The 57,671-nt window shown below is 52.2% G+C and carries 53 protein-coding genes and 2 pseudogenes (1 of these 55 running past the window's edge); 33 read left to right on the top strand and 22 right to left on the bottom strand.

All coding sequences use genetic code 11. The features are described 5' to 3' along the window. On the bottom strand, nucleotides 1–575 hold the start of the coding sequence (locus V2P20_RS11700; RefSeq protein ID WP_331818496.1) for a sodium-dependent transporter. It extends 787 nt beyond the left edge of the window; only the first 575 of its 1,362 coding nucleotides appear in the window; its start codon is at nucleotides 573–575; its stop codon lies beyond the left edge, outside the window. A gap of 103 nt (nucleotides 576–678) precedes the next feature. Here V2P20_RS11700 and smpB point away from each other — a divergent pair, with 103 nt between their 5' ends. From smpB to V2P20_RS11675, 5 genes are read left to right on the top strand one after another with little or no spacing between them, the layout of a single operon-like run. After that, on the top strand, nucleotides 679–1,164 hold the full coding sequence (gene smpB / locus V2P20_RS11695) for an SsrA-binding protein SmpB (protein WP_331818495.1): 486 nt from the start codon (nucleotides 679–681) through the stop codon (nucleotides 1,162–1,164). Nucleotides 1,165–1,172: 8 nt separating this feature from the next. Then, nucleotides 1,173–1,739, top strand: coding sequence for a hydrolase (locus tag V2P20_RS11690; RefSeq protein ID WP_331818493.1), 567 nt, complete (start codon nucleotides 1,173–1,175; stop codon nucleotides 1,737–1,739). Nucleotides 1,740–1,756: 17 nt separating this feature from the next. After that, nucleotides 1,757–2,110 (top strand): HopJ type III effector protein, encoded by a 354-nt coding sequence (locus V2P20_RS11685; protein ID WP_331818491.1) that lies wholly within the window; start codon nucleotides 1,757–1,759, stop codon nucleotides 2,108–2,110. Nucleotides 2,111–2,148: 38 nt separating this feature from the next. Then, nucleotides 2,149–3,210, top strand: coding sequence for an FAD-binding oxidoreductase (locus V2P20_RS11680; protein ID WP_331818489.1), 1,062 nt, complete (start codon nucleotides 2,149–2,151; stop codon nucleotides 3,208–3,210). Then, entirely contained in the window at nucleotides 3,188–3,763 is a 576-nt protein-coding gene (locus V2P20_RS11675) for a class I SAM-dependent methyltransferase (protein WP_331818487.1), read from the top strand. The genes V2P20_RS11680 and V2P20_RS11675 overlap by 23 nt, the downstream gene beginning before the upstream one ends. Before the next feature lie 10 nt (nucleotides 3,764–3,773). Here the strand turns inward: V2P20_RS11675 and V2P20_RS11670 are convergent, their stop codons facing one another. Then, nucleotides 3,774–4,145, bottom strand: a complete 372-nt coding sequence (locus V2P20_RS11670) for a hypothetical protein (RefSeq protein ID WP_331818485.1) — start codon at nucleotides 4,143–4,145, stop codon at nucleotides 3,774–3,776. A 220-nt stretch (nucleotides 4,146–4,365) separates the two neighbouring features. Here V2P20_RS11670 and V2P20_RS11665 point away from each other — a divergent pair, with 220 nt between their 5' ends. The 11 genes from V2P20_RS11665 (at nucleotide 4,366) to V2P20_RS11615 (ending at nucleotide 14,303) form a co-directional block, all read left to right on the top strand. Next, on the top strand, nucleotides 4,366–4,680 hold the full coding sequence (locus V2P20_RS11665; RefSeq protein WP_194969858.1) for a pyrimidine/purine nucleoside phosphorylase: 315 nt from the start codon (nucleotides 4,366–4,368) through the stop codon (nucleotides 4,678–4,680). Nucleotides 4,681–4,684: 4 nt separating this feature from the next. Beyond that, complete coding sequence (locus V2P20_RS11660) at nucleotides 4,685–5,158, top strand: NYN domain-containing protein (protein ID WP_331818482.1); 474 nt, start codon at nucleotides 4,685–4,687, stop codon at nucleotides 5,156–5,158. Nucleotides 5,159–5,231: 73 nt separating this feature from the next. Beyond that, nucleotides 5,232–6,821 (top strand): ABC-F family ATPase, encoded by a 1,590-nt coding sequence (locus V2P20_RS11655; protein ID WP_331818480.1) that lies wholly within the window; start codon nucleotides 5,232–5,234, stop codon nucleotides 6,819–6,821. A 377-nt stretch (nucleotides 6,822–7,198) separates the two neighbouring features. After that, entirely contained in the window at nucleotides 7,199–9,304 is a 2,106-nt protein-coding gene (fusA, locus tag V2P20_RS11650) for an elongation factor G (protein WP_331818478.1), read from the top strand. 240 nt (nucleotides 9,305–9,544) lie between these two features. Continuing rightward, complete coding sequence (locus tag V2P20_RS11645) at nucleotides 9,545–9,820, top strand: hypothetical protein (RefSeq protein ID WP_331818476.1); 276 nt, start codon at nucleotides 9,545–9,547, stop codon at nucleotides 9,818–9,820. Further along, complete coding sequence (locus tag V2P20_RS11640; RefSeq protein WP_331818474.1) at nucleotides 9,820–11,016, top strand: EAL domain-containing protein; 1,197 nt, start codon at nucleotides 9,820–9,822, stop codon at nucleotides 11,014–11,016. The genes V2P20_RS11645 and V2P20_RS11640 overlap by 1 nt, the downstream gene beginning before the upstream one ends. 94 nt (nucleotides 11,017–11,110) lie before the next feature. Beyond that, the gene (locus tag V2P20_RS11635; protein WP_331818472.1) at nucleotides 11,111–11,503 is read left to right on the top strand and encodes a DUF2721 domain-containing protein; all 393 of its coding nucleotides are present in this window, start codon (nucleotides 11,111–11,113) and stop codon (nucleotides 11,501–11,503) included. A 559-nt stretch (nucleotides 11,504–12,062) separates the two neighbouring features. Next, nucleotides 12,063–13,178, top strand: a complete 1,116-nt coding sequence (locus V2P20_RS11630) for a diguanylate cyclase (RefSeq protein WP_194969865.1) — start codon at nucleotides 12,063–12,065, stop codon at nucleotides 13,176–13,178. 240 nt (nucleotides 13,179–13,418) lie between these two features. Beyond that, entirely contained in the window at nucleotides 13,419–13,970 is a 552-nt protein-coding gene (locus V2P20_RS11625; protein ID WP_331818470.1) for a hypothetical protein, read from the top strand. Beyond that, entirely contained in the window at nucleotides 13,967–14,161 is a 195-nt protein-coding gene (locus tag V2P20_RS11620) for a hypothetical protein (RefSeq protein WP_331818468.1), read from the top strand. Before V2P20_RS11625 ends, V2P20_RS11620 begins: the two co-directional genes overlap by 4 nt. Continuing rightward, nucleotides 14,151–14,303 carry a hypothetical protein gene (locus V2P20_RS11615; protein WP_331818466.1) on the top strand — a complete coding sequence of 51 codons (153 nt, stop codon included), beginning with the start codon at nucleotides 14,151–14,153 and terminating at the stop codon, nucleotides 14,301–14,303. The genes V2P20_RS11620 and V2P20_RS11615 overlap by 11 nt, the downstream gene beginning before the upstream one ends. A 301-nt stretch (nucleotides 14,304–14,604) precedes the next feature. On the opposite strand, the gene V2P20_RS11610 is transcribed toward V2P20_RS11615, so the two are convergent. From V2P20_RS11610 to V2P20_RS11550, 13 genes are all read right to left on the bottom strand, one after another. Further along, nucleotides 14,605–16,350, bottom strand: a complete 1,746-nt coding sequence (locus V2P20_RS11610; RefSeq protein ID WP_331818465.1) for a pilus assembly protein TadG-related protein — start codon at nucleotides 16,348–16,350, stop codon at nucleotides 14,605–14,607. A gap of 34 nt (nucleotides 16,351–16,384) precedes the next feature. Then, nucleotides 16,385–16,696, bottom strand: coding sequence for a DUF3613 domain-containing protein (locus tag V2P20_RS11605; RefSeq protein WP_331818463.1), 312 nt, complete (start codon nucleotides 16,694–16,696; stop codon nucleotides 16,385–16,387). A 47-nt stretch (nucleotides 16,697–16,743) separates the two neighbouring features. Beyond that, on the bottom strand, nucleotides 16,744–17,484 hold the full coding sequence (locus V2P20_RS11600; RefSeq protein ID WP_331818461.1) for a hypothetical protein: 741 nt from the start codon (nucleotides 17,482–17,484) through the stop codon (nucleotides 16,744–16,746). Beyond that, entirely contained in the window at nucleotides 17,477–18,409 is a 933-nt protein-coding gene (locus V2P20_RS11595) for a type II secretion system F family protein (protein WP_331818459.1), read from the bottom strand. The genes V2P20_RS11600 and V2P20_RS11595 overlap by 8 nt, the downstream gene beginning before the upstream one ends. Nucleotides 18,410–18,420: 11 nt before the next feature. Beyond that, a complete protein-coding gene (locus tag V2P20_RS11590) occupies nucleotides 18,421–19,323 on the bottom strand; it encodes a type II secretion system F family protein (protein ID WP_331818458.1) in 903 nt (300 codons plus the stop codon). Next, the gene (locus V2P20_RS11585; RefSeq protein WP_331818457.1) at nucleotides 19,316–20,599 is read right to left on the bottom strand and encodes a CpaF family protein; all 1,284 of its coding nucleotides are present in this window, start codon (nucleotides 20,597–20,599) and stop codon (nucleotides 19,316–19,318) included. Before V2P20_RS11585 ends, V2P20_RS11590 begins: the two co-directional genes overlap by 8 nt. A 4-nt stretch (nucleotides 20,600–20,603) precedes the next feature. Beyond that, nucleotides 20,604–21,827: a hypothetical protein gene (locus V2P20_RS11580; RefSeq protein WP_331818456.1), complete on the bottom strand. Its 1,224-nt coding sequence runs from the start codon at nucleotides 21,825–21,827 to the stop codon at nucleotides 20,604–20,606. Nucleotides 21,828–21,831: 4 nt separating this feature from the next. Then, complete coding sequence (locus V2P20_RS11575) at nucleotides 21,832–23,187, bottom strand: type II and III secretion system protein family protein (protein ID WP_331818455.1); 1,356 nt, start codon at nucleotides 23,185–23,187, stop codon at nucleotides 21,832–21,834. Nucleotides 23,188–23,236: 49 nt separating this feature from the next. Next, nucleotides 23,237–24,220, bottom strand: coding sequence for a Flp pilus assembly protein CpaB (cpaB, locus tag V2P20_RS11570; RefSeq protein ID WP_331818454.1), 984 nt, complete (start codon nucleotides 24,218–24,220; stop codon nucleotides 23,237–23,239). 358 nt (nucleotides 24,221–24,578) lie between these two features. Continuing rightward, on the bottom strand, nucleotides 24,579–25,025 hold the full coding sequence (locus tag V2P20_RS11565; protein ID WP_331818452.1) for a TadE family protein: 447 nt from the start codon (nucleotides 25,023–25,025) through the stop codon (nucleotides 24,579–24,581). Nucleotides 25,026–25,120: 95 nt separating this feature from the next. After that, on the bottom strand, nucleotides 25,121–25,627 hold the full coding sequence (locus V2P20_RS11560; protein WP_331818450.1) for a prepilin peptidase: 507 nt from the start codon (nucleotides 25,625–25,627) through the stop codon (nucleotides 25,121–25,123). A gap of 56 nt (nucleotides 25,628–25,683) precedes the next feature. Beyond that, entirely contained in the window at nucleotides 25,684–25,905 is a 222-nt protein-coding gene (locus V2P20_RS11555; RefSeq protein WP_331818448.1) for a Flp family type IVb pilin, read from the bottom strand. A gap of 391 nt (nucleotides 25,906–26,296) precedes the next feature. Then, complete coding sequence (locus V2P20_RS11550) at nucleotides 26,297–27,190, bottom strand: hypothetical protein (protein ID WP_331818446.1); 894 nt, start codon at nucleotides 27,188–27,190, stop codon at nucleotides 26,297–26,299. A 630-nt stretch (nucleotides 27,191–27,820) separates the two neighbouring features. On the opposite strand from V2P20_RS11550, the gene V2P20_RS11545 reads away from it, so the two are divergent. Both V2P20_RS11545 and V2P20_RS11540 read left to right on the top strand, forming a co-directional pair. Then, nucleotides 27,821–28,612 carry a hypothetical protein gene (locus V2P20_RS11545; protein WP_331818444.1) on the top strand — a complete coding sequence of 264 codons (792 nt, stop codon included), beginning with the start codon at nucleotides 27,821–27,823 and terminating at the stop codon, nucleotides 28,610–28,612. Nucleotides 28,613–29,147: 535 nt separating this feature from the next. Continuing rightward, a complete protein-coding gene (locus V2P20_RS11540; protein ID WP_331818442.1) occupies nucleotides 29,148–29,498 on the top strand; it encodes a hypothetical protein in 351 nt (116 codons plus the stop codon). A 293-nt stretch (nucleotides 29,499–29,791) separates the two neighbouring features. Here V2P20_RS11540 and V2P20_RS11535 read toward each other — a convergent pair whose 3' ends face one another. Then, on the bottom strand, nucleotides 29,792–32,872 hold the full coding sequence (locus V2P20_RS11535; RefSeq protein ID WP_331818440.1) for a transglycosylase domain-containing protein: 3,081 nt from the start codon (nucleotides 32,870–32,872) through the stop codon (nucleotides 29,792–29,794). A 945-nt stretch (nucleotides 32,873–33,817) separates the two neighbouring features. Between V2P20_RS11535 and V2P20_RS11530 the strand changes: the two genes are divergently transcribed. After that, entirely contained in the window at nucleotides 33,818–35,965 is a 2,148-nt protein-coding gene (locus V2P20_RS11530) for an FAD-dependent oxidoreductase (RefSeq protein ID WP_331818438.1), read from the top strand. Nucleotides 35,966–35,996: 31 nt separating this feature from the next. On the opposite strand, the gene cas9 is transcribed toward V2P20_RS11530, so the two are convergent. Further along, on the bottom strand, nucleotides 35,997–39,038 hold the full coding sequence (gene cas9 / locus V2P20_RS11525; protein WP_331818436.1) for a type II CRISPR RNA-guided endonuclease Cas9: 3,042 nt from the start codon (nucleotides 39,036–39,038) through the stop codon (nucleotides 35,997–35,999). Nucleotides 39,039–39,504: 466 nt separating this feature from the next. Here cas9 and V2P20_RS11520 point away from each other — a divergent pair, with 466 nt between their 5' ends. Then, nucleotides 39,505–40,176 carry a lysozyme inhibitor LprI family protein gene (locus tag V2P20_RS11520; RefSeq protein WP_331818434.1) on the top strand — a complete coding sequence of 224 codons (672 nt, stop codon included), beginning with the start codon at nucleotides 39,505–39,507 and terminating at the stop codon, nucleotides 40,174–40,176. Between the two features lie 91 nt (nucleotides 40,177–40,267). On the opposite strand, the gene V2P20_RS11515 is transcribed toward V2P20_RS11520, so the two are convergent. From V2P20_RS11515 to V2P20_RS11505, 3 genes are all read right to left on the bottom strand, one after another. Continuing rightward, complete coding sequence (locus tag V2P20_RS11515; RefSeq protein WP_331818432.1) at nucleotides 40,268–40,504, bottom strand: WGR domain-containing protein; 237 nt, start codon at nucleotides 40,502–40,504, stop codon at nucleotides 40,268–40,270. Between the two features lie 502 nt (nucleotides 40,505–41,006). After that, on the bottom strand, nucleotides 41,007–41,222 hold the full coding sequence (locus V2P20_RS11510) for a GDCCVxC domain-containing (seleno)protein (protein WP_331818430.1): 216 nt from the start codon (nucleotides 41,220–41,222) through the stop codon (nucleotides 41,007–41,009). 27 nt (nucleotides 41,223–41,249) lie between these two features. After that, nucleotides 41,250–41,795: a cation transporter gene (locus V2P20_RS11505; protein ID WP_331818428.1), complete on the bottom strand. Its 546-nt coding sequence runs from the start codon at nucleotides 41,793–41,795 to the stop codon at nucleotides 41,250–41,252. A gap of 217 nt (nucleotides 41,796–42,012) precedes the next feature. On the opposite strand from V2P20_RS11505, the gene V2P20_RS11500 reads away from it, so the two are divergent. The 11 genes and pseudogenes from V2P20_RS11500 (at nucleotide 42,013) to V2P20_RS11450 (ending at nucleotide 53,519) form a co-directional block, all read left to right on the top strand. Next, nucleotides 42,013–42,480, top strand: a complete 468-nt coding sequence (locus tag V2P20_RS11500) for a transposase (protein ID WP_331818426.1) — start codon at nucleotides 42,013–42,015, stop codon at nucleotides 42,478–42,480. Nucleotides 42,481–42,511: 31 nt separating this feature from the next. Beyond that, on the top strand, nucleotides 42,512–42,940 hold the full coding sequence (locus V2P20_RS11495) for an IS1595 family transposase (protein ID WP_331818561.1): 429 nt from the start codon (nucleotides 42,512–42,514) through the stop codon (nucleotides 42,938–42,940). A gap of 41 nt (nucleotides 42,941–42,981) precedes the next feature. Next, a pseudogene (locus V2P20_RS11490) lies at nucleotides 42,982–43,944 on the top strand (DUF3987 domain-containing protein); the annotation flags it as partial. Between the two features lie 539 nt (nucleotides 43,945–44,483). After that, the gene (locus tag V2P20_RS11485; protein WP_331818424.1) at nucleotides 44,484–44,726 is read left to right on the top strand and encodes a hypothetical protein; all 243 of its coding nucleotides are present in this window, start codon (nucleotides 44,484–44,486) and stop codon (nucleotides 44,724–44,726) included. A gap of 834 nt (nucleotides 44,727–45,560) precedes the next feature. Beyond that, on the top strand, nucleotides 45,561–46,619 hold the full coding sequence (locus V2P20_RS11480; RefSeq protein ID WP_331818422.1) for a hypothetical protein: 1,059 nt from the start codon (nucleotides 45,561–45,563) through the stop codon (nucleotides 46,617–46,619). A 12-nt stretch (nucleotides 46,620–46,631) separates the two neighbouring features. Beyond that, nucleotides 46,632–46,967, top strand: a complete 336-nt coding sequence (locus V2P20_RS11475) for a hypothetical protein (RefSeq protein WP_331818420.1) — start codon at nucleotides 46,632–46,634, stop codon at nucleotides 46,965–46,967. A gap of 289 nt (nucleotides 46,968–47,256) precedes the next feature. After that, nucleotides 47,257–47,685 carry a hypothetical protein gene (locus tag V2P20_RS11470; protein WP_331818418.1) on the top strand — a complete coding sequence of 143 codons (429 nt, stop codon included), beginning with the start codon at nucleotides 47,257–47,259 and terminating at the stop codon, nucleotides 47,683–47,685. Next, entirely contained in the window at nucleotides 47,678–47,929 is a 252-nt protein-coding gene (locus V2P20_RS11465; protein ID WP_331818416.1) for a hypothetical protein, read from the top strand. The genes V2P20_RS11470 and V2P20_RS11465 overlap by 8 nt, the downstream gene beginning before the upstream one ends. 2 nt (nucleotides 47,930–47,931) lie before the next feature. Further along, on the top strand, nucleotides 47,932–48,096 hold the full coding sequence (locus V2P20_RS11460; protein WP_331818414.1) for a hypothetical protein: 165 nt from the start codon (nucleotides 47,932–47,934) through the stop codon (nucleotides 48,094–48,096). A 110-nt stretch (nucleotides 48,097–48,206) separates the two neighbouring features. Then, entirely contained in the window at nucleotides 48,207–52,349 is a 4,143-nt protein-coding gene (locus tag V2P20_RS11455) for a hypothetical protein (RefSeq protein ID WP_331818412.1), read from the top strand. 18 nt (nucleotides 52,350–52,367) lie between these two features. Next, nucleotides 52,368–53,519 (top strand): LPD38 domain-containing protein, encoded by a 1,152-nt coding sequence (locus V2P20_RS11450; protein ID WP_331818410.1) that lies wholly within the window; start codon nucleotides 52,368–52,370, stop codon nucleotides 53,517–53,519. 72 nt (nucleotides 53,520–53,591) lie between these two features. Here V2P20_RS11450 and V2P20_RS11445 read toward each other — a convergent pair whose 3' ends face one another. Both V2P20_RS11445 and V2P20_RS11440 read right to left on the bottom strand, forming a co-directional pair. Further along, on the bottom strand, nucleotides 53,592–54,848 hold the full coding sequence (locus V2P20_RS11445) for an integrase arm-type DNA-binding domain-containing protein (RefSeq protein ID WP_331818408.1): 1,257 nt from the start codon (nucleotides 54,846–54,848) through the stop codon (nucleotides 53,592–53,594). 161 nt (nucleotides 54,849–55,009) lie between these two features. Next, the gene (locus V2P20_RS11440; RefSeq protein WP_228779347.1) at nucleotides 55,010–55,330 is read right to left on the bottom strand and encodes a hypothetical protein; all 321 of its coding nucleotides are present in this window, start codon (nucleotides 55,328–55,330) and stop codon (nucleotides 55,010–55,012) included. 334 nt (nucleotides 55,331–55,664) lie between these two features. Here V2P20_RS11440 and V2P20_RS11435 point away from each other — a divergent pair, with 334 nt between their 5' ends. Further along, entirely contained in the window at nucleotides 55,665–57,506 is a 1,842-nt protein-coding gene (locus V2P20_RS11435) for a caspase family protein (protein WP_331818404.1), read from the top strand. A 98-nt stretch (nucleotides 57,507–57,604) separates the two neighbouring features. Beyond that, nucleotides 57,605–57,671 (top strand): annotated as a pseudogene (locus V2P20_RS11430) (IS200/IS605 family transposase); the annotation flags it as partial.

Below are 57,671 nucleotides of genomic sequence, written 5' to 3'. Positions count from 1 at the left end.
ATCATCAGCACAAACAGACCCGGCATTAAAAAGCGCACGGCTCGCTCCAGTCCGCTTTTCACGCCGCGGGCAACGATCAACATGGTAGCCAGCATGAATAAGGTGTGCCAAAAAATCAACTGGACCGGACTGGCAACGAAGTTGTCAAAAAGCCCTTTTATCTCGGCCGCATCCGCGCCTGAAAAGCTGCCGAAAAAAGCCTTGAAGACATAAGCGGAAGCCCACCCGGCAATGACGCTGTAATAAGAGAGAATCAGGAAGCCGGCGGCAACCCCCATCCAGCCCAGATAATGCCAGTTGGTATCCGCTTCAGCTTCGGCAGCCAATGTTTCCATCGTATTGATAGGGCTCTGCCTGCCCCGGCGCCCCATCATCGTTTCCGCAATCATGATAGGCACGCCGATGAATACCACGCACAACAAATAAACGAGAACAAATGCGCCGCCGCCATTCTCGCCGGTTATATAGGGGAATTTCCAGATGTTTCCCAAACCGACCGCCGAACCCGTGGCTGCGAGGATAAAGGCGAAACGCGATGACCATTCCCCATGAATTGATTTTTTTGTATCCGTCATTTGACTGCCCGTTGTCTCTATTAAAAACTCAATTTTTTCAGTAAATCGAGTAAAATAACAAAATTATACCCTTACGTCAGTCTAAAATCTCAACCAGCACACTATGGCCGATAAAAAGTCCAAGAAAAATAAAAAACAGGAAAACAACACAATAGCCCAGAATCGCCAGGCTACTCATGAGTATCATATTGAGGAGCGGTTCGAGGCGGGTCTTGTTTTGGAAGGCTGGGAAGTGAAAAGCCTGCGCGAAGGCCGCGTACAGCTAAAAGAAAGTTATGTCGTCATAAAGCGCGGCGAAGCCTGGCTGGTCGGCGCGCATATCTCAGCATTGGCTTCGGCATCGACCCATGTCAACCCGGAAGCCATCCGCCAAAGAAAGCTGCTGCTGAACCGTCACGAACTCAACAAGCTGATCGGCGCCGTGGAACGCAAAGGCTACACGATCGTCCCGTTGAACATGCACTGGAAAAAAGGCCGCGCCAAATTGGAAATCGGCCTGGCCAAAGGCAAACAACTGCACGACAAACGCGCCTCTTCAAAAGACCGCGACTGGCAGCGTGAAAAAGCCCGCATCATGAAGCACGCTTAAGGTAAAAAATGAATACACATGCCAATCTCCTCGCAGCGGAACACAGCCTGTTGATCGTCGTCGACTTACAGTCCAGGCTGTCGTCCGCCATGCCTGGACCGGATGCCGAACTGATGACCGTAAATGCCGGCAAGCTGGCCGAAGCCGCCGGCCTGCTGAATATTCCCGTACTGGTAACCGAACAATACCCCAAAGGCCTGGGCCCTACCGCTGCGTCTGTCATCGAAAAGCTGCCCGAAAACGCGCAGGTTTTCGAAAAAACCGGTTTCTCCTGCTGCGCGGCCGAGGGCCTTACCCAGGCGCTGCAGGACAGCCGGCGCAAGCAGATCATACTGGTTGGCCAGGAAACCCATGTCTGCGTTTTGCAGACGGCCCTTGAACTGCTGCACGAAGGCTATCAGGTTCACGTAGCCATGGATGCCGTCTGCTCGCGCAAAACGGAACACAAACACTACGCCTTACAGCGCATGCAACATCAGGGCGCCATCATTACCAACTACGAATCGGTGTTGTTCGAATGGCTGAGAGACTCGACTCACCCCCACTTCAAACACCTGTCAGGTTTTCTTCGTTAATACCTTGAATCTTACTCATGTCACTTACAGCATTTATTGAAAAAATAAAAAACAACGCACCTGTCGGTTTCGATGAAACCATGGCCGTCATTACGGAAAACTACCACTACCAACCGGCGGAATTCAGCAACGGCCTGAACGATGATGCCGTCGTCAGTCCGGCCGGCACTAACGAAGGTTCCTGCAAGATTTTCGCCTTCGCCCGCCTAAACGGATTCGACCCGCAACAGACATTAAATCTGTTCGGCGATTATTACCGGGTAGACGTTTTAAATGACCCGAACGGCACTGGCCACGCCAATATCAGGAACTTCATGAAGTACGGCTGGGATGGCATTAGTTTCAAAAACGAACCATTGACTGCAAAATAATCTTCGCCTAACAAATTCAATAGCGTAATCAGATAATCATGCCTGTGGATTTTCTGATCATCGGCCAGGGATTGGCCGGCAGCCTTCTCGCCTGGGAACTGATACAGCGCGGCTGCAAAGTCGTCATTATCGATAATGGCCGGGAGAATGCCTCACAGGCAGCCGCCGGCCTGATCAATCCGGTTACCGGCCTGCGTTTCGTAAAATCCGACGACGTCGACGATTTATTGCCGGCCGCAAGGCAGTATTACTCAAAGTTATCGGCATTTTTCCAGCAGTCTTTTTACGCCGAAAAACCCATGCTGCGTATTTTTCGCAGTGAGGCCGAATCAAAACACGCGCAAAAACGGCTCAACGACCCCAGGTATAAAAACTATTTAGGAGCCATCACAGCATCTGGCAATGCCATACCTTTTCTGGAAACGCCTTTCGGCTTCATAGAGCAAAAGCAGACCGGTTATTTATTGACCCGGCCGGTGTTGGGCTGTTTGAGAGAATTTTTTATTGCCAGAGGCTGCTACAGACTGGCGGAATTTGATGACCGCGACATTCAGCTCGAACCGTCGCTTCGCTGGCGGGATATTTCGCCCAGGCAGATCATTTTCTGCACCGGCCATCACGCGAGCCGGAGCCGCTGGTTTTCATGGCTGCCTTTCCGGCCGGCAAAAGGCGAAATATTAACGCTGACTCATGCCGGCGAATTACCGGACAACATTCTTAACTACGGCAACTGGCTGATTCCTTTAACTGACCGCCAGATCCGGGTCGGCGCCACTTTTGACCGTGACTGTTTAAACACTGACACTACCGATACGGCCCGCGACTGTTTATTAACTACGCTGAAGCAGATTGCGCCCGCGCTTGAAACCGCCCTGATAAACCAGCAGGCAGGCATCCGCCCCTGCACGCAGGACCGTTCTCCTTTTATCGGCCATCATCCGCGGCATCCGCAAATCGTCGTTTTCAACGGCTTTGGCGCCAAAGGCAGCCTGCAGATTCCCTGGTACAGCCAGCGTTTTGCCGACTCCCTGCTAAATAGCGCGCCCCTGCCTCCATCCTGCAATATCCAACGCCATCATGACACGCATTTCCCTGGTTAAAGAAGCCCATAACCTGATCAAAGACAGACTCCATCCGGGCGATATTGCCATCGATGCCACGGTAGGCAACGGCCATGACACCCTGTTTCTCGTTGAGCAAGTCATGCCGACCGGCCGGGTTTACGGCTTTGATATACAACAGGCGGCGCTGGATTCAACCCGGTCCAGATGCGGGCCATTAAGCCATCCCGAATGCCTGACCTTGATTCATGCCAGCCATGCGCTCATGGCCGAAAAAATTCCCGGGCAGCACCATGGCAAAATCAGCGCCATCATGTTCAATCTGGGTTACCTGCCGGGCGGCGATAAAAACATTATCACGCGCACCGATTCGACATTGCAGGCCCTGAACAGCGCCAGCCGGCTGCTGGCAACCGAAGGCCTTATCACGATCCTCGCTTATCCGGGCCATGCAGGCGGCAACCAGGAAACCGATCAGGTCAGAGACTGGTGCGCACAACTGGATACAAAGCTATTCAGCGTCAATACTGTTTACAGCGCCGAACACAAAGATTCAGCGCCCAGACTTTTTACAGTCAGGAAGATAGGCTGACAAGCCGGTTCTAAGGCTCGTATTTTATAGCTACGGCGCGAACGCTATACAGCGGAACGCCGCGAAAACTGGTGGAATTTGTATTTAATGGCGAATCAATAGGCACGTATACCTGACTACGCTCACGGCCCGGCCCTACGACTATCGCATCGGCGCCCATTTGCCTGGCTTTTCTTACCAGAGCATCGTTAGCCTGCTCACCGGTGCTGACTTCAAGCTCTCCGATTGCAAAATACTTGCGATCCCGAGGCCAGGTACTCAAAACCTCGACATCGACAGTCGGCTCGAAGGTGTCCATAGTATATTTCACTTCCCGCACTTGCGGCTGGCTGCAGGCAGCCAGTACAAAAAGCACAACTGACAGGGTTAATACAGACCTCATGGCTATGCCTCCATAGAATGGTGCGTTGAAACTACTACCTTTCGAGGCTTAATGCCATAGGCATAAACACTGACGATAAGTCATCAGGCAGCGATGCCTTTGCCGCTATACAAAAGTACAGGCCTCGAAAAAAGCGCTAAAACCGAACAACAGCAGAGACAATCTGTTATCATTGCGGTCTTTTTTATCTCTATCCAGTCTCAACTTTTAAGGACAGACAATGTCAGAATTCACCAATGTATCAGTCGTTAAAAAAGCCAATGTCTACTTTGGCGGCAATGTCAGCAGCCGTACTATCCGTTTTGCCGACGGTTCGGTAAAAACCCTGGGATTCATGCTGCCTGGCGAATATACATTCAATACGGCTGATAAGGAATTGATGGAAATTATCGACGGCGATCTGGATGTGCTCCTGCCCGGAAGCGATGAATGGCAGTCGATTAAAGGCGGCGAATCATTCGATGTGCCGGCCAATGCCAAATTCACCGTCAGAATCAAAACGCCCACTGACTATTGCTGTTCATTTATAAAATAATTAGATGGAAAAAGCCGCCATCTTTGTCGATGTGCAGAATATCTATTACACCGTCAAGCAAAGCTATCAGCGCCATTTCAACTACAACGCATTCTGGAGCCGGGCAACGGCCGGCAGAGAAGTGGCCGCGGCGTTCGCTTACGCCATCGACAAAGGCGACAGCAAACAGCTGGGGTTTCAGCAGATACTCAGAAATATCGGTTTTGAAGTCAGACTGAAGCCCTACATTCAGCGCAGTGACGGTTCAGCCAAAGGCGACTGGGACGTCGGCATTACGCTCGACGTTATCGACTATGCGCCCAAAGTTGATGTCATCATTCTGGTATCGGGCGATGGCGACTTCGCCCTGTTGCTCAACAAAGTCCGCAACGCTTGCCATGTGACTACGGAAGTCTACGGCGTACCGGCGCTGACGGCGCCGTCGCTGGTCTGCTCGACCGACCGCTTTATCGCCATCGATGACGAGCTGCTGTTATAAATGAACTAAATAACTGCCCGCCAGTCATCCATAACCTTATTTTGAACCTTATACATACTCTCGGAACAAAACCTTGATTTCTACAGCTAACATTACCATGCAGTTCGGGGCTAAACCCCTGTTTGAAAATATTTCCATCAAGTTCGGCGACGGCAACCGTTACGGTCTGATCGGCGCCAACGGCTGCGGTAAATCCACTTTCATGAAAATACTGAGCGGCGATCTGGAACCCACTTCCGGCAACGTCACGATCACACCCAACGAACGGGTGGGCAATCTGCGTCAGGATCAATTCGCGTTCGAGGAATTCAGTGTTATCGACACTGTCATCATGGGCCATAAAGAACTCTGGAGCGTCAAGCAGGAACGCGACCGCATCTATGCGCTGCCGGAAATGTCCGAGGAAGAAGGCATGCAGGTCGCCGAACTGGAAGTCGAGTTTGCCGAGATGGACGGCTACAGCGCCGAAGCCCGGGCCGGCGAATTGCTGCTGGGGCTCGGCATTCCGCTCGAACAGCATTACGGCCTCATGAGCGCCGTCGCGCCGGGCTGGAAACTGCGCGTCCTGCTGGCCCAGGCCCTGTTTGCGAACCCCGACATCATGCTGCTCGACGAGCCCACCAACAACCTCGACATCAACACGATCCGCTGGCTGGAAAATGTGCTGAACGATCGCGATTGCACCATGATCATCATCTCGCATGACCGCCATTTCCTGAACAGCGTCTGCACGCACATGGCCGACCTCGATTACGGTGAATTGCGCGTGTATCCCGGCAATTATGACGACTATATGACTGCCGTGACGCAAGTGCGCGAACGCCTGCTGGCCGACAACGCCAAGAAAAAGGCCCAGATTGCCGAACTGCAAACCTTCGTCAGCCGCTTCTCGGCCAATGCTTCAAAAGCCAGACAGGCCACCTCGCGCGCCAAACAGATTGAGAAAATCAAGCTGGACGAAGTCAAGCCGTCGAGCCGGGTCAATCCGTTTATCCGCTTCGACCAGACCAAAAAACTGCACCGTCTGGCTTTGGAAGTTGAAGGATTGAGCAAGGGTTACGGCGAGCAGCCGTTGTTCAAAAACCTGAATCTGATGATCGCCGCCGGCGAACGCGTTGCCGTCATCGGCCCTAACGGCATCGGTAAATCGACGTTGCTGCGCACGCTGGTCGGCGATTTGACGCCCGATATGGGCGAAGTCAAATGGGCGGAAAACGCCGAGGTCGGTTATTTTGCCCAGGACCATGCCGACGATTTCGCCGAAGATATGCCCCTGATTGAATGGATGGGCCAATGGCGCAAGGAAACCGACGACGACCAGGTCATACGCGGCACATTAGGCCGTTTGCTGTTCTCGCATGACGAGATCAAGAAATCGGTCAAAGTCATTTCCGGCGGCGAACAAGGCCGCATGTTGTTCGGCAAGCTGATCCTGCAAAAGAACAACATTATGGTCATGGACGAACCGACCAACCACCTCGACATGGAATCAATCGAATCATTGAATATGGCGCTGGAAAACTACCCCGGCACATTGCTTTTCGTCAGCCACGACCGCGAGTTCGTCTCGTCCCTGGCGACGCGCATTATCGAACTGACGCCGAACGGCATTGTCGATTTCAGCGGCAATTACGAGGACTATTTGAACAGCCAGGCCGTTTAAGAAGTGGGAGCAAGATGCGAAAGCCATCTTGCTCCTGTTGACCGGAGCCGACTGTAAACCGTTTCAATGCAGGGATTTTGTTATTTGTTAAGACAAATTAACGGTTTCCTGTATTTCTGTCTCACTTTTGGTTAAAATAGCGCCCTTTCGAATCTGGACGAGTGAGCGGTGACAGTGACTTCAACAAACGCTACCTCACTTGGCCTTGAGCAATCTGTAGGTATCCTGCGCGTTTTATCCAAACCGATGGTTTTCAGCCGCTGCGAAACGAAGTTGAATACCCGCGGCAGATCGCTCCTGCGCCCCGGTACGAACCCTCTTGAGTAATTTATTTAAGAGTAGTCACGGCAAGTTTTTTATACAACTAGAGTACAAACATGACTGATTTATCGCTTTACAGAAATATCGGTATCTTCGCCCACGTTGATGCTGGCAAGACAACCACTACAGAACGTATTTTAAAGCTCACCGGAAAGATCCATAAACTGGGTGAAGTTCATGAAGGTGAATCAACCATGGACTTCATGGAACAAGAAGCCGAGCGCGGTATCACCATTCAGTCCGCTGCGACTACCTGTTTCTGGCCAGGTAGCAAGAGCCAATTTCAACCACACCGCTTTAACGTCATCGACACCCCGGGTCACGTTGACTTTACAATCGAAGTGTATCGTTCGCTAAAAGTACTCGACGGCGGCATCGGCGTATTCTGCGGTTCAGGCGGCGTTGAGCCGCAATCCGAAACCAACTGGCGTTATGCCAACGACTCCAAGGTCGCCCGTTTGATCTACGTCAACAAACTGGACAGACTAGGCGCCGATTTTTTCCGCGTTGTCAAACAAGTCGAAGATGTGCTGGGCGCTGTGCCAGTCGTGATGACCCTGCCTATCGGACGCGAAGACCAATTCTCCGGCGTGGTTGACCTGTTGACCCGCAAAGCCTGGATTTGGGATAACTCCGGCGACCCGCTGAAATACGAAATTACTGACGTGCCTGCCGATATGGAAGCGGATGTGGAAGAATGGCGCGCAAAACTGATCGACCAGGTTGCCGATCAGGATGACGAAATCATGGAAAAATACCTGGAAGGCGAAGAGCCGAGCATTGAGGAAATCAAGCGCTGCGTCCGCAAGGGCACCATCAAGATGGATTTCTTCCCGACTTACGGCGGTTCTTCATTCAAAAACAAAGGCGTACAGTTGGTGCTGGACGGCGTTGTCGATTATCTGCCCAGCCCGACTGAAGTCAATCCGCAACCCGAAGTCGATCTGGAAGGCAACCCGACCGGCGCACATGCGATCGTCGATGCCGACCGCCCATTGCGTGCATTGGTCTTTAAAATCATGGACGACCGCTTTGGCGCTTTGAACTTCATCCGGATCTATTCAGGCCGTCTGAAAAAAGGCGATACCTTGTTGAATACCTATACCGGCAAAACCGAACGGGTCGGCCGGATGGTGGAAATGCACGCCGATAACCGCACCGAAATTGAAACGGCACAAGCCGGCGATATCGTCGCGCTGATCGGCTTGAAAAACGTTCAGACCGGCCATACTTTGTGCGATCCTGATAAACCGGCCACTCTGGAACCGATGGTATTCCCTGATCCCGTTATCTCTATCGCCATTTCGCCTAAAGACAAAGGCAGCAACGAGAAAATGGGCATTGCCTTGGGCAAGATGATTCAGGAAGACCCTTCATTCCGCGTCGAAACCGACGAGGAAAGCGGCGAAACCATCATCAAAGGCATGGGCGAGCTGCACCTGGATATTAAAGTGGACATCCTGAAACGTACTCATGGCGTTGAAGTGAACGTCGGCAAGCCACAAGTGGCTTACCGCGAAACCATCACCAAACGCGTTGAAGACGAATACACCCACAAGAAGCAGTCCGGTGGTTCTGGTCAGTACGCGAAAATCAACTACATCATCGAGCCGGGCGAGCCAGGCAGCGGTTTTGTGTTTGAATCGTCCGTGACCGGTGGTAACGTACCGCGCGAATACTGGCCGGCTGTTGAAAAAGGCTTCAAAGGCAGTGTCGACAAAGGCGTATTGGCAGGCTTCCCTTGCTTGGATTTCAAAGTAACCCTGACCGACGGCGGCTTCCACGCGGTTGACTCGTCAGCTATCGCTTTCGAAATCGCCGCTCGCGCAGCGTATCGCCAATCCATTCCTAAAGCGGCTCCGCAATTATTGGAACCGATTATGAAAGTGGACGTGTTTACGCCTGAAGCGAACGTTGGCGACGTGATCGGCGACTTGAACCGTCGCCGCGGCATGATTAAATCGCAAGACGCCGGCGTTACCGGAGTGCGTATCAAAGCTGACGTGCCGCTGAGCGATATGTTCGGTTATATCGGTGACTTGCGCACCATGACTTCCGGTCGCGGCCAGTTCTCGATGGAATTCTCACATTACATGCCATGCCCTAAAAACGTGGCTGATGAAGTGATTAAAGAAGTCAACGAACGCAACAAAAACAAGTAAGCTAAAAAGGTGCGCCGGGCAGGCAATCTGCCCGGCTGCATTTTCCTTATCGCACAAATAAGCTTCTCTCCTGCCCTACTTTGGGCCCCTCAAAAAAGCTCAAACAAGCATGCGCACCAAAATGATGCGTATGTCCCCTATTGGCGCATCTAACGGCAGCCAATGAGTTTGCTTACGTCTTTTGGCATAACATTGCTGGCCATTTACAGCTCATGGCACGAGTCATGCTTAATCGTAGAAATGAGCGCACTAAAAATACTCCTGATTGAAGACAGAGCTACTGACCCATTATTGGCAGAAATGTCCATAACACATGGCTCTTCGGTAATGACAATGACTGCATCGGACAGCCATATGCCAACCCTGATTTTGGCCCATAAGCCCGACCTGATAATTTTCAACATTCACAGCTTCGGAAAATATTATCATGCCATCCAATATCTTGGCGCACTGCCACTCGTTATTCTTTCCGATGCCGCTATTACCCGATTCAAAGAACAGCAAAGGCTTCAATAATGAATTTAGAACAAAACGCAGATTTTGAACAAGCAGACAAACTATTTCCTTATTTTCAACCCATTATCTGCATCGCCAGCGGGCTTATCGTCGGCTACGAAGCATTAGCCCGGCAATATGATGAAAACGGACAGGTCATTTCTGCCGGCCAATTGTTCTCTTCCCCGGATATTACCGAGGAACAATTGATAGCCTGGGATCGCACGGTTCGCCATCAGGCATTGCTGAAATTCTGCCAGCTAAATCACAAAAGCTATCTGACGCTCAACATTTCCGCATCATGGATTGATAAGGTTTCGGATTTGAGAGCATTGCCCACCTTACAGATGCTGGATAAGCTCAACATAGACAGAAGCAGGATTATTATCGAAATTGCCGCAACCCGGGGCAATCTCGATAAAATCGCCGCGGTCGCCAGGGAATATCGCAAGCACAACCTGAAAGTCGCCATTGACAGCTTTGGCGCCGGCTTTTCGCAACTGGAAAGGGTCATAGCCATCCGCCCCGACGTTATCAAGCTGGACATGCGGCTGTTCAAACAGGCCACCAAAGGCGGCATCGCCAATGAAGTGGTGCATCTGCTGGCGCGTCTTAGCAAACGCACCGCCTGCCTTATCGTTTGCGAAGGCGTCGAAACCGACAATGAATTCTTTTACGCATTAAGCTGCGGCGCCCAATATGTGCAGGGCCACCTGTTTTCGCCGGCAGCGGCTGAATTCAAGAAGCCAGACCACTATCAGCGGCATATCGAATCGCTCAGGAAGACATTCCTGCAAAGGGTATTGCGCAAGGAAGTCCGGAAACTGCAATCCGCCGATAAAGTTAAGGATCTGATTGAGCTTCTGCGGCAGGCCTTGGCTACCGATTTCAACTTAAATGAATTGTCGGCGCATCCGTTTGAAGAAAGCGGCATACTCAGGTTTTATTTATGCAATAACGAAGGCAACCAGATCTCCTCCAACTTTAATTTTGCCGGCGGAAAATGGTTTGAAGAAGCCGGGGAAATCGGCTTTAACTGGTCCTGGCGGCCTTATTTCTATCAATTGCTGGCGCTCGAAAATGTAAGTGACGCTCATGGTATTGTCGCTTCCGAACAATACAGGGATTTCAGCACCGGCCGCCTGTGCAAAACACTGTCGCTAAGACTCGACAACGAGCGCATCCTGTCGGTAGATATTGTTGAGGAACCGGCGTAGCGCACGCCGCCAAAACGCTTTGACCATCCATACAAGCGAGTGGAAAGAGTTTCAAATCCGAATCAGTTCCAGAAATCATTGCCGCCAACCTATCATGGACATTACCATCACAACCCCTGCCCTTTTATTTCCTGCCATTTCTGTCCTGTTTCTGGCATATACCAACCGTTTTCTGGCCATTGCCAGCCGCATTCGAGAGCAACATAACCTGTTCAACAAAACCCAAAGTCCGGTGGCTAAAAAGCAGATCGAAAGCCTGAGGCTACGCATACGCTTTATCATTGCCATGCAATTGTTGGCGGTCATCGGCATTATCGGCTGCATACTGGCCATGGCGCTGATTTTTTATGGACTGCAAAATTACGGCAGCCTCGCATTTGGCATCAGCATGGTATTTATAGTACTGTCGCTGCTGGCTTCAGTCAGTGAATTACTGATTTCGACCAGAGCGCTCAACATTGAGCTTGAAGATATGGAAGCCGGATGATTGCGCGAGGCCCGTTCCGATACTCGATTCAACAGGCCTCAAGTTAGTAGCCCGCTTTGAATGGCTGCTGAATATATGTAAGCTACCCGACGTTGCGCCCAGATCGATAGCGCGGAGGTTTTATACCCTCAGGACTTACGCAAGCCTGTGGGGGCTCTAGGCGAAGTCGCCCCCACAAGTTTTAAAACCGCTTGTTTCGGCGGTTGAACAGGCAAACTGCGTAAGTCCTGGCCCTGTAGATACGAATTCACTTGTGCCCCATGGGTATTCGCACTGCCTGATATCTCGAAAACCCGGGTCGAATATTCTGAAGGCACAAGCGAATCAGCCCCCAACGGCGTACTATCCAGTCAATATGTACTGGCTCAATCTTGCTTTATGCCTTTAGTCCTGCCAAAATGGACGTATAATTATCAAATATCAAAAACTATAGTGAAAACAAGTTCTTTGGTTTACAGAACGGCAAATATCGTATTCAATCCCTTCCATTTTTCGGCCAAAACAAAAAAACACCGGGCGTTAAGTCTCAGTATTTTTATTAGCGCCAGGACCACTTGCAGTGATTGACCCCGTACAACTTTTCGCACAACTGCTTCGGCAGCTCTATAGGCGCGCAACGGCGGCTTTTGCCATCCATTGCGCGCACGTCACCTTGCTCGCCATTTATCTCTGGCAGGAGCTCCCCCTTTCCATTTTTCTTGCATGGCTCGGCATCGCCATGACCGGCGGCGTCTGGCAATTGTTTGCGGGCCGCCGGGCTCTTCGCTATATCGCCGAAGACGCCTTGAAAAGAGGAGCGCTTACACCCGATATATTTGCGGCGGGAGCTGCCGGCCTAGGCTTTGGACTTACCGCGGTGTTGTTTCCCTATTTGTCGCTGACAACGAAATTGGTTGTCATCCTCATGCTTGGCGTGATCGCGGTAAGCGCCCTGCCGCGGCTCAGCGCGCTTCCGTCGGTCTACACCGCCTTTCTTTTAGGAACGCTGGGCCCGCTCGTGCCGGTGCTGTTCGTACTGGACAATGAACCGGGCTGGAGCGCAATACCGGTCATATTGCTGATGGGCGTCAGCCTGTCGTATTCGGCGCGCCAGCTGCATACGGATTTACTGGAGAGTTTGCTGTCGCGTTTCGGCCTTGAAAATGCCGCCGGCGAAGACAAGCTCACCCATCTGGCCAACCGCCGCCGCTTCGACATGATTCTGGAACAGGAATGGGCGCGCGCGCGCCGTTCCAAACAGCCGATATCGCTGATCATGGTGGATGTCGATTTCTTCAAGAAATTCAATGACCGTTACGGCCATCAGGAAGGCGACCACTGCCTGGCGCAAGTAGCGATGGCGCTTTCCCAATCGGCGAGGCGAAGCATAGATCTTGTCGCCCGCTATGGCGGCGAGGAATTCGTTGTCTTGCTTAACCAGACGACACGGGACGATGCCTATGCGGTGTGCGAGCGCATGCGCAGCTCCGTCGAGAAACTGGGCATTCCCCATCAGGATTCAACTTTAGGCCACGTTACGATCAGCATGGGCGGCGTAACTTTGTATGCGAAAGAGAATCTGAAAGCAGTCGATATGGTCAAAACCGCCGACAAGGCTTTGTACCGCGCCAAGGCGGCCGGACGCAACAAGGTGGTATGGTACGACCCGAGCCTTGACGAAGACGGGAACGCATAGGCTGCATACGCATCAATTCAAGCACAATAAGCTTTAAGGACTTGGCTAAGGTTTTGGCGAATGAAATCAGAGCTTGGGTGGACTGGTTAGGAGCTGTAGCGGAAACCCAGCATTTCAAAACCATTCTATAATGGTAAACTCAGCTTAGGAGCAGTCTAATTCTGTCAACACCAAGAAGTGATGCAGCTATTTGCAACGTTACAATCTTGATAAATTAATTCGATGCAATGGAGCAATGAAATGAATGGAAATACAAGAGCAAGGACATATAGGGAAACCATATCTCATTATCAGGAACTTAGGGAAGCTGTATACGAATTCTCCGAGAGTGAGTTTCGAGAATTTAGTGCAAAATTTTCTGAGATATCATACAAAGACGCAGTCGAAGCAGATGCCTGGCGTTGGAATGACATTAATAAAATACCAATCTGGGAGTGGACCCGAATGTATCATGATTACCATACCCATTCTGGCGTTAAGAGATTTGATGTGGCAATTCGCGCACAAGGTAAACTATGCGCTTTATGTTATGGCGTGCCCAGCAGACGAAAGCTGATACTGAAATTGCACGCTTTAAGTAGATTACCGAATGATAATCCGCTTGGTGGAAAAATATTAAGCATGGTCTTATTTGCCGCCGATGCTTATGCAAGACTTATTGACGCCCAGGAAATGTGGTTGTGCAACCCAATGAATGACAATTTAGTAAAGCTTTATGAGGGCGCAGGATTTACAGCCCATTATAATAATATTGGCCTAGCTACTCACTTATCCATAAGGATAAATCCATGAATAAAGAAAAGGCAAGAGAGCTTCTGGAAAAGCAGAAAGAACAGTTGAGAGGAAATCTCAAAAAATACGAAGAGGCTGAGAAAAATCTTAACAAACATCATGATAGCGCTGATATTCTTGGCCCTAAAAATGATCTTGAATATCAAAGGATGCGTAAAGATATAGAGGACTCAGGTAACGATGAAAAATAATTCAAAGATCGAGTCACACAAAAATGAAGTAAGCAATAAAGATGAAGCGATTAAAAAGTTAAATAAAGATAGATTGAAAATTAAAGAAGAGTCGGAAAGCTTTGCAAGAAAAGTAGCCGCGAGTTCAATAAAAGCGCGGTAGGCTAGGTTGGAGCTTTAGCGGAAACCCGGCATCGGCAGCTTCGAAATGCTGGGTTTAACAGCCCGGCCTACCCCGCTGCCCTGCCAAAACCGAAGCAAAAAATCCACTGTAGGGTACGCATCGCGTACCTATTCAGGGCTTTCGGCATACCGCAAGTCCGGAAAGGCACGCAATGCGTACTCTAAGCAGGCCGGGGGTTGTACCCCCCGGCCTTAACGTTTCTGCAATGCCTGAGCTAAGTAGCCGTACTTGATCATCGCCAAACATTCGAACGGGGCAACATGCCCCGTCCGGCTGCGGCTCAAATTAGCAACTGCGGACGACCATCTTCAACATTCAAGACACTGATGTCCGCACCGGCCACGCTGAGCCCCAAGGCCTTCAGAAGTCCGGACAATAATGGGTCCAGCGCCCGCAGAACAGGCTTCAGCAAGTCGGCTACCAGATTTAGCAATCCATATTTATCCGAGCGCCCAAGCCCGAGCAAATCCAATACAGGATTCAAAATGGAGCCTAGTAAAGTATCGTCAGTGATTTCGAGGGATAAGTCGTTAGCTAGGCCGTCGAGGAGAGTACTCACAGCCGTGCCGAGTTTATTATTATCCGTCGGCAGAGTACCGGGAATGGTATCGAAGGTCAGCGTCCCCACGTTCTCGGCAGACTGCCCTGCCCCCAAACCGGCACTGGCTTCAATGACTAACACTTTAGGCAGATTCACTACCAGACTGGGTTCAATCTTCGGGTTGCGCTTGCTGATATCGTCGAACCGCCCCACAATGATACGGGCCGCCTGGACCACATGCCCTACCACGGCTGTGCGGTCGGTACCGTCACAGTCAAAGCTCTCGAAGCCGGCGCGGGCATCGGCCCCGGTAATCGCCAGATCGAGATTAACAAGCCCTGTGCCTATCGATCCCAAGTTAAGCCCCCCCAGCAGAGTGAGGCTCAGTTGTGTATTGACCTGCGCTGTATGCGCACGGGTAATCCACTCGCCATCGGCATCGCGACCTGCAGGCCCAATAGCGATTTGTGGCGGCTCTATGATATAGGTCTTGAGGGTAGTGCTGGCAACGCCGGGTATACTGAGGGGCAACGTCGCCTGCACCAAATGGTTTTTATTGGCCACTTCTGCAGCCAAACCGACGAGGTCCAGAACATTGATTTGTGCGTTCAGAGCCGCCGGCGGGGCAGGCAATTCAAGTTGCAATAGCTCTCCCAGGTCCACCATCAAGTTGCCATCCACCCGAGCAGCGATGGTTTCTAGCAAATCAATCGCAACAGTAGGCTGCTCCTTTTGATTGGAGAGGGCTTTAACCATTAGAATCACGAAGTCTTTCATACTGACATCCAGATCTAATAACTTATCCACGGTTCCAACCTCTCCCTGGGCATTAATGAGCTCAAGCAAAGTAACGTTGGCAGTGGCCAATCCTTCGTAGGAAACTATTCTGGTATTTGCGGATATCCCCAACAGCCCGTTAAGTAGCGGGTCGAGCATCGATTTATTAGTATCAAGCAGGGCCAAATAAGACCCTACAGACAATGCGCCCATCGGCGGTGCTTCCGCCACGGCGGTAGCTTGCAGATTAACCGTATTACCCAACCATCCTCCGGCGACCAAACTAGCCGGCACTTTGGTATTGCCGGCAGTAACTCGAACTGCCTTGGGGAAATCTTCATCTTTGGGAGGAGTATCAAATACCCGGATACCCTTATCTGTTAGCACATCCCCCAGCGCCACATCGAGAATATCGCCCGTATGATTGTTGAGCTCAGCATTGTTTTTAACCGCTTTGTCTATGTCACTGCCGCAAGTCCCCAAGGCACGCGCACCATCCAACGCCGCCATATCAGCGATTTTCTGCAGCCGCCGCTGCTCCAGCATGAGCCGCCCAGTATCCACGGCCAGCGCCGTAAAAAGCACCGAGAGGAGCAATACCGATGCTCCCAGAATGCCTATCGCGCCCCGCTGGCGGGCGAGCGATTTTGTGGCCGGGCGACGGTGCCTTTGCCGCCCATGCTTCAAAGTATTGATTTCAGCCGACATGCCCCCCCCTTGGCCAGTATGTTGTCGCCCGCCGTTAATTCATTGAACCGCCACCGCCACCGCCGCTGCCGCTGCCGCCGCCGCTGCCGCCGTAACCGTTTTGGTCATTTTTATAGGACTCCGGAATCGGGTGCGTGAAGCTTTCAACGTAGCGTTGGTATATCGCATCGGCCACCGGCCCTGAAACGGTCTGAGGGATTTTCGAGGCCGCCGCGCCGCTGCTTTGCAATTCCAGCCAGCGCCGCGTTTCCTCGCCGACGGAACGGTCCAGGGAATCCGCCGCTGCGATGTTGGCGCCGGATAGCAGGATCAGCGGCAACACCGCTGTAATCGATTTATGAAACATACTTGCTCCTATGGGTTAAGCTGAATCTGGTCAATACGGTCAGCCGGCTAAGGCGATGAAGTAAGCACTGCCTGCTTGCCTGAATTTCCGGGCGAAGCCTTGATCTTCTCGGCCTGCTCGCGAAGCTGCGCCACGGTTGCCGCATCTATGTTCATTTGTGCGGCAAAGGCCTGCATTTCCTGCTCTTTCCCCGTTGCCAGCAACAACAGCACCATGTTGGTCGCTGCCAGCGAGTTGCCGCCGTCCAGTTCCAGGGCTGTCAGAAATTCGTTGCGCGCCGGGTCGAACTGCCCGTCAAGCAATAGTGCATAGCCCAGGTCATTGCGCACGCTCACGTCGACCGGCAATTCGGCTTCGGCTTTCTGCAGATAGCTTACCGCCTCGGAAACTTTGCTATCCCGGCCGGCGATCAGCCCGAGCCCGTGATAACCCTTCCCGGCCATGCAGCCGCCGAGCAGATCCCGGTACAATGCGACCGCCTGCTCTGTCCGGTTCGTCCGGCGCAGTATTTCCGCGCGCAGATAAATGGACTGCAGCGAATTCGAGCGGGTGTCCTCCAGATGGGCCAATGCCGCAAACAGCTTGCCGCTGTCCATGAGCTTGCGTATCAGATCCAGCTTGACGTTCTGATCGGGATCGGCGTCCGCTTCGCAGGCCGATACGTTTTTAGGGGGGGCATCGGTTTTATCCGATGGCGTAAGATCCATTTGCGCCGCCAGCTGGCTGCAACCCATCAAAAGGGCTCCAGCCAAACCCAGCCAGGCGCTGTTCACTAAAAATCTAACCATAAACACTCATCAATCCCTTCCCAAGGGCAAGAAACCCCGGGCCGGCAAGAAAAATCAACAGGGCGGGAAACAGGAAAATCATCATTACGACCGACATTTTACCGGACAGCTGATTGACATATTCGCGCAGGGCCGACTGCTGGCGCTCTTCCATCAACTGGGCGAATTTCACCAGGGATTCGCGGATATTGCCGCCGTAGCGGGTCACCTGCCTAAGAATGGCCACAGTGTCGGTCAACTCGGCAACGTCCAAGGGCTCGGCCATTTCGTGCAAAGCGTCGGCGCGGTCATGTCCGGCATCGATGCGCTGCAAGGCCCCGGCGATTTCTTCCGAGAGATTCGGCATCAGCACGTCTCCTTCCTCATACATCACCCGCAAGGCATGTTCAGTTGAAAGTCCCGCATCGAACAGCATGCGCAGCAAATAAATCGCCGCCGGCATTTCCCGTGACAAGGCATTGCGGCGCGCTTTCGCCCGGTAACGCAAAACATAGCGGGGCGATAAAAAGCCCAGGGCGAATGCAATAAAAACCAATGCCAGCTTTTGCGCGCCAGTCATGTCAACGGCATTGACGGCATAGGCGACGGCGCCCACCACGGCAACCAGCGGAACCAGCCACGAAGCCAGCGCAAAAAAAGCGCGCTTCCGGGCGGCGTACCACCCGGCTTGTTTCAACAACCGCGTCATTTCTTCCTGATCTGAGCCCTGCAACACTTTTCCCATGCCGCTGCCGCCCATACGCTCGATAGCCGAAAGTATCCAGCTTTCATCCGCGCCGCTGGACCTCACGCCGGTTTTAAGAAGATCGTTGAACCGTCGCTGCGATGTATTAATTACGCTATCCGATCGAAACGATGCCCAGAACAGCAGGCCCCCAGCCAGGACAAGCAGCAGCGCCATCGCAAAATACAACCATAATGTCATGACAACGCCTCCTAAATGCTTTTGATCATGCGCCAGAGCGTGAATGCCCCGGCTATCTGCAAGGCCACGGCGACCATGAGCAGGGTGCGTCCGGAAGGATCATTCCACATGGTCTCCAGATAACTCGGGTTCATGGCCATGATATAAGCCGCCATGCCCGGAGGCAGCAGCCCGAGCACCCAGGCCGTGACCCGGGTCTCTCCGGTCATCGCGCGCAGTTCCCGGCGCGCCGCCTCGCGTTCATGGATCATTTTGACCACGTTCTGCAGCAAATCCCGGACACTGCTGCCGTAAGTCCGGTTTATCCTTATCGCCAGCGCCAGCAGGTACAACTCGTTGATCCGATAAAGATCGGCGGTTTCCTGAATCACAGTCCCCAGATCGGCGCCCAATTCGTTGGCGCGCAGCACCCGCTCGATGATTTCCTTGAGAGGCGCGGGCGTTTCCTCGGCGGCCAGCTTCAAGGCGCCCTCCATGCTGCGGCCGGTGCCGAGGCCGCGCAGCACCTGGTCGAGAAACAAGGGAAGCTGGACAAGAATCAGGGCTATGCGGCTGTTCGCCTTATGCGAAAGCCACAGATAAACAATGACAACGCCAACAACCGGCATCGACAGCCCGAATGCGGGGCCTTTCCACAGCCCTCCGCAGACGGCAAGCAGAATCAGGCACAGAAGGCCTGCAAACAACTGCCGGCCGCTCACGTCGATGCCCGCCCGCCAGAACAGGCGCTCGATCATGGGCAGTTTGTTCTGCTTCCGATGCAACAGGGGTTGAGTCTCGAGCCCGGACGATTCGGCCATGCGCCGCCCGACTTTTTCGACGAACGCTTCCCGCTGGCTTTGCAGGTAAATAAACAAGGCCAGGGCCAACAGCGCGACAGCCACGGCATAGATCAAAATTTCTTTGCTAACCAAAGGACGCCCCTCCCTCGCCCATGAAGCCTCCTTCGGCTTCGAATTTCTGGCCGGACGGGCGTGTATTGCCGGCCACAAAGCATTTATGCACCTTGTCGTAGCCAAATAGCTCGTTCAGCATGAACTGGCCGTCGCGAATCCCGACCACCTCGACAATGGAGATAATGCGGCGTGTGCCGTCGGAAAACCGGGCGATCTGGACAACAATATCGATGGCGCTGCCGATCATTTGCCGCAGTACGTCTATCCCGCCCTGAAAACTCGCCAGAGCCGACAGCATCTCCAATCGAACCAAAGCATCGCGGGCGCTGTTGGCGTGCACCGTGCTCATCGAGCCGTCATGTCCGGTATTCATCGCCTGCAAGACGTCCAGGACCTCTTCGCCGCGAACCTCGCCCAGAATGATGCGGTCCGGCCGCATCCGCAAGGCGTTGCGCACCAGATCGCGCGCTCTGACCTCGCCTTCGCCCTCCACATTGGGCGGACGCGTTTCAAGGCGCACCACATGGCTATGGCCAAGCTGTAGCTCGGCGGCATCCTCGATGGTCACGATCCGCTCCCGCGCATCGATGGACCGGCTCAGAATGTTCAGCAGCGTCGTTTTGCCCGAGCCCGTTCCCCCGCTGATCAGGATATTGCAGCGGCACATCACGGCTTTCCTGAAAAATTCCAGCATGGCTTCAGTGGCCGTGCCGTAAACCAGCAGATCCGATTCGCGCAGCGGGTCCTTGCGGAATTTGCGCACCGACAGACAAGGGCCGTCGATAGCGAGCGGGGGAATAATGGCGTTGACCCGGCTGCCGTCGGGCAAACGCGCGTCCACCATGGGGCTGGATTCGTCCAGCCGGCGTCCGAGAGGCGCGATAATCCGGCGAATCACGCGCAATACGTGATCGTCATCGATAAATCTCAGATCGGCTTGCTGCACTCTGCCGCCGCGTTCGATAAAGATATGCTTGGCGCCGTTCACCATGATGTCGCTGATCTGATCGTCGGCCAGCAGGGACTGAAGCGGGCCGTATCCGGTGAGTTCGTTGACCATCTCCTCGCTCAGGTCGTCAAGGTCGTAGCTGGTCACCGCGAGCTGCCGCTGGCTGGCGTAGCGCGATACATGGTCATGCACGTAACGCTGAATCTGTTCAGACGTCCATTCGTTCAGCGGGATGTTATCCTCCTCGATACGGTCGATCAGATAGCGGTGCAGCAGGTACTTGAGGTCCTGGTAGCTTTCCGTGTGCTTGAGGCTGTAGTCGTACTGAGGAAATTTCAATCCCATCGCCTTACTCCACCTTGCCGCCGAACCAGGAGCCGATGGATTTGAACAGGCCTTTCTTCATGCTGGAACCCTGATCGGCAGAGGAGCTGTTGGTCATGATTCTTTTCGCCAGTTTCCGGACCGCCAGCGTGTAGGGATCGCGAGGGGCGCAGTGAAACAGGCTTTCTCCGGAATTCATCATGCTCAGACGGGCCATGCCGGAAGGCGGCAATGTAGCCTGAAGCGCCAGGCCGAAGCCCCGCGAAAGGCTGTCGGCGTCGGGCGGCAGCTGCGGAAGATAGCGGTCGATGACCAGTTCCACATGCTCCATCGCGATTTTATGTTCGATCATTTTGCGCACCAACTGCATGTTCTGCTTGCAGCTGGGAACGCTTTGCTCGATGACCACCAGCGTATTGTCGGCATTGCTCAGCAGTAAATACAGGAAATCCGACTGCGGAACGCCGCCCAGATTAATGACGATTCGGGCAAAATAGCGCCGCAACATGCCCAGCAGCACGTAAATGTCGGCCGAGGTAATCTCGCCCATCCCCCCCTGGTCCTCCGGCAATGCCAGCAGGCTGAGCCCGCTTTCATGCTTGGCGAAGGCGCTGTCTATGAGCATGGAATCCAGGCGGCGCAAGCTCCTTACCGCATCGATGAAGCTGTAAGGGGAACTGAGCCCGAGATAGGTCAAGGTATCGCTGGCCGGATTACCCAGATCGAGCAGCAGCGTATTGCGCTCCTTATTCTCGCCTTGCATCGCCAGTGCGAGATGGAGAGCCAGCATGGGCGTATCGGAGCCGGGCCGGGCACTGACCAGCGCCGTGATTTTACCCAGCGATGTCGCAGGATTATTGGGCGCCGGCGTACGGTTCTGCAGGCGCTGAACCAGATTGATGACTTCACCGGGACGGCTGCCGGTAAGGATAAAATCGCGCGCCCCGGCCCGCATGGCAAAAAGCAGCATCTCGTTATCGACCTGGTCAGCCATGGCGATCACGGACAGCAGCGGCTTGACGGCAACCAGCCCCTCTATCAGGGCCGCGTCCTGCCGCAGCGTCAGCGGCGTCAGTGCCACGAACACGACCTGGGCCCCGGTCAGGTCAAGTATTTGGCGTACACGCTCAAGCGATGGCAGATCGGCGACGACCACCTCGCCTTCATCCCTGAACACCGCATTCAGCCAGCGCATATGCTCCTGATTGTCCGTGACGGCAATGAAACTGTGTTTGCGTGTAATGCTCATATTACTATTTCGAAAATCCTGATGGGGTAGACGTTTTAGTCCGAAAATCCCCCGTTTCCTTGAAGAAGGTATGGAAGAAACTCGGGTCGTACTGCCGGAAACGCTCGCCCGGCATCGGCGGCAAAGGCGCGCCCTTGGCCAATGGCTGAACCAGGTGCGGCGTCACTACCATGATCAGTTCCTTGTTGCGGCGTTCGAAATGCGTGGATCTGAAGAAGGCGCCGATAAACGGAATATCGCCGATCCACGGAAACTTATCCACGCTGTCCAGCGTGTCCTGACTCACCAGTCCGCTGATGACGAAACTCTCGCCGTCGCCCAGGGCGATACTGGTATCGGTACGGCGGACGCGCAGAGCCGGCACGGTAGTACCGCCGCTCTCAGTGCCGGCAGTGAAATCCAGTTCGCTGACTTCGGGGGCGACTTTCAGGGCGATCCGGTTCTGGTCCAGCACGGTCGGCGTCAACGACACGCGCACGCCGAACTCCTTGTATTTGATGGTAATGGCGCCAGTTGCCGCCCCGCCTTGCGGTACGGGAATCGGATACTCGCCGCCGGCCAGGAAACTGGCGCTTTGTCCGCTCATGGCGACCAGTGAGGGTTCCGCCAGCGTATAAGCGAAACCGTTGTTCTCAAGAACGGAGATTACGCCGAGTATGCCTTCACTGGCGTTGCCATACACGAAATTGAAAGCCTGGGCATGAGGAAAGAAGCCGCTGCTGAGCAGCGAAAATGCGCCTTGCCCTGCGGATTCAATACCAGTCAGATTATTCGGAGACGAAACAGCCAGTGTCGTATTGGCGGTATTCTTTCCGAGGAATAGCCCGGCATTCTGTAATCGTGTTCTATTGACCTCGACAATTTTGATGTCGATCTGTACCTGTGAATTGAATCCCAGCTTGCTGGTATCCACGACATTGTTTTCGCTCTTTTCGTCCATGGCCTGACGAGCCTGATCATGGGCTTCCAGCGAATCGCTTTCGCCTGAAAGCTCAAGTTTGTCCCCGGCCTCCGAAACCTGGAAATTGTCATTTTCCAGGCTTTCGACGGCATGCTGTTTCAGGTTTTCCGAGGCCGTGACCAGCAACTCCACATAAAAGTCGGGCTGTCCTGTGTCGGAGCCCCGCCACAGCATCAGGCTGGTAGAGCCGGGCTTTTTGGGCGTAATCAGTATCTGCCGCGCATCGATCACCGAGACATCGGCGATTTCCGGGTTGCCGACGGCGACGCGTTTGATGTTACTGCCGTATCGGTAGCTGAGTTGTTTGCCCATCTCGATGCTGACGGTATCGTCATAGGCATGCGCGGAAAAGGCTGCTGCAAGCAGAGCCCAAAGAAGAAGCGCTTTGAAATAATTCATGTTGCTGATTGTCAAACTGGTTGTTGTAATTATTGGTTGACGGCGCACCTTAGTGCCCCAGAGTCAGGGTTTCTGTCGCTCCGCCCCGGTGTATGATGACCCGGGGACCCTCTTTAACTTTGTCGCCTTGGGCATCTGGCTGGACAGCTCCGCTGCCGGTCAGCTCTTTCAAGACGATGAAGTGCTTGTCCTTTTTACCGTTCTCCGTCCCGGACGGAGAAAAAGCTGCCGGCACAAGGCCCTCTTCGATGATTTCCGGAGCGCTCTCCTCCCGCTCGGCCCCATGGAGCGCGAGCCTGATCCTGCCGCTGGACTCCGCAAGCATAAGCGTCGAGGTATCGGATTCGGCAATAGCCAGCACGGCGGTTTTGCTTTTCTTCCCGTCAGGCTCCTCTTCCTTTTTCTTGCGTTTACCCGTTGCCTCATTAACGGTGCTGGTTTTGGCCTTTTCCAGCAAGTCCGATTGGTCATCGGCAGCAGCCGTTTGCTCTTCCGGCGAGTCCAGCATATTGCCGAAAGCCAGTACGCGCACTTTCGACAAAACCACCTGGGCCGAACTGTTCTTGCCGGTTTCCTGGTCAGCCTCTAAAAAGAGCAGCACATCCACCTGGTCGCCGGGCTCGATGAAACCGCCGGCACCGACCACTTCATCGACTTTAACGGCGACTGCCCGCTCGCCGGGATGGAGACTGGACGCCAACTGGCTGTAAGAGGGGAAATGGCTGGACAGCACCATTTCTCCTTTGGAAATGTCGGTTCTGGGCTTGCGGCCGATGACAAGGTCGCCGGCAGGATAGGAACGTACCGGACGGGTAGGAACCAGCGCGGTTGTCAGATCCTCTTGTGTGATAACCTGCCCTGACTGGATATCCCGCGCGGCAAACACCACAGACTCCCCTTTCGGTTCCGCCACTTCGACGCGCACCGGTTCCGGCTTGGGCGGCTGATTGCTCGCCTTGTAACCGATATAACCGATGATGATGGCGCCCACAGCGAGTATTACTGCGAATACGCGCAAAACTGAACTACTCATTACCCCCCCTTGCTCCAGAGTAATTTATTGCAAGCAACTGCTTGGTTATTAGTAAGTAAAAATACTTAGCAATTATAGTTGTGCAGGACTTTTTTGTCTTTAAAGCCATTTTTTTCGGACAAAATAAACCCGCTACGCATCTTGTTTCACTGATATTACGCCGCTGTAGGATCGCATTCATTCGACCCGAGACAGAGACCAGGCAGTGCGAATACCCGCAAGGGGCACAAGTGAATTCGCACCTACACGGCATCGCATTAAAACGGAAACAGAATACGGATCGGTTCGTGCATAACATCAGTTATTTCATAATGCGCCGATCGTGGATCAAAACAGATTTGGCTCAACCGGAGCGATCTCAATCAAGCTGCACGACAGCACTCGCTTTGAGATCATTGGGCAATTTGGGAACATCACCTATACCGGGAAATTTCAAAATTGGTATCAGCGGATTTTTCGTATAGTCAGGGAACTTTACAGTCACTGTCAGCATGCGGGTTGCTTCGTCGAAATCCGCCTTCACGCCGTCCTCGCTTCCCAGCACGGCCTCATGAGCAGCTTTAGGCAACCAATCGTCCAGCAACTCGGCTACGACAGTCTTCGCCCTGTTTTCCGCTGCGGTTTCATAACCTTCGGCAGCAGGATCAACCGCCACCGCTGCCCTAGCCCCCGCCGACGCGGCATGCTGAAACGCCTGCATCATAAGAATCGGCATCGAATAACTGACAATGGCATAAAACAGCGTGAAAAAGATGACGAACAAAAGCGCGGCCTCTATGGCTGCCGCACCGCGCTGTTTGCGCAAACTACACGATAAGCGGCGGCGAGTGCCGGCTCGGGGTTGACTAACTTTTGGATTCATAACGCCACATTACTTACAGAAAAACAGACTGGTTCTTATCAATCAAACTGAAACGGCAGGACCGATATCCGGGCGGCCAGAAGAACCAGCGCGACGACAAAGCCGATGGCAAGCCCCAGGCCGAAAGGCAGCATCCTGCCCTTTGGCTTCGGTATCGCTGGCACATCAATTCCAATACGAGCTAGTTGCAGTACCAATAGTGGCTCCCACCGGTAAGCTATCGTCCAGACAATCGCCGTGCCGCCTACAAGAAGCCCGGCGACGGCATACGCAACCAGCATCGCTTCCATGCCGCCCAGCAATCCCATGGCGGCCAGCAGTTTGGCGTCCCCTGCCCCCAGCCGTCTCAATACCCAGGCAGGCACCGTTAAAACCAGCGCCAGCGCCCAAGCGGCGAAACACGAGGATGGGGAGGCGCCCAGCCAGCCCTGACCAGTGACCGCAAGCATCGCCAGCGCTCCTCCGTGAGCGCCCAACGTCAGGATATTGGGGATACGGCGAACCGCCAAGTCATAACCGCCGCAGGTGACAGCCCAGCATCCCATGATCCAATACTGAATGAGCACTGCCGTTAAAGTATGTTCTGCGTACGTTCTTTTATCTACTTGTTGGCTGTAGTCAATGCACTTTCAATCTTTCCAAAAATACCTGAGACTGCAGTATTGATTTTTGGTACGAAAAGAATCAAAGCAACCGCCACCATCGCAGCAACCAGCGCATATTCGATACCACTCGCCCCTTCTTCATCCTTCAAAAACGCCGACAACCATTTTTTCATTTTTTCTACTTTCATTCTGTTACCTTTTACTTCGTTATTTTTCATCTTGTTTTTCTCCCTTGCGACAACCGCACAGCTCCCGATAGTGCGTCGTTTATTGCCTGAGAATAAGACCGTTATTTCAGGCGGGGTAAGTCACCGACAATCCGCCACTGGAATATCGATGAATATTCAATAACTGAACAAGCTCAGCCTGTGCTAATTTTAGACTAAATTACAAGTTTTGCTCAAAAAATCAGCATGTACTAATTTAAATGTGCATAACTTGATCAGGGCGGGATCAGTGGATTTTTTGTGGAACCGTCACAGGGGCAGGATTTGCGTATATGTGGAGGCGGCTTCGCCTACCAACAGTAGGCGAAGTCGCCTCCACAAATTCAGCGGGCAGGCTGGGTTGGTAAACCCAGCCTGCCTTTCTCTGATTTGAATGAAAAATCTATTTATTAAACAGCCCTTTAACCCATGGCCAGCCATGCTGTAGCCATTTGTCTCTCAGGAAGGCGAATCCGCGCTTGATGGTGCAGTACGCTTTGTTCATGCCGCTTTCTTCGCCTTTGCAGATCAGATTTCCCAGCCATTCCTGCACCTTCATGCCGGGGCCCTCGACAAACACGGGCCTGAACAGCCACATTTCCAGAATGGAAGTCACCCACATAAACGCGAACGAAACCCCCATGCCGGTACCGGCCAGAATGACGAGCCAGGCAAACCACGGATGAAGCTTAGTCAGCCACCAGGACATAATGTCAGCCAGCAGGAATACATAAGGCATACCGATGGCAATGGATTTATAAGGCACGGGCGTAGTTTCGGAAAAGGCGAAGATCAGCCCGACAAACATAAAAATAAAGCTGATGCCGAACAGATGGATATGGGAAACCCGCGTCAACGAAGCAAAGGTCTCGCCCTCATCCTGCGCCGTCAAGGCTTTCAGTTGCTCAAAATCGGAGAAGTCAGGGATGCCTGAGGCGTCTTTGTTGTGGCACAGGACGCAACGCGTCTCAATAATCTTTGCGACGCCAGACGGCTCATAGTCATTGATCTGCGCGCCATCCCGGACCCATTGTATGATCTGGAAGCGTTCCGGCTCCGGCGCCATCTCTTTCATGGAACCGTTCAGTTTCGTCTCTACCACCGTGCCTGAGCGGTTGCCGTAATAACTGTAGACGATATCGTCGATGGACAGGCCGAATTTACCGTCAGCCATGCCGTGCGTAAACAGAATCTGAATCAGCGCAACAACATAACCTATGCCCACGGTGCATAGATAGCCGGTAAATAAAACTTTAACAGGTATCTCGTGATCTTTTAAAGGCGTGTATTTAATCATTTCAGTCCCTTACAGGTTAGTTTGAAAAAGACATGGACTCAGCCCGAAGCTAATGAATACCGGGGATTGACCAGTCTCATGAGTCCAATTTATTAGTCGCTTGTCACCTTGTGCCGAATTTGATGCTGCCAATATTTCAAAACTCCCTGTTTGATAAATGGACCTGCTTAATCGTTCCGTATAATTAGCCGTCACTCAAGCGTATACCCAACAGTATGGCACAAACGGGCTTTTTTCTTAAATAGCTGATGTTACGACGGGCACCTTTCCCCGTTTGCCGCGCCGGATATCGGAGCTTTTAATCGCGGTAGGCTGGGGTGCTAAACCCGGCATTTCGGCCGCCCATGCCGGGTTTCCGCTAAAGCTCCAACCCAGCCTACACAGGCTGTTAAATGAAAGTAACTCGCCTTCGGGCGATGAACCCGATCAAATAAAAACGTCGCGCTAGCGGCACTTTAGGCAAGCCGATCTGTATTCAACTTACTGCGTACCATCAGCTAAATAATCAACGCGGCTCCCGACAATGCTCGGTTAATTTATTCATAAGATTTCTGATATACAGTCATCGAATTTGATTAATGTAACAGCATTATTGCCGTTAATGCCAAAGCCAAGGAATCCAACGTTAAGATGACATCCAACTCCATATCGCTGAATCCGGTCCTTATTGGCCGCACACTGGGAATACTGGCTTTTCTTCTGGTTGCCGCCAGCCTCGCAGGGCAATTGATATCTTATATCACTGGGGATGACCGGCTTTATGGGTTTGTCTCGCTCTTTAACGTCGACGCCGAGCATAATATTCCGACCTTTTTTACAGTGTTTTTGCTGCTCTCCGCAGCACTGCTTCTTTCGGTCATCACTCTTCTGGAAAGAAACCGTACGGCTTCTCGCGTTTCGCATTGGCTGATCCTTTCATGCGGATTCTTGCTCATGGCGGTAGATGAACTGGTTTCCATTCATGAGAGGCTGATAAAACCGATACGCAACCTGCTGGGGAATGGCAATCTTGGCGTCTTTTATTTCGCCTGGGTCATCCTTGGCATTGCGCTGATATTCTTCCTTGCCTGGTTTTTTCTGAAATTCTGGCTGCGTCTTCCTGCAAAAACGAGGCTCACTTTCTTTATGGCTGCGGTCATTTATATCGGGGGCAGTATCGGCTTCGAAATGATCGGGGGCCGCTACGCTGAAGTGCACGGGTTGGAGGATTTGACCTACAAAATGATTGCAACGGTTGAGGAGAGCCTCGAAATGGCGGGCATCATCCTCTTCATCCGGGGACTGTTGGCATATATTGCAGAAAGCCACAGAGAAGTGCGATTCCGGTTTGACGGATCTTGTGAGGAAGTCACGCTAGCCTCCCCTGAAGCGTGTCAAACTAAAGCCGGCCAAATTGGTCTTTCAGAGACCGGCAATCTTTAAAGCATTTTTTGAAAACCGTTTGCTAAGGATTCGGCTAAAAGTCTACGTGGGAGCTATGCCTACATCGCTCGGCCAGTCGCGATGTAGGCATAGCTCCCACCCACGAATTGAAAACAAGGCTATCATTCAAAGCCAAATCCAAAAGGGCTTTTAAACACACGGCAGCTTATGTTTCTTGTTAGCACATATCAGGTATTTATACGTATTGTGTATTTGGTTCGTGATTGGTAGCTTTGCCTGAAGCTAATTTACTGATGTTACGCACAAATCGATCTCTGTGCTGTCTTAGTGTTGCTGCGATGCCGTGTAGGGGCGAATTTACTTGTGCTCTTTGCGGGTATTTGCACTACCTATATATTTCATATTTCGGTTGTCCCGTGTCGAATGAATTCGACCCTACATCTGCGTAATATCAATAACTTAGGCTAAATTCAAAGTCATTAACGATTAATCGGCATCATGCAGGCCGAGAGATTTTGCTTTCCAGGCATTTTTACCGACACCATCCGATAAATCACAACAAAGACTTTATCCTATGAATACGATCAAAAACACAGCTTTAACTTTATTACTGGCTTCCTCTTTATACTCAACCAGCCTGACCGCTTACGCAGAGGAAGCCGCCGAAAGTTCAGTTTACAGCCCGAATGAAGCCATCATGCATATTGAAGCGGCTAAGGTCGAAATCAGTAAAAACGATTTCGTGCCGCCCAGCCAACATTTAAAAGAAGCGCGTGCGGCTTCCGAGAAAGTCACGGGCAAACCGGACATCGTCAAAAAGGCGCATGCCTGCATCATTCAGGCGCAAATCAAAGTAAAACAGGGCGATATAAAAGGCGCGACAGAAGAATTGGACAAGGTTTTAAAGTTGTATAAGTCGCTCTAGCTTGGCTATTTCATAAAGCCACACAGGACTTACGCAATTTGCCTGTTCAACTGTCGAAACAAGCGGTTTTAAAACCAGTGTGGGGGCGACTTCGCCTACCAACAATAGGCGCTCTAGGCGAAGTCGCCCCCACAGACTGTGGCATGGTCATGTCTCACTGATAACTTCATGAATCCGTTGAAATATTTCAAGCCTTAGCATTGAAAATGCCTTCGTGTACTTCGTGGTTCAGACAGATGCGCGGCATATAAGCCGAACTGCCTGAAATCCTCCACATTCGCTTGAAAGGCTTTTTAAGGCTGTTTTGGAGCAGCCGTTATATTGTTCTTGTCTGTCATCGCCATTCTAGGCACGGGCATGGAGCCCGGATTATTTGATGATCGGTTCACCAAAGGCGAAAGCGTCGGTGCCAGAAACTTCACTATCTGCACCGGCAGTGAACTGGTAAAGTGATACTGTTCGGCATTGGGTCCGGCCACATAAGCAGTGATAACGCCAAAGAACCGGTCACCCATAAAAAACGCAAATACGGCGGCACGGCTGATGAATTTCGATTCAATCAGATGTCCTCTCTCGCCCCATACCTCGCGGCGATGATCGCCGGTGCCGGTTTTACCGCCTACAGCCAGAGGTTTGCCTTCCAAATCAGTGTAAACGCCTCTGAGACGCGAGGCGGTCCCCCCCTCCACAACGCCAATCAGCGCGCCGCGAGCCACTCTTGCAACTTCAGGCGGCATGACACGCTCGCCTTTACCGGGCGATCTGTTCAGCAGCGTCTCGAACGGCGTTGCCTCTGCATAGTGCAGGCTCTCAAATCGAATCAGCGGCTGCCTGATGCCGTCATTCTGCAAGATGCCCATCAGCTCCGCGAGGGCGGCGGGCCTGTCGCCGGAAGCGCCGATAGAGGTGGCGTAAGAAGGCGTCAATGCCTGAAACGGATAACCGAGACGCACCCAGGCGCGATGGATTTCCTTAAACGCCTCGGCCTCCAGCAGCGTCATGATGCGCCGTTGCTGAGCATGTTTTCTTTTGCTCTTGAGCAGCCACCGGTAAACAGCCTGCCGTTGTTCGACACTGGCTGCCAGAACCTCTTCGCGCGTAGCATTCGGGTGCTTGGCCAGATAACCGGCCAGCCAAAGTTCGAGGGGATGGATCTTGGTGATATAGCCCTGATCCTGCAGGTCGAATCGTGATGTTGAAAATTTCTTGTGCAGTTCGCCGATATCTTCCTTGGCCAGAACGGACGCCGGCAGATTGGCCTTCAGATAAGCATTGAGATCATATTCGTCATGATCCGGATAAACAGCCTGATACAACATGGTCAGCCGCGAAGCTTTAGCCTTAACCCGCTGGGTGAGCAGGGCCAGGGCTTCATCGGCGCTTTTGCCCTGGTATTTGGCATAAAAACGCCGCAGATAAACCAGCCCTTCGCGATCGGCAAAACGCTCCAGATAGGCTTGCCGGCGCGGGTCCTCTTCATTCTCAAGCCAGCGGGCGACACCTTCCGGCCTGTAAAGATGATGATAGACCACATCGCGCATCAGGCGAATGAAGACCAGATTCACGGAATCGCGCAAGGCGTCGCGCACCGACATGATTTTGGCGTTTTCCTCGCGCGTGAAATTCTCGAAATGATGGATACCGCCGCCCGTGAAAAAGTTTTCGAAAGGGCTGGCGGAATAGCGCCGGTCCAGCGCCAGGTTCAGCAATTCTTCCAGCCCTAGTTGAGGCCGCAAGCGAAGCTGTTCGATAACCCATGCCGACAGATAATCGCGCGGATGCAACTCGATCTTTTCCAGTTCCTGGACTGGGCGATCTTTATACTGATGGTACAGGCCGCTGATAAGCTGCAGATAATGCACCATCGTCCGCAGCTTGGCGGTCGAACCGAGATCCAGGCGAATGCCTTCATTAATATCGAGAGGCTGATCAAAATTATCGGTCTGGACACGCAACAGATTGCCTCTCTCACTGCGTTCAAACAGCATCAGGCTATAGATGACGGGAGACAGATCCTGATTATCGCCCAACATCCTGAAGCCGACCGCACCGGCGGCCCGGGCCGTTTCCGAGTCGCTCAGCCGGTGCAAGGCATTCGCGACGGCTTGTTGCGTCTGATAATCGATAGTGGTGGTGGCGGTTAAATCCTGCCGATCAAGTTCGTAGATGGATTTCACGCCCGTCGCCTTGGCCAGACGCGTCCTCAGGACGGTCTGGGTCTTTTTTTCGGCCATGAATTTGGCAAGAGGCGAATTCGAACCGCCAGGGCGGGCAATTGATACCTTCAATGCGGCATCGCGCAACGCCGGCGAAATAACGCCCTGGCTCTCCATCACCCGCAAGTATCGATCGGTCAGTGATTGAAGCGCCTGAAAACCCGACCCCAAAAGATAAGAAGGCCGTCTTTGGGACAATAGAATGCTGAGGACCTGCCTGTAGGCTTGCGCCTGTTGTTGACTGATGTGTTCGGAATTGATCGCGCCTGGGCTGAGCAGCTTGTTGACTTCGTTAAAGTCTGCGCCGAACCATGCCGACAGGCCATCGCCCAAACCGTGGACCTCCCCCAGCCTCGGCGTCGCTGCAAGCGGCATGGAGTTCAGGTAAGTCAGGGCAATTTCGCGCCGCATTGCGCGTGTATCAGGCCCTAAAAGATAGGCCCGTATCGATGCGCTGCCCATCTGGCGGAATTTTTCAACCAGGGAAGACGTGTAGCCGTCGGGCGAGTGGCGGTACTTTTCCAATTGCGTGGCCAGCGTACTGCCGCCCGGCACATTGATGTCGGCGCCCAGTTTTTTCGCCATCAATTGCAGGCCGGCAAATCCCAGCCGGTCCCATTCAACGGCGGGATTTATGGTGGTATTGGTTTCGTCCAGCAATTCCCGGTTCTCTATAAAAAGCAGCGTGTTCAGGATCAGCGGAGGAATGGATTCGAAAGTCGGGTAACCGTAAGTGGGATAAACCGCGCTAAACAAGACCTGATTGGCCTGATCGACGATGCGAAGCCCGGCCTGGGTTTTTTCGTGATAAATCGGGAATAAACCGTAATCGACCAGTTGCGTCAGCATCGGAGACGAAGCGGCCTGGGCGGAAATGCTGAAGCCTTCTTTTTCAACGCGCTGAATCACATCCGGCAGCATCGCATAGCCTAGCCGCAAATCGTAAGGACCATGGTCGGGATAACGAATCGATGAACTGCGGCCGGGCTCTAGCTTGAAGCTGAGCTGTTTGCTGATTTCGGAGAGATATTGGGCCTGATATTTGGAAGTTTTGACCTCGTCCCTGATAACTTTTGTTAAAACAATACCGATTCCAACCAAGCCGGCCAGAATTATCAATCCCAATGAACTATGAATTATCCGTTTATTCGTTTGCATTCCTGATCATTTCCTTCAAAACAAAATAAACGCGCGCGCTTCGCTGCGGGCGTAAGAAAGAAACGAAACCGGCACACTATTTCACACTCGATGTTGTTATCAAAAATCATTTTATAGGTGTTAATTCAATTTCACTTATAACGCGCAAGTTTCCTAATGAAGAATATACTATTAATTTTCAAGTGTTAATAAGTGATGCTACGGAGTTTTAAATTTCTATAGCCCGGCCCTAAATTATAAATGCGGACTATTGCATTGTTTATAATAAAGTATAGCGTCTTCTTGTCTGTTTTCCTGAATAAACCAGCGGCCTTTGGTCAGGCAACACTTTTGAGCCGATCTGACCGCACTTCTGACGCCAAACAACTGACAAGATATACCCGCTCTGCTTCAATTGCATAAGCGTAACAGATTTGGATGGGATAGGTAATATGGAAAAATAATTTGTTTGCCTTCGACACCATCAAACGATTGACCGAAAAAGATATCAAATGACTGATGTTACGCCGTTGTGGGGTCGAATTCATTCGACCGAGGATAACCGAGATATCGTAGCGGGGCGGGGCTTGTAGCCCCGCCCTAACGTTTCTACGATACTCGCTAAGCGACTGCAGTTAATCATCGCCGAACATTCCGAACGGGACAACATGTCCCGTCCAGCTATGGATGACTGATGCTACGCCGTTGTAGGGTCGAATTCACTTGTGCCCTTTGGATATTCGACCTGGGGCAAACGCCCATGGCGCCCTATGCAGTGCGAATACCCGCAAGGGGCACAAGTAAATTCGCACCTACACGGCAGATCCAAATGCGCCTGGCGCGCCTGCCGTTGGATTCGCCCCAGGCAAAACTAAAGCAACGCAGAGATCGATCGTGCGAAACATCAGTCAAATGATCATCGAGAAATGCAGCATTTAATCAATCAGCGCTCACCAAGGAAAAACAATGACCAGATCGCACATCGTTTTGCTGATAATCATGGCCGCGCTAATAGGCGCCTTTTTCTATTCCGATTTGCAGCACTTACTGACGCTGGACAATTTAAAGGCCAAACACGAGGCTCTCCTTGCTTATACCAATGCCCATCCTGTCAAAGCTACAGCTTTTTATGCACTGATTTATATTGCCATAACGGCCTTGTCCCTGCCCGGTGCCGCACTGTTGACATTAGCCGGCGGCGCGATTTTCGGTTTGTTGTGGGGAACATTGATCGTATCGTTCGCATCCACCATCGGCGCCACGCTGGCTTTTCTGGCCGCGCGCTTCCTGTTTCGCGATCTTGTCAAGGCTAGATTCGCCGATCGCGTCAAAACCGTGGATGAAGGCATGGCGCGCGATGGGGCTTATTATTTGTTTACCTTGCGGCTGGTGCCGATTTTCCCGTTCTTCGTCATTAACCTGGTCATGGGGCTGACCGCCATTGCAACCCGCACTTTCTATTGGATCAGCCAATTAGGCATGCTGCCCGGAACCGTGGTTTACGTCAATGCCGGCACCCAACTGGCTAAAATCGATACTTTATCCGGCCTATTCTCGCCCGCTTTGCTCGGATCGTTCGTCTTGCTGGGATTTTTTCCTCTCATAGCCCGAAGGAGCGTATCGGCTGTTCGAGCCAATAAAATTTATCAAAAATGGACTAAACCCGAAAAATTCGACACCAATCTTGTCGTCATAGGCGCAGGGGCGGCAGGATTGGTCGCCGCTTATGTTGCCGCTGCCGTCAAGGCTAAAGTCACGCTGGTCGAAAAACACAAAATGGGCGGTGAATGCCTGAATACCGGCTGCGTGCCGTCAAAAGCCTTGATCCGTTCAACGAGATTGCTGGCGCAGTTTCACAGCGCTGCCAAGTTCGGCATCAGCGGCGTTAAAGCCGATTTTGACTTTGCCGAGATTATGGAACGCGTGCAGCGTGTGATTGAAGCCGTCGCGCCGCACGATTCGGCGCAGCGCTACCGCGAACTCGGCGTGGATGTCATCGAAGGCACTGCCAGGATTGTTTCCCCTTGGGAGGTTGAAGTCACGACAGGCCAAGGCTCACGCATCCTGACAACGCGTTCCATCATCATTGCCGCCGGCTCACGCCCTTTTATTCCGGCAATCCCGGGCCTTGAAAATATCGATTACCTGACTTCCGATACCGTCTGGAATTTGCGCGAGCAGCCCAGGCGTTTGCTGGTGCTGGGCGGCGGCCCTGTCGGCTGCGAGCTGGCGCAGGCTTTTGCCCGCCTCGGTACGCAAGTCATCCAGGTCGAAAAAGCACCGCGCTTGTTGACGCGGGAAGATGCTGAGGTTTCCAAAACCATAGCGGAAAAATTCGGCCAGGAAGGCATAGATGCACGCCTTGAACATACCGCGAAGCAATTCCTGATCGAAAACGGGGAGCATATCCTGATCGCCGACTATCAGGGCCAGGAAGTGCGCATCGGCTTTGATAAGCTGCTGCTGGCTATCGGCCGCACAGCCAACACTTCCGGATTCGGCCTTGAAGACGTCGGCGTGGAGCTGTCGCCCGGGCATACGGTGCAGGTTGATGAATGCCAGGCCACCAACTATCCGAATATCTTCGCCTGCGGCGATGCGGCAGGCCCCTATCAGTTTACCCATGTAGCCGCGCACCAAGCCTGGCATGCATCGGTCAACGCCCTGTTCGGCAGCTTCAATAAATTCCGTACCGATTACGCCGTGATTCCGTGGGCAACTTTCACCGATCCGGAAATCGCCCGTGTCGGCCTGAATGAGCAGGACGCCAGAGAGCAAGGCGTCGCTTATGAAGTCAGCGTTTACAATGTCGATGACCTGGACCGCGCCATCGCCGACAGTGCTGCGCACGGTTTTGTCAAAATACTGACGCCGCCCGGCCGGGATAAAATTCTTGGCGTCACGATAGTCGGCCAGCATGCCGGCGATATCATTGCGGAATTCGTGCTGGCCATGAAACATGGACTTGGCCTGAACGACATCCTGCGCACTATCCATATCTATCCGACGATGGCGGAAGCCAACAAAAACGCCGCCGGCGTCTGGAGGCGCCATCACCAGCCGGACCTATTATTGAAGTGGATAGCCCGCTTTCATGCCTGGCGGCGGGGCTGAGGCGATTCGATTTTTCACGGCTGGCCGCTGCTTAGCATTCGATGAGCTTGCCGATGGCATTGATCTTGTGCTTTCGTAGCCGCCATCTGTCAAATGACGCTTCGTCAATGCTGAAGTGAATCTCTTCCTCTTCTACGTCGGAGGACGCTGCAGAATGCAAACGCAGCATGCATCCGTTGCTGCCGGCATCCAGCTTCCGGACGCGGTAAAAAATCCTTCGCCCGGCCTGTTCGACGCTGACCGTATCATTGACATGCAGCGTCATGACAAACTCACACTGTTCTGCCGGGCCTGTTTTAATGAGCGGCTGTTTCTGTTTGCCGGCGGCTTGGCCTTGATGCCTTGCTTCCTTCATGCTCACAAAATCGCTGATATATTCGCCCGTGTTTTTGTTCCTGAATATTTTCACATGATGGCAGATGCCGTCCAGCCTTTTAAAAACCCTGCCCTGCTCGCCTATAGCGCCGGTTTCGGCTATCTCGGGATTGGGCGATGCGGTTTCCGGCCGTAGAATCCGCACCCGCCTGATCGGCGTTTTGCCGTCTTTGTGATATACCGTCACGCCTTCCGTAAACGCAGCCTTGGGTTTGTTGTTGCAGCGCTCCAGGTGCTGCACGACGATCTTCCTGACCGCGGGATCAATAATGCTATTGGCATGTGTAAACGCACCGTCCAGAGGTCTTCTATAGGCCCTGCCTGTCCCTGTTTCTTTAAGCAGCGGCGCATGCGCCACAATCATGCTGTCGAGCGCATGCTGCAGATCCTCGCGCAAAGTCTGCCAGGCCGGTTCGACAGGCAGATCGTCCAGGTTTAATCGGGACTGCTTATGCTCCAGCTCTCTGGCCGCCTCAATCAGGCGCTTATAAAACAGCCGATCCATGCACGCAATGACCAACGCATCAATCGCATGATTCCGGTGGTCGGTCCGGTCTTTTAACGGTGCGCTGCCGAGCTGATCGTTCAATCCCCATCGCTTCCGGACCCATGCGGTCATCATGCCTTTGCCGACCGAAATTTCCGCTCCCAGCTGTTTCAAATAGTCATGCGTTATGCGGCTGATGTAGCGCGCATCATTGAGTTGCTTGCCGATACAATCCGCTTTCCGCAGTTCTGCCGCCGTCATGAAAAAACGCTTTTTCTTCGGCGCAAGAGATCTGTCCCAGCGATTGAGGTTTTGTACAATGTTATGCCAGTGCGCTTCATGACCGCCAAACGCATCAATGGGCGTTTTATGGCCCTTGCTGCGGTTTTCCTTGCGGTAGCACAACACTTTGTTCATGTAGGAATCGTCCAGTGATTCGCTGTAGGGCAAAATATGGTCAATCTCAACTTCGGAGCCAAACAGAGCCGATGAGCTGATGCGCAGGCCGGAGTAAGCGCAGCGCTGGTGTTGATCGCGCCATAGCCGGTATTTCAGTTGAACGGTTCTGTTGGTGGCGTCGGCCGGGTTCAGATACGGATACCGCCGCTTCATGTCCTGAAACATCTGCATCGCCTCATCATTCGCCCGGGCCTTGGCTTTTTGCTGCCTGACGAATTCTGCCTGGCGCCAGGCTTTCATGTCCAGATCACGCGCCATTTGGATTCTGATCGCATCGGGCTTGCCATATTCGGCGATCAGGGCATTGACCAGTCGCCTGAGCTCATGCAGCCCTTTTTGCATGACGGGATTGGCGATTTCAGGCGGCAGGCCGAGGTTATCCTTTATTTCCATGCCTTGAATTTCAAGGCCATACCCCGCACTGATCCGCGCATCGGCGTAACTTTGGCCCTGGTAAAGGAAAGGCAGCAGCTTGTTGATGGCCTTAACGGAAAGAGGACAATATTCCGGCTCAAGCTCCAGCAGACACAGACTGTCGGCAGTGGCCGGGCTAAAGCCCCAGTGCGCAATCAGCCGTTTCTTCAAAACCGGCTTCTTGCCGATGGTCAGCAGATCCTCAACCAGAGCCTGCTGTTTCTCAGTTCCCAGATCATCCCATACGCTCAGAACTTTCCTGATCCGGCAGGCAGTCACATTGCCTTTCAGCGTTTTATGACTGCATTCCAGATTGAATGCCGTGCTTTCATCGAAGCCCAGTATCGCCCGTACCTTCGAAAACGCCACATCGGCTTCGGCTTCGAACAGCGGGATCAATTTGCCTTTTTGCCCGGCTGATAAAAACGCCCCCTGTTCGCCGCCATCCTTAAAATACGTCAGACTATTGATAGTTTGCAGATAGCGAAATCGCTGGCTTTCCAGCCGGGCCATACAGGCCTGTTTGCGTTTGGGTTCCAGAGCGCAGCGGCCAACCCGCGATTCAGACGGTCTTTGACCAAAGATGATGCGCTCCAGCTGCTCTTTGGCCTGTTCCGTTAGCAGAGCGTGGTGACATTGCTGTTGTTGCCATATCAGTTCCAGTTCATCCTGATACATTTGCCGATCCGTACGCACACGCCGGCCAAAGGCCGGATTATGCTGATGGCCGCGAAGATCCGGCCTCGACAGATATTCTCCCAACGTCCGGCAGCCCGTCTCTTTTATAGCCTTCCTTAGTGCCGCGACCTCTTTTTTTAAATCCGTTTCTTCATTGCCGCGCTCGGCATGGGCATCGCCCTTCCCAAACTCGGCCAGAACCGCCAGCGCATCGGGGTCATCGATCATATCGCCCGGCAACGCTTTGCGGCCGTGCGGGCAGCTTCCGCGTTGGGCCAAATGCAGGATCACCCGGCCCAGTTCATACGCGGATAACTTATGATCCAGCGCTTTGGCGCGCAAATGATAAGGATTGCCGATCCGGTTCAGTATGACTTCCGGGTTGGGCGATGCTTTCAGGGCTTGCGGTAAGAGGTTCAGCTTTAACAAATAATCGAGCGCTTGTTGCTTTCGCCTGGCTCTGCGCTGGAGAATGCGTCGGGTTAATCTGGCATTGCGGCATTCGGCATTTTCAGAGTTCGGTGTTTTCTTTTTGCCGGCTTTGCCTAAAACCCGGCAACCCAAATCCACTAGCCCATCAGGTCTTCCATGCGCTTCTTCAAGCAATGCCCAACCGATGGCATCTGCGCTCAAACTTAATCCCAGAACTCTCTTGCTCATTCTTAATCCTTGTGTATAATCCGAACGCTGATGTAACCGATTAAACCTATGGTTAACTTTTCATACCAATGGAATTGTCTTCCGTAGGCAGCGCTTCCAGGCGCCCAGAGCCCTCGCAAAGTAAAACTTAAGGGGGCTTTTTTATATCCGGCGATTGGCTACTTTTGTTATTTCCATACTTCTTCAATCAGCCCTCTTCCGGCAACCTGCTTTTTCATCAGTTCGCGATAATCGATATGGTTGTCTGGTTTGTCGATCTTCATATAGCTAAAACTGCTGCTGACTCATCAATCCGGGGTCATGAATACAAACATTCTTGATAGGCAAGAAGACGTTTTATAAGCTTTTATTATAAAAGGCTTAAATTATGAGTCTGAGCTTGAAGTCACAATATTGAATATGAGCGTTGGGCACTCATGGCGTATCTGCCGTCCATATCGCCAACTTATCAACCGGGAAAAACAACATGCTTCGAATATTGATTGGAGGAATTATTTATATTTTCCTCGCCGGCATCAGCTCGGCTGCGAGTTTTGATTGCAGCAAAGCCAAGAGCCATCCTGAAAGCCTGATTTGCTCGAATTCCGAATTATCCGAGCTTGATGAATATCTTGGACGTTATTATCACGCAGCGATGCAGGAACTGGGGGAAGGCTCGGCCTGCCTCAAGACCGACCAGCTTCAATGGCTGAAGACAGTGCGCAACGCATGTGGGGACTTCGCCTGTTTGAAACAGGCCTATATTGAACGCCTTGGAGAACTTGACCTTTTGCAGCCCGGCGTGACTGCGATCAAAAATATGGACCTGCCGGTTCGGAAGAGCCTGGCCTGGATTGTCCCTCCGGCGCCTGACACAACAGCCGCACCGCGAACAGCAAAGGAAAAACCCTTTGCAGTATCGGGTGCGCTGATAAACGGGATCGACAAGGGCGACGGCGTTTCAATCCGGACAAAGACAGGCGAATCCTACCCTGTTATTCTGCTTATGGCGACTGATGGAGACTCTGTGCAGCGACTCATTCAATTGGCTGCGAATAAGAACGCTTCATACACTGCCAAAGGGTGCGCCGTCACAGACGCGGCGGGAAAACAATCTTTCGATCCCGGAAAGTGCGTTTACATTTACGAAGTACGATAAAAAAACTTGCGACTCCCCGCGCCAATGCATACCGCCCGGCCCAGCCAATGAAATAATGGATCCGTTTCCCTTCCGGGCGATACAGCCAATTTCACTTGGAATGATAACGATAGCCGCCTTTCTGCTTGCTCTGACACAGGCGCTGCGCGGCATTGACTGCCTCTTCTTCGGTATCGAACCAATCCTTGCGTACGGTGCCCGGTGAGCCGACACGGCCCCATTCGCGGATCAATGACCAGTCGCCGAACAGTCCCGGCATGATGATCAGTTGATAAAACTGGTTCATGTTTTTGTCCGCCTCGCTTCGAACCAGATAAATGCGATTCATTTCAATATCGCCTTCAATTGAAAATGCTTTTTACAGGCCATAGTGCCGCTTTTTCCCGCATTCATAGCAAAAAACGAGCCCTCCGGCAGTCTCAGTAATTTTTAAAACTCGACAGGACTTACGCAGTTTGCCCGTTCCACCGTCGAAACAAGCGGTTCTAAAACCTGTGGGGGCGACTTCAGTCGCCACTTGGGCCTGAAATGGGCGACTACCAACAGTAGGCGCTCTAGGCGAAGTCGCCCCCACAGGTTTGCGTAAGTCCTGCTCGATTATAGTTTGTTCCGCCCGATGTTCTTGCGGGGGCATATCATAACCATTCTGTAATAAATGTGTAATGAAAGAATGCGCCATGAAAAAGGCCGGGCTCGCGTTCCATTTCCACGGGCTCATCTAATTGCAAATGAAATTCGGGCTTCAGTCATCCGTCCTGGACGGGAAGTATCAAACTGACAGCCGATCAAACCATGGAACCACTCATCTTGTTTAGTCAGAGGTTTTTATCCTATCCGGCGCAACAGGATGTCTGTTGCTGGATGGGTGGACATTTGACCGAACCGTAAGAACAGAACACGCAGCAATCCCCTGGCTTTGGTCTGAGCAATGTGCCGCAGGACTTGCAGGCGTAGAAAAACAGGCAGGCATCGATCGGCATGGTTTCCGTTTCGGCATGCCCGCAATGTGGACAGGTAATCGTCGACTCAAGAATTATGGCCGCCATGAATTCGCTCCTCTTTTGTCCGAAGCATCAGGTTGCTGCACGACTCTCCGCCAAGGCCGATGTAATAACGCGGATAGCCGAACGCATCAAAAATCCCACGAGCCCCAGAGCGACTACAACATCTGGCCAGCCCGAACCGGTGAACCAGACGGCTCCAGCTGCAACAAAAACCGAGCTATTGGACACGATGTCGTTTCTCGAACACTCCCACACTGAACTCATATTCACGTCTTCATGGCGATGCCGCCATAGCAGAAAGAGGCAGAGGGAATTGGCGGCTAGGCCCAGCAGACTGAATGCGCCCATGACCTCGAAGAGCGGCTGGCTGGGGACGAAAAATTTATAACCAATCTGGGCGGCCACACCGAGCACCGCAAGGAAAATAAGCCCGCCCTTAAATAGGGCCACTTTGGCTTTAACAGCAGTACTCCTTGATACCGCGTAGAGGCTCAGGCCGTAGGTCAAAGCGTCGCCCAAATTATCCAGGCTGTCGGCTAACAGTGCAGTCGATTTGCCATAAAGCGCTGCGACAATGATGACGAAGAACATCACGGCGTTAATGGCGAGAACCATTTGCAACGTTCCACGCTGCCGTTCGCGCAACCGGTCTAAAGCACAATTATCATCACAGCAACCGCTCATCACACAAACCTCATAGTCACTTCATGAGCTATGACAGCCTTTACGCCACTGCCATACAAAAAATCTGTGGCTCTTATTGGATTCCGGGGAGATACCCAAGCATTGTTGACTCCTTGAATTTGAGGTTCAGTATCGCCATATAGGACGGATGATTACCTTACCTCAACTATTAGACAACGCCAAATGCTTTGAGACGGTTCGTGCCCTGCGCTGGCCGGATAAAGTCTCTTGTCCCCATTGCAGCTCAGAAGCCATTATCAAGCAGGGCAAGGATGATACCCAGCCTGAACGACAGCGCTATAGTTGCAAGGCTTGTCGGCGCAAATTCGACGATTTAACCGGTACGATTTTCGCGGGCCACCATCAACCTCTGAAAATCTGGGTGCTGTGCCTGTATTTCATGGGCTTGAACTTATCGAACGCGCAGATTGCCCGCGAGTTGGATTTAAATGAAGCGGATGTTCAGCAAATGACCCGACAGTTGCGTTCCGGGATTGTCAGCAAAAGGCCAGCGGTGGTGCTGGAAGGCGAAGTCGAATGCGACGAAGTTTATGTGGTGGCTGGACACAAAGGCCAACCGGAAACCGTAAAAAAAAGGCCGAAAAGGTCGACGTAACCGGTTAAAAGGCGCTCGTGGACGCGGCACTCTGGCCAAGGAAAAGCCGCCGATATTGGGCATGATTCAACGCGGCGGACCAGTGGTCATTCAGATGCTGGACAATGTACAGCAAGCGACCATCCAGCCCGTGATTCAAAGCACCCTAGCGCCAGGTACGCTCATTTATACCGATGAATACGCGATTTATGACCGCCTGGAGTCATGGGGCTACGCGCGAAAAAGCGTTTGCCATAGTGCTGGAGAATATGCGCGCGATGAGGATGGCGATGGATTTTATGAAGTACATGTGAACACGATGGAAGGTTTCTGGTCGCTGCTGCGTTCCTGGTTACGCCCGCATCGCGGGATTTCTCAAGCGCATCTGCCCATTTATTTAGGCTTTTTTGAATTTGTGCATAACGCCAGAAAACGCGGTAAAGCGTTATTAAGTTCACTGTTGGAACTGATTATCAGCTAACTCCCCGGAATCCATTATGAGCCTTACCTTTATTCGTTACCAACGCAACCTCAGAAGCTATGGATATATGGCTTAAGGCGAACAAGGGTTATATCAGCTTGGCATCGTCTGAACAAGGGCTTATGAACTCCGTACTCGGAATAATCAATTCTGGGTCGGGCAAGGACAAACGAGCAAACAACAACGACACCCTGCTCAATCTGTTCGACGGTCAGAGGATAGGATCATTGCGTATTGGCCGTGTGCCGTTCTCAGGGCAACCTGTTGGTGCTGTGGCTTGTTTCGCGCAAGACGGTTTAGTACAGACCATTCTGGAAGCTTCAAACGGAACTGGAGTTAGTGAACGCTTCCTGATGATTGTTGAAAACCACAATTTAGGGAATCGTGACCATATGAAAAAACGCCCCGAAGATAAAGCGCTACTTGCTGAGTATGCGGAGAAGTGCCAATTCTTTAGGGACGTTCTGATTAACCCCCTTATGTACGACGATCTGGTTCAACTTAAGCTTAGTGATAGAGCCATGACGCTGATAGCTATGTACAAAAACAAAATCGAGATGCACTTAGCAGACGGTGGCAAGTTCAGCCACATTTCACTGAGAGGCGCGGCAGGGAAAGCCGATACTCAGATTATCAAGATAGCGGCGAACCTCCAGGTATTGGATGACCCAAGCCTAGGTATTGTGGCGGATAAGTATGTGGAAGCGGCCATAGGGATCTTTAACGACTTGCTGGAAGCTAACCTCAAGTTGTGCAGGGATAAGGACATCATTGGCCACACGGCTGAGTATGAGGCTATCACCGCGTATTTGAGCCGACAACATTCAAATCAGGCTCTGGCCAGTGCTATCATAAACTCTATGAGAAATACGCAACCATTCAAGAGTTTCACCGGTAGCAAGTCGCAAGCGATCAATGACGCTTTGAGCGGCATGGTCGGTGAAGGTTTGCTGACGGTATCAAAACCGATAGCGGGTAAAGGACTCACTTATAAATTGATCTGATTGCGCAACTTCGAAGAGCCCTGTGCGGTTATCAACTGCGCGGGGCTTTTTTATGCGCGGCGGTTTCTCAATTTGACGGCCACAGGTGATGGTGATTTTTTAGCTTTACAGACTTTAACCCAGAACTGGCGCGGCCTCCGGCCAAGTCTGTAAAAGTCTGTAAGAGGGCGTTACAGACTTTAACCCAGAGCTGGCGCGGTCTGTAGAGTATTTAGTAATAAAAGTAGTATTTTTTTATTTATATAATAATAGAAATATCCATTCGCCAACCTACGCACTGTGGATTTCTCACGCACACACGCACACGAATAGATTTTGTTACATTTGTTACTAAAACCGCTGTAGTCCGCGCCAGCTCTGGGTTAAAGTCTGTAAGAGGCGTTACAGACTTGTTACCAGCGTGTTACAGACTTGGCTGAAACCCACATCCACCCTGTGGTTTTCACGATCAGTACACTACTATCAATACACAACATTGTGTATGTTATTTCGCATATGTTATATTACAGCTATAAAATAACATATATGAAGGAATCGCTATGTACAAAACAATCTCAGTTCGCCCTGCCGTACACGCAAAACTCAAACGCTTATCAGCGGATCTAGCTGTGCCAGTCGCTCAAGTCGTAGAACTGATGTGCGAAAAGTTTTCCGCTGCCGATCTGTCAGCCCCAGCCATTGACCACTTAGCCGAGCGCCTTGAGCAAATCGCGGCAGAGCTAAGAGCCGCAAATGCAAAACCTGTGGCTGACAGCAACGACGATTTCAGCGACTTAATCTGATGCGCCACGCGCAAGAGTGGCTTTGGGCTGAACTGCACTGCGCCTTTGGCCCCGAACTCCAATCGCTCAATGCTGAGCTCTATGGGGCGTATGCGCACTGGTGCGGGGCGAACGGATAGTAAACAATAAACAGCTTCGCCTATATCAAAAATCGTGCCAGCCTGTAAGCCTTATCACATGCGGCCTTCAGCAAGTTGGCATGGAATCATGCTAGGGAAAAGATTGTTTCCTATTAACAACACATCACCGCGACCCACCACGATGGGCTACAAAGTGTGGAAGCAAAATTGCGGTGTCCTCCAAGATATTGAGCGTACTGTCGAGATTCTGGAGTGGAAAAAACCCACTCCCAGATCCCGGTTCGCTTACGGGGATTTCCCCGAACGGGATTCTCGAAGCGGAAAAACTCCACTTCGAGAATCCATAATCTAAGTGCTTGATTCATAGTCATAATATTTAATTGAACAATGTTCAATAAATCCATAACCTGTAGTACAATACACTTGTGTACACAACCAAACTACGGGGAACCCAATATGGAAACCACACAATACAAAAGCGTAAGGCTCCACAAATCGACGCACCAAAAACTTAAACGGCGCGCCTTTGATCTAGATATGCCAATCACAAAACTGATCGACAGACTCTACGACCTTTACGCGAGGGAAGCATAATGGGCGTATCGTATCCATCATCAACACCAAACCGTTTTGGCCAAATGCAAGCCGCAACTGCGACGGGCAACAGCCACAACGTGAACAGAATGCGCACTCATAGCCTATCAACACAATGCCCAGTCCAGAGCTCGGACTTGGACAATGCCGAGGTGGAAGTATGAGTTTGCTACTAGGCGCCCTCAGCGGTCTAGGCAGTGGCCTTGCCAATGTCGCTGAGGGCAGAGTCCAGAGCATCAACGCCGCCCAGCTTGAGCAAATGCGGCAGCTAGTTGATCTAGCCAAGGAAAAGCGTATTGCTGAGATGCAGGAACGCAACCATACTCGCGACCGGGCCGAAAGACTCCAGGACGAGGAACGCGCGTACCAACAATCGATTGACCCCGAACGCAATCGCGCCATAGCCAAAGCCGCCGTCGAGAAGCAGCGCGTCACTGATGAGTATGCCGACTCTCGGTACGGCACTGAATTCGAACAAGCTGTTAAGCTCGCAGCCGCAAAGGAAAAGGCCAGAAGCGATGCACGCTATAGCGTTAAGGCACAGTATAGCCCAGGCTCAGGCCGCGCAAGCTCAGATTCCTCTGGTAAATACGACGCCAGGGATAAAGCGCAGGTGCGGTTCTTTGAAAACGAGAACAAAGCGCTTCAAGCCAAGATCGACAGCGGCATGCTGGACGAAGCGCAAATGCAAGACGCGCAAAATAAAATAGCCGACAACCTTGAATCTATCCGAGCCATTACGTTTGATGAAGGCATGGCATCCGTAGTGCCGGGGCAAGCTAAACCTGTGGCAGACAACACCAGCAATAAGCCCGGCGCAGATATGCTTCCTGAAGAAGCCGAGATCCGGCAGTGGAAGGCATCGCAGCAATCTTCTAAGCAGCAATCCGCTAAGCGCGATCCGCAAGCAGCACAGGCCCACATAGCCGAAAAGCTAGGGCAGGCTAAGCTTAGCGACGACACTCAACAGGCCATTGCATCAGGCATTACCGAAGAGATGTTGTCGCTCGCGGAGTTTAAGACCGGCTTGATTAACTCGACTAAAAACCCACAAGAACGCGCCCGACTTCAAGCTGAGGTGGACGAGTTGCTAAGCCGCGCGGCCACTGCATCGGGCGACGTGCGCAATACGGCACGCTACAAAACATCCAGTAAACATGCGTTTGAAATAGCGCAAGGCGACGCGATTCAACGCGCAAAAGCACGATTCAATAAATAGGACACAACAGAAATGGCATTAACACTTGAGCAACACTTGGCCAACGCGGATGACTTCGCGGAAATCGCGCATCGGGTCCACCAGATTCAAGCCCGCTTAAAGCAATATGGCGGCCGGTATACCAGAGAGGTCGATATACTCTCTGCGTTAGACCCAGACGACAGGCGCTATGCACCATCAGCCCTACGAAATATAATGCGCGATTTGAGCTTCGATTATCAGCGGCTATGCTCAGCAATGCACGCCACGCCTGAAGAGCATGTGTACTCCAATCTTGTCGCGCGCTATCAGTCTAATAAACCCCCTGTGGCCGACGAACCGAGCCGTCGGCAAAAAGCGAAGGGCTGATAACTATGTCAAGCATAAACGTATACATAGTTTCCAGGGACGGACAGATGTACATGTCGCCCAGATCGGTCTCTAGCTACGACGAGCTGAACGAGATTGTCAACATCGCTAAATCGTTCAAAGCGCCGAGCGCGATCCGCTTTACAACCGAGCGAGGATCAAGCGGCTACTATTCACCGACTGGCCCGCAGAGTTCGCCGTACTGGTATAGACACCAGGAGCCAGAGTTCGAGAGGGAAGCCCAAAGTCGGTGTTAAGAAAAAAATAATCTACAAGTTCGCAAAAAAGAATGGCAAATAAAACAGGCGTAACGCCGCTAACAAAAGATCCAACTAAACGCGGCAGAGGCCGTGTAAAAGGCTCACAGAACAAATTGACGATGTTGCTGAAGGAGCTAGCGACAGAGCGAGGCCCCGCAGTCGCAAATGTTATCTACGATGCCGCTGAGAAAGGGGACATGCAGGCGTGCAAGCTCGTACTTGAACGCCTTACGCCGCCGGTGAGAGAACTCCCCGTGACTATCGACCTGCCTGACGCCACCACAGTTGATGGTTTGATTGCCGCTAATGGGGTAATCATTGCCGCCGTGAGTAAGGGCGCGCTGACGATCACAGAGGGTACAGGCTTGCAGACGCTACTAAATAACCAATACAAGGTATTGGAAGGCGGCGACCTTGAACAGAGAATAGCCGCACTTGAGGAACAGCAAAATGGCTAGTCTCAAACAGCGATTGGCTAAGCTGGAAACGGCATGCGGGGCTTCACCGCAAAGCATACACATAACCGTTAATCGCATCATTCGCCCAGGCACAGTGCCAGGTGAGGTAGTCCGAATGGACATAGGAACTGAAGTATTCTACAGAGCCGAGCGTGAGGACGAGCAGGCATTCATCGAGCGCATACAGGCCAGATGCGACCCACGACAACATGCCAATATTGTGGCCTACGGCTCGGAGCTCTGACAATGGCATCCCTCAAATCACGATTGGCAAAACTCGAATCGCAAAAAGCCAGCGACCCCACCGCAGAAAGAATCCAATATTTGCAAGATCCGAAAGTGATAGCAGATACCCGCACCATGCTCAATGCTTGGATCGCGGAACTGAATGCGAGGGTTCAACATGGCTAATTTAAAGCAACGCTTGTCGAAACTCGGAGCGGAATTTCTCCGCTCCCAAAAAGCCACAAACCCCGCCGCAGGCTTACCACATCATGACAACCACACAAGGAATTAACTAGATGGCTTCAATTATTGCGCGATTCAGGCAGAGAAACGGTGGCTTACAAGATTTATCTGACGATGACATCGCAGAATTCCTGCATCAGAAATACGCCTCGGATACATCCTATGATGATTTCAAAACATTCGCCGGACGTGAATCGCCAGAAGAGCAAGCCGGAGCTGTTCGAAGTTATGGCCTCATCCCGCTTCTCAAAGGCGTCACGGACGTAGGCGGCGCAGTAGGCTATGGCCTGGAAGCATCGGGCATTGCCCCAGAGTTCGGCAGGGAGGTTCAGCAATCAGCGCAGGATACTAACCAGAGACTGACTGAGCGGCAAAGCCTGGAAGCTCAAGAGGATGCACAGAAAAAGCTCATCGACGAGAATGGCGAATATGGCGGCTTTAACTTAGGCACGTTCGTTCAGCAAGCTGTTGAATCCGCACCCGGCATGATTGCCATGGCAGCCCCGGGTGGCATACTCGCTAAGGGCGCAGGAACCGCAGCTAAAGCTTTGGGAGCAGGGGCTAAATCAAAATTCATCGGCTCAAGTGTGGGCTACGGTGCATCAGAAGGGGTATTCTCAGGCGCGAGTAACGCCGCGCAAGAGCAACAAACAATCCGCAATACGCCATTTGACAAGCTGGTAGACAACCCAGCGTTTGTAGAGGCGTACCATAACGAAACCGATCCCGAAGCCGACCAGAATACCCGACTTGAACAAGCGCGGGATATCATGGCGCGTAAAGCCGGGGACGAAGTCTTTGGCAGAACCGCAGCGACCACCGGCGCTATTGGCGCTTTAACAGGTGGCGGTTTGCTTGGGCAAATGCGCAACGGCGCAACAGGCGGTAGGCTTATGCGAGCCGCTAAGGGATCTGCCAAAGAGGCTGGTCAAGAAGTTCCACAGTCGGCCACAGAGCAATATTACCAGAATGTGGCCGAGCAGAAGTATCTGGACCCGAACACCGACCCGTATAAAGATGTGCTGAGCGCAGGTCTGGAAGGCGGCTTAGTGGGTGGGGCGATGGGCTTAGGCGGAGTGTTCTCTCCAAGCCGGGAAGCGCAGCAAGTCGATAAGCCTGTCCACGCGCTGAGCGATGCGCAAGCGGCTGAGGTTATCACCGCAGCGCCAACGGTTGATGATGCTATAGCAGCAGCGGGTGCGGCCATGGAACCGTCCAGCGCGCCAATAGAGGATGCGATAATAACCCGCGCTAATGATCTGGTAGACTTGCCAGAGCTTGGCACAGCGCCAATGCAAACATTACCCACTGTGGCCGATGCCAGTTTTTCGGCATCGGGCATTGAGCCAGTGCAATCAGCCACATTGAGCAGCAAACGCCAACAGGTTGCTGATCTGGTTAATGCCGGTATGCCTGTGCAAGACGCATGGCGCGAGGTCAACAAGGTCGATTTGAAATCGAACTTAGATTCTGGAAACGGTTTAAATCGCTACGAGGATTTGAATTCTGGAAACGGGATTTCCCATAACGAGAATTCTGGAAATGCTTTAAACCATTTCGACAAAGCCGCCAGGCAAACGCCACTTCTGGCCGCAGCACAGCCAACATCGATTGATCTTAGCTCTAGGGCCAAAGGCATAGCCGGTTTAAACTCGATGCCAGTCACTACACCAGCAGAAGCCTCGGCGTTTATAAAGGCCCATAGTGCGTTTACCGAGAGGTATAAAGCCGCGCCGAAAAGCATCACTGCTAAACTGCAAAGCGCACAGGGCGTAATGCAAACAGCTAAGAGCGAAGTGCCAGTGCAAACTGCGCCAGTGCAAGCTAACACATGGAATTCCATGAGTTACAATCGGAGCGAAGTGCAGGCTGCGCCAGTGCAAACAGCTAAGAGCACAGTGCCAGTGCAAACTGCGCCAGAGCCGGCCGAGTTTTCGGCTCGCGCCACAGCATCGGTGCAACCGCCGCCGGTTGAACAGTTTGCCCAAACGCTCCCAGGCTATACAAAGAAACTTCAAGATAAACTTGTGGTCGTCAAGGATGCCGAAGCGGCCAAGCAATATGCCAGTGGGGAATTGTCGAGCACTGTGCAGGGCTTCTATTCGCCTAAACATGACAAGGTAATTATCATAGCGGATAAGGCTGCCGACAAAGAAGCTACGCGCATGTTGCTCAATCACGAGTTGCTGCACCGCGCCGAGCAAGTTGACCCGAAAGTTAAGGCCACAATGGTTAAGGTTAAGGGCCAGTTCGAGAAGCGCTTTGAGTTAGCCAAGCTTGGTAAAGGCACTGCCATAGAGCAGCGAGCGTATCAGCGGGTGAAGAATTCCAGCAGTGGTGAGGATATGTCGCTTGCCGAGTTCAGAGCGTATCTGGTATCCGAGTACAACAGGAACCCGAACAGCTTGACCGGCTACGTTAAGAAGCTGGTGCAGGACTTCATCGCCGCTATCCGAATCGGCCTCATGCGAGCAGGTGTCAGCCTGAAAGACCTGACTGCGGCTGACATGAACCGGATTGCGGAAACCTACGGGGTGCAAGCTAAAAGCGAACCAGCTAAAAGCGAACCGGCTAAGGGCGAACCGGCAAATGACACTAATGCGGCTGACCTATATTCCGACATGCTAGCGGCGGGTGATACATGGCTTAAGGAACACATCTCCAATGCGAAACTCGATAAAGCTATTTACGCACTGCAAGATAGGTATATCGACCTGAAGCGTCAGCTTGAGCGGATTCGCAATACCGGGGAAGCCATACCGGAATCCGAGGACGCCTATCAGGCTGAAGAGCTGTTCCACCAAAGACAAGCATCACGTATCAAAGACTTCTACGACAACGAGCTGACTCCGATTCTGAAAGAGCTACATACGAAGAACATTAGCATTGAGCAGTTTGAAGAATATCTGCACGCAAGGCACGCGCCGAGCCGCAACAAGGTCATGGCCGAGCGCAACCCGAACCAAGCCCAGATCGATAAGAACCTGAACGCAGCGGTTAAGCACTTGGCTGAGATCCAAAAGACTGCCACACCGAAGGAATTATTGGACGCTACACGCGAAATAGAGAAATGGAAAAAGGCTCAGCCGTTCACCGGCACTGAGGAACAGCGCCTAAGCTTGTCGGGCATGTCTGATGCCGAAGCTGCCAAGATACTCCGAGACCTGCCAGCCGCTAAGCGCGCAACGTATGAAGCATTGGGCGCTAAGATCGACGCAATCGTGGACCGCACCCACCAGCTTTTGGTGGATTATGGCATGGAGACTGAGCAGGGTGCCGAACAACTCAAGGGCGAATGGGACCATTACGTTCCGCTGTACCGAGACGAAGCACATCTCGACTCAGCCGGTCACCCACAAGGGCAGGGCTTCTCAGTTCGGGGTACAGGCATTAAGAGCGCAACTGGCAGCAATGCCGATGTAACAAATATCCTCGCGCACATAGCCGCCAGCCGCGAGCAGTACATTAAACGCGGCGAGAAGAACCGGGTAACTGTGGCTTTAGCGAACATGATTAACGCCCATCCCGATGCAGAGTTTGCAGAGGTCGGCAAGATCCCAACGCGTGAGGTCATTGAGAACGGCATTGTCAAAACAGAGCCTGTGCCAATGTACATGAAAGCAGATAACGTCGTCACCATGCGAGTGCTTGGAAAAGATATTGCCATTGTATTCAACCAGGATAAGCCTGAATCAGTCCGGCTGGCGCTCAGCCTGAAGAACATGGACGGTTCTGAAATGGATATGCTCGAATCGGCTGTAGCATCGGCAACACGGTTCATGGCGAAAATGTCAACGCAGTACAATGTGGTTTTCGGTGTCATCAACGCAACGCGCGACACGCAGGCCGTCATGCTCAACCTGTCCACCACAGAATTACGTGGTAAACAACGCCAGGTCATGGGCAAAATGCTCGATGCGTCTAAGACAATCTGGGCAGTGGAACGTGGAAGCGCCGGCGGCGATCCTGCAATGCGCAAGATGTACGACCGCTTTAATAAGGCAGGTGGCACGACCGGCTTCACGCAGATGTTCGAGACCATACAGGACCGCCAGAAGTCTATTAAGAAAGAGTTTGCAAATCTGGATAAGCTGACCGCCGCGAACGCCCATAGGAAAGTGGCGCTTGCAGTGGGCAAGTGGCTAACCGACTATAACACATTGATGGAAAACTCAGCGCGTTTCGCGGCGTTCTAGGTCGGCATTGAGTCAGGCTTGTCAGACGCTAAGGCGGCATCCATCGCCAAGAACATAAGTGTGAACTTCAATCGTAAGGGCTCGATCACCACAAAGGCAGGTGCGTACTTCGCTTTCTTCAATGCCGCCGTCCAAGGTACAGCCAGAACAGTGGAAACTTTGCGTGGGCCTAAAGGCAAACAGCTCATTGCATCGGGCGTAGGCATTGGCGCAGCGATGACGGCGATGGCCATAGCCGCGATGGGCGAGGATGAGTACGAGAAAATACCAGAGTTCGTAAGGGAGCGCAGTTTAATTATCCCGCTAGGCGACGCAGACTATGTGGCAATACCTATGCCGCTCGGCTTTCACATCTTGCCGAACATCGGGCGCAAAGCTGTCGAAATAGCGATGGGCTCTAACCGAATCTCTGCTACTGAGCGCATGGCGCAGTTAGCCGGATCGACTGTCAGTGCGTTCAACCCATTGGGCGGAAACGGCGTAGACACCTTCGTACCTACTGTACTTGATCCGGTAGTAGCACTGTGGCGGAACAAAGATTGGACCGGAAGAGCCATATATAAGGAGGACTTCAACAGCTTGGACCCAACGCTGGGATTCACACGCAAAAAGGACACGGCATCGGGCATCAGCTCAACGCTGGCTGAGTTCATCAATAAAGCCTCAGGAGGTACGGACTACAAACAGGGCATCATGAGCCCCACACCGGACCAATTAGACTACGCTTTTGGGGCCGTGTTTGGCGGCACCGGGCGTGAGGCATTGAAATTTGAACAATCCGCCGAAGCCTTAATGACGGGCAATCTGGCCGAACTGCCCGCGCATAAGATCCCATTGGTTGGCCGGCTGTACGGCAAGGCCGAAGGCCCCTCTGTGGAGCGCGGCCTGTATTACGAGAACCTGAAACGGCTGAATGAGCATGAGGCAGAGATAGCAGGTCTGCGCTCAGAGCAAGGTGGCGCGGCCAAGGCGGCAAAATACATCTGGGAAACGCCAGAAGCCAGACTTGTGCCACAGGGTAAAGCGATCGAGAAAATCATAGACGGGCTAATGCGCCGGAGAAAGAAGCTGAAGGCCACGAACCCTAATGCACCTGGGTTGCGGATCATCGAGCAGCGCATTGAGTTTCAGCAAAAGCGGCTTAACGATTTGGTTGCAGCGGCAGCTTAAAAACCTATTAGGAATTAGGCCACAGGGTACGGGGATTCGCCGTACCATTTGCGTAAGCTATTGATTTAACTACTAATTTCCTTTAGCCAATCTGCCAATCGGTACAATATCCGCGCCGTTCTTTATCCCCTCCAGATAATCCGCCCAAGCTTGCATCATTCGTCGTCTTTCATCCAGATATTGAGCGCGGTTATATGCAGCACGTACCGAATCCCTCGGCATGTGCGCCAACTGCCGTTCTATGGCATCCGGACTCCACCCCTGCTCATTCAATAATGTTGATGCGGTGGACCTGAAACCATGCGCACAATGCGAATCGCTGTAGCCCATGGACACTAAAGCACCCTGTATAGAGCGTTTACTCATGGGCTTTTTGCTATCGCTGGCTTTTGGGAATACGTATTCGCTGGACCCAGTTACCGGCAGCAACTCGGTTAATATCCTGATTGCTTGGGTGGAAAGTGGAACGATGTGATTAATGCCTGTTTTAAAGGCCACATAGCGCCATTCCCGCGAATCGAAATCAACATCAACCCACTTCATCAGCCGCAGTTCGCCAGGGCGACAGAACAGCACAGGGAGCAGACGTAATGCCGATTTCACGGTGAAAGTGCCGTTATACCCGTCGATATCGCGTAAGAGCTTTCCAACATCGGCAGGATTAGTCAGGGCAGGGCGGTGACCACCAACATGCGCCTTCAGCATCTTAGCGACAGGCTGAGCCACGTCATAATCCGCCAGACCGTGAGCGATTGCATAACCAAAGACCGCGCTAATCTCGGCCCTCAATGCCTTGGCCACGGATGTTTTTGTGTGGTCTACAGTTTTGATAACTGCCATGACATCGGGTGACTTGACCGCGCGTATATCCATTGCGCCTATTGTGGGGTACACATAGGTTTTGAATCTGACCAGCTTAATATTAAAAGTCTGCTCTTTGATCTGGTGTTTGATAGAGCCGAACCACTGGCCGGCCACATCTTCGAATGATCCCACAATAGGAAGTCCAGCCGCTATGCGCTTTGCGTTTGCCTTAGCATCCTGGCGCATTTGCTTCTCGGCCTTCCGAGTGTCGCTGGGATCAATGCCGCTTGCAACTTGCGAACGTGCCTTAACCGCTTCGGATCTGGCATTTGCCAAGCTGGTTTCGGGGTACACCCCGAGCGATAAGGTTTTGCGCGTACCCTGGATGCTGTAATCAAATCGCCACCACTTTGCCCCTGTGGACTTCACCAATAGGTACAGCCCCTCGCCATCATTAAGGCGCTGGTCTTTGATACCCGGCTTGGTGCTGCGGATTGTGGAATCGGTCAATAAGTTTCGGGCCATTACAGTAACTCCTGATTGTTTAACTCGGAGCTACTGTAATAGTTACTGCGTGAAATGTCGAGCGTTACTGCACTTCACTAGACGTTAATAGACGAATGATCTTGGAAAATGCCAGTAGGATCATGATGATAAATACTTTGCTGAACACCAACAGACGCTGATTATTTCTTCGTCATGAAAAAATAAGTCGATTGGCACTTAAGAACCATTTTGTCGTTTTCTTTTTCGATCGCAGTGCAGGTTTCCATTCTGGAACGGCCGGGAGCGGCTTGTTTGACCAGTTTTCCGTCCTGGACGGAATAATTAAGTACCGCACGCAGATGATCGATCCGCGCGTGTACGTCCGATTCCTGGGAAATACCTTCCAGCGTGCCGTCTGCCTTGAAGGTCCAAGTGGTGTTTATGCTTCTTGATTTAGTGCCTTCGCGATCAACCGATTCTTTGTCGATTTGCCAGGTTCCAAGCAGATCGGATTGGGTCAATGGAACGTCCGCATTTGCGGAAAAAGACAAAAGCATCAGAGCGCAGGCAGAAAACCGAATGAATTGCATGTTAAAACCTTATAAATAGTAAGTTAAAATTTGGGATTGTAGCACATAACCGATCTTCAAAATCAGCGTTAATTTTATAGTAATTGAATTTTTTCATGGTTTATACTGGCCGCACGGCAAATGAATCGCAGGGTGGATTTGCCTTGATTAATCAGGGATAAAGGGCATTTCATAACCATTGTATCTATAAAGTTTTACTAATCTCATCTGGTCGGGCTACTATCCCCAGTACGAGTCAATCAATAATAATCCAGGAATATTTAAAATGATTGTTATGAGGAAAATCACCACTTCCGCAGCGTGTTTTGCCCGGACTTCAGGATCTAAGTATTTCTTTCTGTCTTTGTTCTTTGCCGCGCTAATCGGCTGTCAGACCGAACCCAAAACCGATCTCGACAGCGTCAAGCCAACAGGAGATCTTGTGGTGGAGGATATCGATAAGCTTTTCGTTGTCGATTGTTTGCTGCCCGATCAAGTGAGCGGCCCAGGCGCTCAAAAGACCGATATTTCCTCTCGGCGGCCCATCAAAACCACAGCCGCTGAATGCAGGGATCGCGGCGGCGAATATGTGGCTCACGATCGCGCCAATGTCGAATCGGCTTTAAAAGTATGGCTGCCGCAGGCGCAGCAGGGTAATGCCGAGGCTCAGGTGATGCTGGGCGAGATTTACGAAAAAGGATTGGGCGGAACGGCCGATCCCGCTTTGGCGGCCCAATGGTATTCAAAAGCGGCCGAGCAAGGCAATTCGAGGGCGCAGATTGATCTCGGCTATCTTTATGAGAAAGGCCTGGGGGTAAAGAAAGACATTCCGACCGCATTGAACTGGTACCGCAAGGCATCAGGTCTGGCGAACTCAGGTTTGCAGTTTATGCCCGTGACCGAAGTCTCCGGTAGAGGCGGCAAAAGGGAACAGGGTGATAACGCACAACATCAGGCCAGGATCGGCGATAAAGCGTCCGGTTCGGCGGATGATTCCGGACTTAAGCGGCGGAAGGTGGGATCCAGACAAAAGCTCGATCAGTTGCAGGAGCAACTGAAATCTTTGGGGGAGGAATACCACAATACGTTTGCCCGCATTAAAAGTGACATGACCACTATAGAAGTCAAAGCGTCTCAAATGGACTCCAGGCGGGAAAAATTGGCCCTTGAAAGAGTTCATATCAAGCTCAAAAAGGACAAGAGCGAGCTTTTGGCTCAGGGCTTGCAGATCAAGGAATTGAAGAAAGCGATCGAGCAGGAAGAAAAGACCCTGGCAGGCCTCAAAGATGTTCCGGCCGAGATGCCGGAGAAAAAGGGGGTACAGAAAAAAAATCATAATGAAGCTTCTCTTGTCATAGCCAGCCCAAAATCCTACCCATCCGTTGATTTCGGCCGGTTTTATGCATTGATTATCGGCATTAATGACTATAAACAACTGCCGGCGCTTCAAACATCGGTCAATGACGCCAAAGCGGTCGATGAAGTATTGCGGACGCGTTACGGCTATCAAACTAGGCTATTGATCAATGTCACCCAGCATCAGATCATGACCGCTTTCGATGATCTGAGAAAAGAGTTGACCGAAAAGGACAGTCTGTTGATTTATTACGCCGGTCTTGGCGAAATCAATAAAAACGATCAAAGCGCCTACTGGCTGCCATCCGATGCGGAAAAGGCCAATATTGCCACTTGGCTGTCCAATCATAATGTCGCGCAACAGTTGAGCATTCTCCCGGCCAAGCATATCCTGGTTATTGCCGATTCGTGTTATTCCGGCATCATGACTAAAACGTCAATCGCTCATCTGCCGGAAGATGCGTCCGATAAAAAACGCAAGAAGTGGCTGAAGCTCATGAACAGCCGCAAGGGCAGAACCGTCATAACATCCGGGAGTGTTAAGCCAATACCGGATTCCAATGTCAGCAGCCATTCGGTATTCGCCAGTGCGTTTCTGAAGGCATTGAATGACAATACCGGCCTGCTTGAGGATTATGAACTGTACAGAATGGCCTCCGGTAAAGTCAAACAGTCCGCGTCACAGATCGGCTTTCAGCAAAGTCCGCAGTATTCCGCCATGCAGCATGCAGGGCACGAAGGCAGCCCGTTCTTTTTTGTGCCGAAGAGTTGACACGATGCAATTTTTTATTTGATTTTCCATCATAAGGTTTAAACCACCGGCTTTAGCCGGTCAGCTTTAGCTGCGATAATCTGGCCAAGGAGGTGGCAATGGACTATAGATACGGCAGCCATACGGTTTACCAAATTGAATACCACTTTGTTTGGGTAACAAAAT

This window comes from Methylobacter sp. Wu1 (genome assembly GCF_036553575.1).
Classification (GTDB): Bacteria; Pseudomonadota; Gammaproteobacteria; order Methylococcales; family Methylomonadaceae; genus Methylobacter.
The sequence above is the reverse complement of the archived record's forward strand: the minus strand, read 5'-3'. Positions and strand labels throughout refer to the sequence as shown.

Bases quoted from the DNA above. Each gene is read 5' to 3' on its own strand.
- V2P20_RS11610 (WP_331818465.1), bottom strand. From the start codon at position 16,350: ATGTCGGCTGAAATCAATACTTTGAAGCATGGGCGGCAAAGGCACCGT.
- V2P20_RS11645 (WP_331818476.1), top strand. From the start codon at position 9,545: ATGAGCGCACTAAAAATACTCCTGATTGAAGACAGAGCTACTGACCCA.
- V2P20_RS11485 (WP_331818424.1), top strand. From the start codon at position 44,484: ATGTACAAAACAATCTCAGTTCGCCCTGCCGTACACGCAAAACTCAAA.
- V2P20_RS11600 (WP_331818461.1), bottom strand. From the start codon at position 17,484: ATGGTTAGATTTTTAGTGAACAGCGCCTGGCTGGGTTTGGCTGGAGCC.
- V2P20_RS11550 (WP_331818446.1), bottom strand. From the start codon at position 27,190: ATGATTAAATACACGCCTTTAAAAGATCACGAGATACCTGTTAAAGTT.
- V2P20_RS11580 (WP_331818456.1), bottom strand. From the start codon at position 21,827: ATGAGCATTACACGCAAACACAGTTTCATTGCCGTCACGGACAATCAG.
- V2P20_RS11575 (WP_331818455.1), bottom strand. From the start codon at position 23,187: ATGAATTATTTCAAAGCGCTTCTTCTTTGGGCTCTGCTTGCAGCAGCC.
- V2P20_RS11660 (WP_331818482.1), top strand. From the start codon at position 4,685: ATGGAAAAAGCCGCCATCTTTGTCGATGTGCAGAATATCTATTACACC.
- V2P20_RS11625 (WP_331818470.1), top strand. From the start codon at position 13,419: ATGAATGGAAATACAAGAGCAAGGACATATAGGGAAACCATATCTCAT.
- V2P20_RS11480 (WP_331818422.1), top strand. From the start codon at position 45,561: ATGAGTTTGCTACTAGGCGCCCTCAGCGGTCTAGGCAGTGGCCTTGCC.
- smpB (WP_331818495.1), top strand. From the start codon at position 679: ATGGCCGATAAAAAGTCCAAGAAAAATAAAAAACAGGAAAACAACACA.
- V2P20_RS11475 (WP_331818420.1), top strand. From the start codon at position 46,632: ATGGCATTAACACTTGAGCAACACTTGGCCAACGCGGATGACTTCGCG.
- V2P20_RS11500 (WP_331818426.1), top strand. From the start codon at position 42,013: ATGATTACCTTACCTCAACTATTAGACAACGCCAAATGCTTTGAGACG.
- V2P20_RS11685 (WP_331818491.1), top strand. From the start codon at position 1,757: ATGTCACTTACAGCATTTATTGAAAAAATAAAAAACAACGCACCTGTC.
- V2P20_RS11620 (WP_331818468.1), top strand. From the start codon at position 13,967: ATGAATAAAGAAAAGGCAAGAGAGCTTCTGGAAAAGCAGAAAGAACAG.
- V2P20_RS11530 (WP_331818438.1), top strand. From the start codon at position 33,818: ATGACCAGATCGCACATCGTTTTGCTGATAATCATGGCCGCGCTAATA.
- V2P20_RS11670 (WP_331818485.1), bottom strand. From the start codon at position 4,145: ATGAGGTCTGTATTAACCCTGTCAGTTGTGCTTTTTGTACTGGCTGCC.
- fusA (WP_331818478.1), top strand. From the start codon at position 7,199: ATGACTGATTTATCGCTTTACAGAAATATCGGTATCTTCGCCCACGTT.
- V2P20_RS11585 (WP_331818457.1), bottom strand. From the start codon at position 20,599: ATGGGATTGAAATTTCCTCAGTACGACTACAGCCTCAAGCACACGGAA.
- V2P20_RS11615 (WP_331818466.1), top strand. From the start codon at position 14,151: ATGAAAAATAATTCAAAGATCGAGTCACACAAAAATGAAGTAAGCAAT.
- V2P20_RS11445 (WP_331818408.1), bottom strand. From the start codon at position 54,848: ATGGCCCGAAACTTATTGACCGATTCCACAATCCGCAGCACCAAGCCG.
- V2P20_RS11605 (WP_331818463.1), bottom strand. From the start codon at position 16,696: ATGTTTCATAAATCGATTACAGCGGTGTTGCCGCTGATCCTGCTATCC.
- V2P20_RS11690 (WP_331818493.1), top strand. From the start codon at position 1,173: ATGAATACACATGCCAATCTCCTCGCAGCGGAACACAGCCTGTTGATC.
- V2P20_RS11515 (WP_331818432.1), bottom strand. From the start codon at position 40,504: ATGAATCGCATTTATCTGGTTCGAAGCGAGGCGGACAAAAACATGAAC.
- cas9 (WP_331818436.1), bottom strand. From the start codon at position 39,038: ATGAGCAAGAGAGTTCTGGGATTAAGTTTGAGCGCAGATGCCATCGGT.
- V2P20_RS11640 (WP_331818474.1), top strand. From the start codon at position 9,820: ATGAATTTAGAACAAAACGCAGATTTTGAACAAGCAGACAAACTATTT.
- V2P20_RS11635 (WP_331818472.1), top strand. From the start codon at position 11,111: ATGGACATTACCATCACAACCCCTGCCCTTTTATTTCCTGCCATTTCT.
- V2P20_RS11520 (WP_331818434.1), top strand. From the start codon at position 39,505: ATGCTTCGAATATTGATTGGAGGAATTATTTATATTTTCCTCGCCGGC.
- V2P20_RS11540 (WP_331818442.1), top strand. From the start codon at position 29,148: ATGAATACGATCAAAAACACAGCTTTAACTTTATTACTGGCTTCCTCT.
- V2P20_RS11675 (WP_331818487.1), top strand. From the start codon at position 3,188: ATGACACGCATTTCCCTGGTTAAAGAAGCCCATAACCTGATCAAAGAC.
- V2P20_RS11595 (WP_331818459.1), bottom strand. From the start codon at position 18,409: ATGACATTATGGTTGTATTTTGCGATGGCGCTGCTGCTTGTCCTGGCT.
- V2P20_RS11535 (WP_331818440.1), bottom strand. From the start codon at position 32,872: ATGCAAACGAATAAACGGATAATTCATAGTTCATTGGGATTGATAATT.
- V2P20_RS11555 (WP_331818448.1), bottom strand. From the start codon at position 25,905: ATGAAAAATAACGAAGTAAAAGGTAACAGAATGAAAGTAGAAAAAATG.
- V2P20_RS11455 (WP_331818412.1), top strand. From the start codon at position 48,207: ATGGCTTCAATTATTGCGCGATTCAGGCAGAGAAACGGTGGCTTACAA.
- V2P20_RS11510 (WP_331818430.1), bottom strand. From the start codon at position 41,222: ATGGCGGCCATAATTCTTGAGTCGACGATTACCTGTCCACATTGCGGG.
- V2P20_RS11470 (WP_331818418.1), top strand. From the start codon at position 47,257: ATGGCAAATAAAACAGGCGTAACGCCGCTAACAAAAGATCCAACTAAA.
- V2P20_RS11460 (WP_331818414.1), top strand. From the start codon at position 47,932: ATGGCATCCCTCAAATCACGATTGGCAAAACTCGAATCGCAAAAAGCC.
- cpaB (WP_331818454.1), bottom strand. From the start codon at position 24,220: ATGAGTAGTTCAGTTTTGCGCGTATTCGCAGTAATACTCGCTGTGGGC.
- V2P20_RS11465 (WP_331818416.1), top strand. From the start codon at position 47,678: ATGGCTAGTCTCAAACAGCGATTGGCTAAGCTGGAAACGGCATGCGGG.
- V2P20_RS11435 (WP_331818404.1), top strand. From the start codon at position 55,665: ATGATTGTTATGAGGAAAATCACCACTTCCGCAGCGTGTTTTGCCCGG.
- V2P20_RS11680 (WP_331818489.1), top strand. From the start codon at position 2,149: ATGCCTGTGGATTTTCTGATCATCGGCCAGGGATTGGCCGGCAGCCTT.
- V2P20_RS11545 (WP_331818444.1), top strand. From the start codon at position 27,821: ATGACATCCAACTCCATATCGCTGAATCCGGTCCTTATTGGCCGCACA.
- V2P20_RS11505 (WP_331818428.1), bottom strand. From the start codon at position 41,795: ATGGTTCTCGCCATTAACGCCGTGATGTTCTTCGTCATCATTGTCGCA.
- V2P20_RS11560 (WP_331818450.1), bottom strand. From the start codon at position 25,627: ATGGGATGCTGGGCTGTCACCTGCGGCGGTTATGACTTGGCGGTTCGC.
- V2P20_RS11665 (WP_194969858.1), top strand. From the start codon at position 4,366: ATGTCAGAATTCACCAATGTATCAGTCGTTAAAAAAGCCAATGTCTAC.